The following is a 40548-nucleotide window of genomic DNA, read 5'->3' as shown; positions in this document are numbered from 1 at the left end:
GGGGGGGCGCGGTGTGCTGACTTTTCTTTCGGGGGGTTTATTACCCAACCGGTTGTTGGTTTGGGTCGGGGCGGCTGTTGGTGGTCAACCCCCCCCCCCCGGCGGTCCCGCTCGCCGCGCGGACCCGGGGCCTGCGCAAGGTCTACGGCAGCACCGTCGCGGTCGACCACGTCGACCTCGACATCCCGCAGGGCGCGGTCGTCGGCATGCTCGGGCCGAACGGCTCGGGCAAGACGACCACCATCCGGATGCTGCTCGGCCTGGTCCGGCCGACCGAGGGCGAGGTCGAGCTGCTCGGCCGTCCGATGCCGGACGCCGCCGCGCACGCGCTGCCGGACGTCGGCGCGCTGGTCGAAGGGCCGGGCTTCCACCCGTTCCTGTCCGGGCGCGACAACCTGCTGCGTTTCGCCGCGGCGGAACCGCGGCTGTCCAAGGCCGGGATTCCCGTTGCGGTGGACTCCGCGCTGGAGCGCGTCGGGCTGACCGGAGCGGCGCGACGGCGGTACAAGGGGTATTCGCTCGGCATGAAACAGCGGCTCGGGCTCGCTTCGGCGTTGCTGGTGCCGCGGAAGATGGTCGTGCTCGACGAGCCGACCAACGGCCTCGACCCTGCTGGTACCAGGGAGATCCGCAGGATCGTCGCCGAGCTGCACGCCGAGGGCGTCACCGTGCTGGTGTCGTCGCACCTGCTGGCCGAGGTCGAGGCCACCTGCACGCACGTCGCCGTCCTGCAGGCGGGCAACGTCGTCGCGCAGGGCGAACTGGCCGAGCTGCTCGAGTCCGGGAACGCGGCCCTGCTGGTCCGCACGCCGGACGCGGAACAGGCGGTGGAGGTGCTGCGGGAGAACCGGATCGGCGCCCGGCTCACGCCGGACGGCATCCGCGCGGATCTCACCGCGGCCGAGGCGCCGCGGGTGCTGCAGGTCCTGGTGGGCGCGGGGGTCGCGGTCCACGAGGCGACGCGGGCCCGCACCGGCCTGGAAGACCTGTTCGCGCGGCTGACCGAGGGGGCGGAATGACGACGGCGGTTCTGGAAGCACCGGCGGCCCGCACGGGCCACGACACGGTGCCGTTGCCGCGGCTGCTGGCCGCGGAGCTGCGCTGGATCTTCCGGCGGCCGCGCACGCTGGCCGTGCTCGGGCTCCTGGCGCTGATCCCGGTGGTGATCGGCATCGGGCTGACGCTGGTGGACGACAACCCCAACGCCGGCGGGGGGCCGGACGAAGGCGGCGGAGCGCTGCTGGCTTCGGCGGTGAACAACGCGTTCGTCCTGCCGATCGCGGCGATCGTGATGTCGCTGGCGCTGCTGCTCCCGCTGGCCTCGGCCATGGCGGGCGCGGACGCGATCGCGGGCGAGACCTCGCACGGCACGCTGCGCGGCTGGCTGATCGCCCCGGTCGGCCGAGGCCGGCTGCTGGCGGTCAAGGCGTTCGGCGTAGCGACGGTGTCGGTCGTTTCGGTGCTGGCGATGTGCGTGACGGGCGTGGTGACCGGGCTCATCATCAACGGCACGGATTCCCTGTTCACGCTGTCGGGCACGACGCTGTCCTTCGGCGGCGCACTGGCGCGGATCCTGCTGGTGGCGGGCTGGGTCGTGCTGCAGCTCTGGGCGGTCGGCGCGGTGGCACTGGCGATCTCCAGCTGGACCGAGCACCCGATGCTGGTGGTGGCTTCGGTGCTGGCGGGCGACATCGTGTTCACGATCCTCGGGTTCCTGACGTCGCTGGACTGGCTGCACCCGTTCCTGTTGACGCAGAACTGGTCGCTGGCCCCGGCGGAGGTCCTGCAGGACCCGATGGGCACGCAGATGCTGGGCGAAGGCGCGCTGCGCGCGGTCTGCTACATCGTGATCGGGCTTTCACTGGCGTACGCCCGCCTGTCGACCCGCGACGGCTGAGGTTCCTTCCGGACGGCGTCAACCGACCAGCGCGACGCCGTCCGGGTCGAGCTCCAGCTTCACCGCGTCCCCGGCCCGCAGGTCCGCCGCCGCCGGCGCCACGGCGTCCACAGTGGAATCCGCGAGCTTCACCACCAGCCGCACGTGCTCCCGCCGGTGCACCGCGGCCACCACCTCACCGTCCACTCCGGACGTCGCCACCCGCAGCGCGTGCGGCCGCAACCCCAGCCGCACCGGGCCGTCGCCGACGTCCGGGAGCCCCAAGTCCCCCAGCTCCGTGTGCACGTTCCCGCCCGCGGCCACGGCATCGAGGAACGTCGTCACGCCGAGGAACCGCGCCACGTCGTCGTCCGCCGGATTCCGCCACACCCGCCGGACCGCACCCTCCTGGCGGACCTCCCCCGCGTCGAGCACCGCCACGCGGTCGGCCAGCGTGAAGGCCTCTTCCTGGTCGTGCGTCACCAGCAGCGCCGTGATCTTGCTGCGCCGCAACAGGTCCGCCAGGTCGATCGCCAGCTGCTCACGCAGTCCCGCGTCCAAACCGGACAGTGGCTCGTCGAGCAGCAGCAGCCGCGGCTCCGGCGCCAGCGCCCGGGCCAGCGCCACCCGCTGGGCCTGGCCGCCGGACAGCTCGGTCACCCGCCGTCGTTCGAAACCGGAGAGGCCCACCAGCTCCAGCAGCTCGGCGACCCGCGGGGCCCACGCCGACCGCGGCACCCCGTGCATCCGCAGGCCGAAGGCGATGTTCGCGGCGACGTCGCGGTGGGCGAACAGCTGGCCGTCCTGGAACACCAGGCCGAAGCCGCGCCGGTGCACCGGGACCGCGCCGAGGTCCTCGCCGTCCCAGCTCACCGAGCCGCGCGCCGACGGCTCGAGGCCGGTGATCGCGCGCAGCAGCGTCGACTTGCCCGAGCCCGACGGGCCGAGCAATGCCAGCACCTCGCCGTCGGCGATGTCCAGCCGGGCGTCGCGCACCGCCGCGAACGATCCGTAGTGGACGGTCAGGTCCCGCACCGACAACGCCATCAGAACTCTCCCACCCCGCCGCGCCCGAGCCGGTCGATCAGGGCGACCGCCAGCACCGTCACGAGCATCAGCAACGCGCACGCCGCGTACGCCATCTGGTTGTTCAGCTCCCCCGGGCGCGCCATCAGCGTCGCGACCGCGACCGGCAGCGTCGGCGCCGTGGGCCGGGCGAGGAAGCTCGTCGCGCCGAATTCGCCCAGGGCCACGACGAAGCCGAAGCCCGCCGCCGCGACCAGCGGCCGCAGCGTCAGCGGCAGGTCGATCTCCCGCCACACCCGCAGCGGGCTCGCCCCGAGCGTCGAGGCGGCCTGCCGCAGCCGGACGTCGACCGAGCGCAGCACCGGCAGCACCATCCGCACGATCAGCGGGATGATCACCAGCGCCTGGGCCAGCGGCACCAGGTAGGGCGACGTCCGCAGGTCGCCGGGCAGCGCGTCGAGCGTCACCAGGTAGCCGAACCCGACGGTCACCGCGGACACCCCGAGCGGCAGCATCAGGACGGCGTCCATCGTCTCGCCCAGGCCGCGCGCGGCCCGTGCCGGCGAGCGCCGCAGCGCCACCAGCACGACGGACGCGAGCACACCGACGACCATCGCGAGCAGCGTCGCGTCGATGGCCACCTTCAGCGAGTTCAGCGCGGCGTCCCAGCCGGACACCTGGAGCGCGCCCTTCTCGCCGGTGCTCGTCAGTGCCCGGTACCCCGCGAGGCTCCAGCCGTCCTCAGTGGACACCGATTCGGCGAGGAGCGCGACGATCGGCGTCACCAGCGACGCGAGCACGACCCCCGCGGCGCCGACGACCCACCACTCGCCGCCCCTCGGCGGCCGTGCGCCGCCGGAACCGATCCGGGCGCCTTCCTTGCGCCGGCGCGCCAGCCCGCCGAGCACCAGCGCGGCGACCACGGCCGCGAACTGGATCAGCGAAAGCGCGGCCGCGCCGGAGAGGTCCAGGAGGTCGACCGTCCGCAGGTAGATCTCGGTTTCCAGGGTCCGGTAGCGGGCTCCGCCGAGGATCAGGACGACCCCGAAGCTGGTGGCGCAGAACAGGAACACGACGGCCGCGGCGGACGCGATCGCGGGCGCCAGCGCGGGCAGCGTCACCGATCGGAAGGCCCGCCACGGCGACGCACCCAGCGCGCGGGCGGCGTCGGTCGTCCGCGAATCCAGCCGCGCCCACAGCCCGGCGACGGTCCGCGCGACGACGGCGACGTTGAAGAAGGCGTTGGCCAGCACGATCGGCAGCACGCCGCCGTCCGGCCACAGCGCCCGGAACGCCAGCCCGACGACCACGGTCGGCAGCACGAACGGCACCAGCACCAGCGTCCGCGCCAGGCCCACGCCGGGCAGCCGCACCCGCGCCAGCAGGAACGCCACCGGCAGCCCGGCCAGCACGGCGACCACCGTCGACGCGGCCGCGCTCGCGACGGTGAACCCGGCCAGCTGCCAGGTCCGCGCGTCGCCGAGCACGACGTCGAGGCCACCCGCGGCGAACCCGCGGCCGATGATCGCCAGCACCGGCCAGGCGAAGAACACCACAAGGAACCCGATCGGGGCCAGCCCGAGCAGCGCCAGCCCGAGCCCGCGGGCGGTCCGCGGCGGAGCCGTTGCGCGCCGGAGGCTCCGGGGCGGCGTCCCGGGTGTCACTGCACGAGCGTGCGCCATTCGCCGATCCACTTCTCGCGTCCGGCCTGCACCTGGTCCGCGGGCAGCGTCTGCGGCTTCTGCGGCAGCGGCGCGACCTGGGCCCAGCCGGCGGGCAGGTCGACGCCCTGGCGCGCCGGGTAGACGTACATGTTGGCCGCGACCGTGGCCTGGAACTGCTGCGAGAGCAGGAAGTCGACGACCTTGCGGGCGTTCTCGACCTGCTTGCCGTTCGCCAGCACGCCGGCGTACTCGACCTGCCGGTAGCAGGTGTCGAGCAGCGCCTTGGTGCGCGGCTTCCCGTCGTCGCCGACTTCGGCGGCCGGCGACGACGCGTACGAGACGACGATCGGCCGCGGCCCCTTGCCGGACGAGCCGGAGAACTGCTTGGTGTAGGCCTCTTCCCAGCCGCTGACCACCTTGACGCCGTTGGCCTTCAGCTTCGTCCAGTAGTCCTTCCAGCCGGCCTCGCCGTACTTCGCGATGGTGCCGAGGAGGAACGCCAGGCCGGGCGAAGCCGTCGCCGGGTCCTCGGCGACCAGCAGGTCCTTGTACTTCGGGTCGGCCAGGTCGTCGTAGCTCGACGGCGCCGGGATCCCCTTGCCGGCGAAGTAGTTCGTGTCGACGTTGACGCAGACGTCGCCGACGTCGACCGCGGACAGCCGGTGCTCGGGGTCGACGGCGTAGCGCTGCGGCCCGCGGTCGGCTTCCGGGCTGGTGTAGGGCTCGAAGACGCCCTCGGCCAGCGCCCGCGAGGCGAAGGTGGAGTCGACGCCGTACGCGACGTCGCCGATCGGGTTGGCCTTCGTCAGCACGAGCTTGTTGGTCAGCGATCCGGCGTCGCCCTGCTTGAGCACGGAGACCTTGATGCCCGACTGCTTCTGGAAGGCGTCGAGCACCTCCTGCGGCGCGAGGAACGAATCGTGCGTCACGAGGGTGACGGTGGGCGTCTGCTGCGTGCCACCGTCACCGTCCGACAGCGAGCACGCCGCGGCGACGGCGCTGACGGCGGCAATGGCCGTCGCGGCGCGAACAGCCCTGCGTTTCATCTACCCTCCTGCACTTCGCCGGACGCGGGAGGGAAGCCCTCCCGTCGCCGGCATGATCCGGTCAGGTGCGAACGGTCGCGGGTGACCCCGCCTCTCAGCCCGGCTCACCGGACTCCCGTGGCAACCGTGCAGCGTAGTCCAGGACGGACGACCATGGAGACATGACGGAAATCTTGAGCGACTCCGAGGCCGACGGACAATTGGCCGCGGACTGGACGCGGTCCGGCGCGGTGATCTCCCGCGAGGTGGAGCTGGCGAGCTTCCCCCAGGCGATCGAGGTGGTGAACCGGGTGGCGGAACTCGCCGAGGCCGCCGACCACCACCCGGACATCGACATCCGCTGGCGCACGCTGACCTTCCGGCTCAGCACGCACTCGGCGGGCGGCTTGACGGCGAAGGACTTCGACCTCGCCGCGCAGATCGACGAGGTGCTGGCCGCAGTGTGATCTCGGCTACGCTGAGTGCACCTTCGCCCGGGTTCGGCGTCTCTCGGTTACCGCAACCTTCGGGAGGGAGACACAGATGACTCAGGCAATCGTGGTCGGCACGGCGGCGTTCGCGGCAATGGTGGCGGCAGCCGGCGGGGTGCTCTGGTTCACCGCCCGCAACCGCCGTCACCTGGACGGCTGAGAGTTCGATCACAGCTGTTAACGGGCGGCATGATCAGCGCGCTGTTCCTGCGGAAGCATCGGTTCGGCCCATAGGGAACGCCATGAACAGCACCGCCGCCCTCACCCCCGCCCAGCGCGCCTGGATCAACGCCCTCGCCCCCGCGGTGGTGCTGATCGTGATCGCGGTGCTGGGCCTGCTCGGCTAGTTCGCCAGGGCCTGCCGGATCTTCCGGATCCGGCGGGCTACCAGGTGATCTGCCCGGGCGGCGGGAACGCGGCCGGTGGCTCGTCACCGACGGACCAGTACTCCAGGCAGGACAGGCGCCCCTCCTCGGCGAACACGATGAGGCCGCCGTCCGGGACGTCGGCCTCCACCGCCACCGATTCCTTCTTCGGCCAGCGTGGGGTCACATCGTCCACGGCGAGGTCGATCGTGGGACAGCCGCAGCCGCAGCGGCCGACCACCCGGGCCGTGGTGGCCTGCGCGCGCAGTTCCGCGGCACCGGGGAAGTCCGCCGCGAGCAGCGTGTCCAGTGTCGTCCGCTCGTTCGGCGTGAGCGGGCGGGGCTCGGTCCGCGCCATCAGTAGCGGGACATGTTCGGGATCGTCTTTTCGGCGACCCCGATGAGGTCTTCGACCTTCGCCACATCGGCCGTCACGTCCTCGGCGGTCACCGAAGGCGCCTCGGAAGAACGGTAGGCGACTTCGTTGCGCCGGACCCGCATCCGGTTGAAGGGACGCAGAAGCGGCCCCAGCGGCGGATCGAGCTGCGCGAGAACCGCTTCGTAGACGGCGATGTGGCCCCCGCGGCTCGTTGCACGCAGGCCTTGGTTCTGCAGGACGGCCGCCAGCGACCGGCGGGCGCCGTCGTACGCCAGCGTGTAGGCGCCCTCCGGGTCCGAGGCCAGCAGCTGGCGTGCCGAAGCGACGTGCGTGCGGGCCCTGGCGAGCTCCGCTTCCGCGGCCTCCCGCGAAGCCGGGACGTGTTCGAGGGAACCGCGCGCGATGAGCGCGTCGATCGTGGCGCGGCCCTGGTTCCACCGGGTCATCGGGAAGTCTCCTGATCGAGGGGCAGCGGGACCAGCGGACGCTCACGCACGCTGGTGAGGAACGGATCCGTGCTGTCCGCCGTCCACGACGCCGGCGAGATCCGGTGGACGTTGACCTCGCGGCCCAGCCGCCGCGACACGCCCTCGGCCAGGTCGAAGAGCGCGTCCGGGTCGGGCGAGCCGACGACGAGCACGTCGACGTCCCCGGGCGGCGGCCCCGGTTCGCCGCTGTAGCGCGCGGCCCAGGAGCCGTAGATGTAGGCCTCGCGCACGCCCGCCAGACCGGACAAGGCCTCGGCGAGCAGTGGCAGCGGCCCGAAGGTGACCGCGATGACCTCGCTCAGCGGCCGGTAGAGCGGGGTGTCCGTGCGGGCTTTGACGAGCCGGCTCCGACCGACCCGCCGGTCTTCCAGGATGCCGCCGCCGACGAGCCGTTCGACCTCCCGCAGCACGGCCGTCGGCGTGACACCACACGCCTCGGCGAGCTCGGTGATGCTGTACTCGCGCTCCGGGTGCAGCAGCACCAGCGCCAGCAGCTCACCCTGCATGCGCGACCGCAGCAGCGGCAGCAAGCTCGACGAAGCTTTCATTGGACGCAGTATATCCTGCGTCCAATGAAAACGACATTCAGTAGTTCTTGCTCACGCAGCGTGCATCAGACGTTGAAGCGGAACTCCACCACGTCGCCGTCGGCCATGACGTAGTCCTTGCCCTCCATGCGGACCTTGCCCGCCGCGCGGGCCGCCGCCATCGAACCCGCCGCCATCAGGTCGTCGTAGGAGACGATCTCCGCCTTGATGAAGCCGCGCTCGAAGTCCGTGTGGATCACGCCCGCCGCCTGCGGGGCCGTCGCACCCTGCGGAATCGTCCACGCGCGGGACTCCTTCGGGCCCGCCGTCAGGTACGTCTGCAGGCCGAGGGTGTGGAAACCGGCGCGGGCCAGGGAGTACAGCCCCGGCTCCGGCTGGCCGACCGACTCGAGCAGCTCGCGCACCGACTCCTCGTCGTCCAGCTCCAGCAGCTCCGCCTCGACCTTCGCGTCGAGGAACACCGCGTCCGCCGGGGCGACCAGCTTGGTCAGCTCCTCGCGGCGAGCTTCGTCGGTGAGCACCGCCTCGTCGGCGTTGAATACGTACAGGAACGGCTTCGTCGTCAGGAGGCTGTGCTCGCGAAGCAATTCGAGGTCGACGTCCTTCTGAGCCGAGAAGAGCGTGCGTCCGCTGTCGAGGATCTCCTTCGCCTTCTGCGCGGCCTCGAGCGCGGGCTTGGCTTCCTTCTTGGTCCGCGCTTCCTTCTCCAACCGCCAGACGGCCTTCTCGAGGGTCTGCAGGTCGGCCAGGATGAGCTCGGTGTTGATCGTCTCGATGTCGCTCAGCGGATCGATCCGGCCGTCGACGTGGATCACGTCCGGGTCGTCGAACACGCGGATGACCTGGCAGATCGCGTTGGCCTCACGGATGTTCGCCAGGAACTTGTTGCCCAGCCCAGCACCCTCGGACGCGCCCTTCACGATGCCCGCGATGTCCACAAAGGACACCACGGCGGGGACGGTCTTCTCCGACTTGTGCAGCTCGGCCAGCTTGTCCAGCCGGGGGTCCGGCAGCGGCACGACACCGACGTTCGGCTCGATCGTCGCGAACGGGTAGTTCGCGGCGAGCACGTTGTTCCGGGTCAGCGCGTTGAACAGGGTGGACTTGCCGACGTTGGGCAGGCCGACGATACCGAGGGTGAGGCTCACGACCCCGCAGTCTACGTGGCTGCCCCGGTCGCGGCCCACGCACCCAACGCCGTGGCGGATTTCCGCCAGCGACGGCGCTGACCTGCTGGCATGCTCGGATCAATGGTCACCGAAACGCTCTCACTCTGGCGGGACGCCGAGCGCTGCTACCGCGTGGTCACGGCCCGCGACCCGCGCTTCGACGGCCAGTTCATCATGGCGGTCCGCACGACCGGGATCTACTGCCGCCCGTCGTGCCCGGCCTCGACGCCGAAGGCGCAGAACGTCCGCTTCTTCCCGACGTCGGCAGCCGCGCAGGCCAACGGCTTCCGCGCCTGCCGCCGTTGCCTGCCCGACGCCGTGCCCGGCTCACCGGACTGGAACGTGCGCGCCGACCTGGCCGCGCGGGCGATGCGCCTGATCTCCGACGGGACCGTCGAGCGCGAAGGCGTCCCGGGTCTCGCCCGGCGGCTCGGGTACTCGGAACGCCAGCTGGGCCGGGTGCTCACCGCCGAGCTGGGCGCGGGCCCGCTGGCCCTGGCCCGCGCGCACCGCGCGCACTCGGCGCGGCTGCTCATCGAGATGTCCGGGCTGCCGCTGACGGACGTCGCCTTCGCGGCGGGCTTCTCCAGCGTGCGGCAGTTCAACGAGACGATCCGCGAAGTGTTCGCCACGACGCCTTCGCAGCTTCGTGCCTTCGCGACTGCACGACGTGGCCGGCAGAGCGATGTGACCGGAACTCGGCTCAGCCTGCGGCTGCCGTTCCGGCCGCCCTTCGACGCTTCAGGGTTGCTTCGCTTCTTCGCCGCCCACGCGGTGCCGGGCATTGAAGAAGTCACTGCGGAGGCCTACGCGCGGACCCTGCGGCTCGCCCACGGCACCGGCGTCGTGCGACTGACGCCTTCGCCCGACCACGTGCGCTGCGAGCTGGTGCTCACCGACCTGCGCGATCTCGGCAGTGCGGTCAGCCGGGTGCGCCGGCTGCTCGACCTCGACGCCGACCCCGCGGCGGTCACCCGCGTCCTCGGCGCCGATCCGGCGCTGGCCCCGGTGGTCGCGGCCGTGCCGGGGATCCGGGTGCCGGGCGCGGTGGACGGCGAGGAACTGCTGCTCCGGGCCCTGCTCGAAGGGGTACCGCCCGGCGAAGAAGTGCCGGGCGAGTGGGGCGTGAAGCGGCTCTTCCCGACGGCGGCCCAGGTCGCGGCGGCCGGGCTCGGCGAAACCGTCACCGGCGTGGCCGCCGCCCTGGCCGAGGGGCGCTTGGCGGTCCACGTCGGCCGGGAGGCGGCCGAACTGCGCGCGGAGCTGCTGGCGTGCCCGGGCGTCGACCCGTCGACGGCGGACTACGTGCTGATGCGCGTCCTCGGCGCCCCGGACGTCCTGCTCGCCGGCGAGACCGAGGTCCGGCGCGGCGCCGAGGCCCTGGGCATCGCGCCGGCCTCACTCGGCGAGCGGGCCCGTGCGTGGACGCCGTGGTGTTCCTACGCCGGGATGTACCTCCGGAACGCGGCGGCCTAGCCCTGCCTAGCCCTGTTCGCCCTGCCACAGCAGGGCCTGGGCGACGATGACCTGGTTCCCGTCGAACGTCGCCGCCGGCGAGCCGTGCAGGCGGTAGCCGAGTTCGAGCGCCTCGCTGACCCGGTGGCAGAACTTCGCGTCGTCCGGGCCGGTGAGCAGGCGGTAGCGGGGCAGGCCGTTCGGCGGCTGGTCCGTCATGGCTTCATCTTGTCCGAGCGATCAGCCCGCGCGCACCTCCAATGTCGAGCCCGTGCGGGACTTCCGGACCCGCAGCCGGGTCGGGATGCGCTGCCGCAGCTCCTCGACGTGGGACACCAGCCCGACCACCCGGCCGCCGGCGCGGAGCTCGTCGAGGATGTTCATCACGACGTCGAGGGTTTCGGCGTCCAGCGTGCCGAACCCTTCGTCGACGAACAGCGTGTCCAGCAGCGCGCCGCCCGCCTCCCCCGCGACGACGTCCGCCAGCCCCAGCGCGAGGGCCAGTGACGCGAGGAACGATTCGCCACCGGACAGGGTCTTCGCCGGGCGGATGGTGCCCGAGTAGTCGTCCAGCACATCGATGCCGAGCCCGCCGCGGGTGCCGCGCGCCCCGGCCGCGTCCGAGTGCACGAACGAGTACCGGCCCTGGCTCATCGTGCGCAGCCGGTGCGTGGCGGCGACGGCGACTTCTTCGAGCCGGGCCGCCAGCACGTACGACCGCAGCGACATCTTGCGGCTGTTCTGCCCGCGCCCGTTGACGACCTCCGCCAGGGCCCGCAGCTCGGCGTACTCCGCTTCGGCCGGCGCGAGCCCGGCCAGCGCCGCGCGCAGCAGACCGGCCAGCCGGATCAGCTCCTCGTGCTGCGCGGTGGCCGCCCGAAGCGCCGCGTACGCGGAGTCCGCGCGCGCCCGGGCCAGCTGGGCCGCGTCGGCCGCTCGCCCGACGTCCACGACGTCGTCCGGCGAGATCCCGAACAGGTCCGGCTCGGCCAGCAGCGCCCGCGCGCCCGCGGCGGCCGCCTCGGCCTCGGCGATGCCCTGCTCCAGCTTCTCGATCTGCTCGTCCGGCAGCATCGCGGCGCGTGCCTTCTTCAGCGAGGTGAACCCCTTCGCCGCGACCGCCGCGTCGACCAGCGCCCGCTGCTGGGTGACGCGTTCCCGGGCGCCGACGACCGCCGTGCGCGCCTCGGCGACCGCCTCCAGGGCCTCGGCCAGGCCGAGGAGGTGCATCCGCCGCGCGCCGACGTCCGCGAATTCGCCCCGGCCGGCGACCAGGCGGCGCTCCCGCTCGGCCAGCCGCTCCTCCAAGGCGCGGACGTCGGTCGTGGCTTCGGTCGCCGCCTGTTCGGCCCGGCGAAGGCGCTCGGTGCGCGCTTCCAGGTCCCGCTCCAACAGGACGACCTGGTGCCCCAGCTTGGCCTTGGCGGACGCCTGCCTGGTCAGCGCGGCGACGGTTGCGCGGGCGGCCACCAGCTCGGCGGTGATCGCCCCGGCCGTGCGCCCGGCCAGCCGTTCGATCAGCCCGGCCAGCCGCGCCTTCGCCTCTTCCAGCGCGACGACCACCCGCTGCCGCACCGCGTCCGCCGCCTGCTCGGCTTCCTCGGCCGCGCGTTCCTCCGCCGGGTCGACCAGCTCGACGTCCCGGTTCGCCTTCGCCGGGTGCTCGGCCGAGCCGCACACCGGGCACGGCGCGCCGTCCGGCAACGCGGCGGCCAGCTCGGCCGCCATGCCGTCGAGCCGTCGCTCCCGCAGGTCGAGCCGGCGCTGCCGGGCCGCTTGGTGCGTGTCGACGACTTCGCGCAGCTTCGCCTCGCCCCGTTGGACCTTCGCCTGGGCCTCGGGCAGTTCGGCCGCGTCGCGGGCGAAGGCGCGCAGCTCCTCCACCTTCGCCTTGGCGCCGTCGAGTTTCGCTTCGGCTTCGGCGGCTTCGAGGGCACCGGCCCGCAGCTCGGCCAGCCGGCCGGGGATCGCGGCGAGTTCCGTGGACAGCTCCTCGACCTGCTGGCGAGCCGTGACGGCGACCAGCTTCCGGTCGTCCCGCCGCATGACGTCGAGTTCCTGCTGCTCGGCCTCGGCGACCAGTTCCGCGACCGCGCCCGCCTCTTCGCGCGCCGCGGCCGCCCGCGCCTTCAGGTCGCCGGTCGCCCGGGTGCCGAACTCCCGCAGCCGGGCGCCGCGCGCCTTCTCCGCCTGCTCGGCTTCGGTCAGTTCAGCGGCCCGGCGGTCCAGCAGATCGGCCTCCACGGCGACCCCGGCGGCCCGCCGCGCGGCGGCGACCTCCTGCGCCCACTCCGCCCGCTGCGGCGCCTGTTCGGTGATCTCGAGCAGCCGCAGGTGCGCGGTGCGGACCCGGCGGATCTTTTCCGCTCCCGCGCGTTCTTCCTGCAGGTAGACGTCCGCCCGTTGCGCGGCCGACCGGGCCCGTTCCTCCTCGGCTGTCACCTGCCCGACCCGGGCTTCCGCTTCGGTGAGCACGGCGCCGACCCACTCCGCCACGTCCGTCTCGGGCGGGTCCTGCTGGGCCTCCTGCGCGTACCGGGCCAACAGCTCGCGCACGTCCCGCTGCCGTGCTTCCAGCTCGCGACCGCGTTCGGCGCGCAGGTCGGCGAACCAGCGTTCGACGTCGGCGAAGCGCTCGGTGCCGAACAGCCGCTCCAGCAGCTTCTCGCGCTCGGCGGTGTCCGATCGCAGGAAGCGGGCGAACTCGCCCTGCGGGAGCAGCACCACCTGGAAGAACTGGGCCGCGGTCATCCCGAGCAGCCGCTCGACGGTGCGCGCGACCTCTTCGATCCGGATCAGGCCCTCCGGCGCCAGCCCGGTGGGCGCGGTGCCGATCCAGCTCAGCGACACCCTCGCCTGCTGGGTGGTCGTGCCCTCGCCACGCCGCTTCGGCCGCTGGTACTCCGGGTTGCGCACGATCTTCAGCCGGTGGCCCTGCACGGTGAGCTCCAGCGCCACCTCGGTGACCTGGTCGCGCTCGGCGAGGTCACACCGCAGCCGCTTCGCCTCGTTGCGGGCGCCGGGGACCACGCCGAACAGCGCGAACGCGATCGCGTCGAGCAGCGTCGTCTTGCCCGCGCCGGTTTCGCCGTGCAGGAGGAAGAGACCGTCGGCGCCGAGCACGTCGAAGTCGACCACTTCGCGCGCGCAGTACGGCCCGAAGGCCTCGACCTCCAGCCTGTGCAGCCTCATTTCGCGAGGGCCCCCCGGTCGGCCGCTTCCAGGGCCCGGAACAGGAGCTGTTCTTCGCTTTCGGTCGGCGGGGCGCCGCGGCAGTCGTCGAGGAAGCTGCGCGAGACCTCGATGTCGGACCGGCCGCGGACGGCGTCGGAGTAGCGCAGCGGGGCGCCGGCGTGCCCGCCCGCGGGCTCCCACTCCAGGTGCACCGCGTACGGGAACCGCTTGCGCAGCCGCCGCATCGCGTCGACCGGGCGCACCCGGTCGGTGACCGTGACCGACAGGAAGTGGTCGAGGTAGGCGTCGTGCGCCGGGTCGAGCAGGAGGTCTTCGAGCTCGCCGGTGAGCGCCGCGAGTGCCCTCGGCACGGGCAGCTCGTGGCGCCGGACCTCGGCGAGGCCGTCGGCGTCCAGGTCGACCAGCCAGACCGATTTCCGCTGGCGCGCCTCGGAAAACGAGTACGCCAGCGGGCTGCCGGAGTACCGCAGGTGCTCGGCGAGCGTCTGCGGGCCGTGGAGGTGGCCGAGCGCCACGTAGTCGACGCCGTCGAAGACCGAGCCGGGTACCTGTTCGACGCCGCCGACCGCGATGGTCCGTTCGCTGTCGGTGGGTTCGCCGCCGGTGACGAACGCGTGCGCGAGCACGACCGACCGGACGCCGGGCCGGGTTCCGAGGTCCGCGCGGATCCGGCGCATGGCCTCGGTGAGCACGCCGGTGTGGCCGCGCGCGTCGGGTACGCCGAGGGCGTGGCGCGCCGGTTCCGGTTCCAGGTAAGGGATGCCGTAGACGGCGACCGGGCCGCCGGCGTCGTCGAGCAGCACCGGTTCGGCCAGCCCGGCGACGGTGGTGCGCAGGTGGAGGCCACCGGCCGCGGCGAACTCCGCGAAGGCGCCGAGGCGGGGCGCCGAGTCGTGGTTTCCGGGCGTGACGACCAGTTGCGCGCCGGCCGCGCGGATCCGGGCGACGGCTTTCGTCGCCACCCGCACGGCTTCGGCGGAGGGGACCGCGCGGTCGTAGATGTCGCCTGCCACCAGGACGGCGTCGATCGCCTCGCCGGCCACCAGGTCGGCGAGGTGCCCGAGCACCGCTTCCTGTTCCGCGAGCAGGTCGGCGCCGTGGAACGTGCGGCCGATGTGCCAGTCGGAGGTGTGCAGGAATCTCACGGGCGCCAACGGTACGACCCGGCTCCGACGAAATCGCGCAGGCACGCCGCCCGCTCACTCGAACGTGTGTACTAACACGAGCGGGCAAGATCGGACACGCCCTGGGCGGAATCGATGTGTTCGCAGGTCAGCTACCCAGAGCGACGGATCGGGTGCGATTTTTGTCGGTGCGGTCCGCCATGATGTCTGCGAGCCCGGACCTCGGAGGGAGAGACGAAGTGGCGACAGTGCTGACCACCGCGGCGATCGTGCTCGCGGTCCTGCTGCTGTTCGCCGTCGCGGTGCTGTGGCGGCTGTACCAGGACGGGATGCGCCGGGCGGACGCGGCGGCCCGGCTGGTGGCGGCCGAGCGGGCCAAGGCGGACCAGCAGCAGCTGGCGCTGCGGCGCTACGAGGTCGCGTTCGCGTCGATCAGCGGCCGCGGCGAGCTGGGCGAGCAGGTGCTGGTCGAGACGGCGCGGGCGCTGGGGCTGCGCGAGGACCTGCACTTCACCCTGCAGACGGACCTGGGCGGCGGCGGCTCGGCGAAGCCGGACATGGTGCTGCGAGTGGGCGGCGACCGCACGGTCCCGGTGGACGCGAAGGCGAGCATGGCGACGTGGTCCGAGGCGGTGGAGACGGACGACCCGGACGAGCGGATGGACGCGTTGCGCGCGCACGTCCGGCAGATCCGCTCGCGCGCGGCGGACCTGGCGGGCAAGGGCTACCAGCGCTGGGCGGACGCGATCTACGGCACGATCATGTTCGTCCCGTCCGACGCGGCGGTGGTCGCGGCCCTGGACACGGACCCGGAGCTGCTGCGCTGGCTGATCGACCGGAGGGTGTTCCTCTGCGGCCCCACGGGTTTCGGGGTGCTGGCCTCGGCGGCGTTGTTCGCGGCGAGTGACCGGACGCTGGAGGCGGACGTGGAGCAGGTCCGAGCCGGAGCGGCGGCGGCCCACCGCGCGGCGGGCGGCGCGGTGGAGGCGCTGAACCTGTCGAGCACCCACCTGCAGCGGTTCCTGTCGGCCCGCCGGCGGGAGCTGGAGGCACTCGAGACGTTCCGGGCCACGGTGGCTCCGCTCACCGACGCAGCGGGCAGCCCGGCGGCCGTGCCGACGGTCCGGAAGGGGGACGAGCTGGCAGCCAGTTGAGCGTCCAGGGCTTCGAGGGTGAGCCAGGCGCAGGAAGCGGGCAGCCGGCCGCTCGATGACGCCCGCGCTCGTCTGGGCGCGTGCTTGCGTGCCGGTGGGCGGCCGCGCGGAGCGTGGTTGAACCGCGTCTGACCAGTGGTGACCACGCGCCTGGCCGGGTCTCCACCTGCCGGCGGGTCCCGCGGCAAGCGCTTTCGCGCGGAGCCCGGCGCGAGCGACCCTCCGACCGCAGGTTGTCCCCGGTGCCCCTCGCGGAGGACCCTGGCAGAGCGGGCCGCCCGGCTCGCTCCACCGTCGCTACCCGGCGCCACCGGATCATGCCCCCGGGTGGCTGTCGGCCCACGTCGGCGGCGGTGCTGGCAAGATCTTCACAACCACGAGATACGGTGTTGCCCTGTGACCGCGATTCGCGATCGCCAGAGCGATCCAGATGCCGACGACGTCCCCGTTGCGTGGGATGAGCGTCCTGTCGTCGGTTCGAGGCGCGGACTGCCCTGGTGGGCGGCGGTCCTGGTCGGCCTCGTCCTGGCGGTCGTGGGCGCCCTCCTGGGCAAGCCGAGCCAGACGAACATCCCGGTGATCTTCATCGTCTGCTACATCGCCGGGGCCGTGATCGCGGTCTGCGCGGTGCGGCGGCGGGGCCTGTTCGGGCCGATGGTGATGCCGCCGCTCGTGCTGGCCGTCACCGTGCCCAGTGTGATCCTGCTGACCTCGGGGTCGACGGCGGGGGCGCAGGGCGACGACATGCTGTCGAAAGCCCTGAACATCGGCACGCCGCTGATCAACAGCTTCCCCATGATGGCGATCACCACCGGCATCACGCTGCTGATCGGCTTCGTCCGGATCTTCCGCGAGCGCGACCCGGACGCCCCGAAGAAGGCCAAGAAGCCCGACCGCCGGGCCGACGAGGACGACGAGAAGCCCGCCCCGCGCGCCGCGGCCGGTGGGCGTCCGCGGCCGGCCGGCTCGAACCGGACCGGGCAGACCCCGGTCCCGCCCGGCGCTCGGCGCGGGCGGGAAGGCGAACCGCCGCGACGTCCGCGTCCGCCCGCCGACGGCGAACGCCGAACCCCTCGCACTCCCCCCGAACGCGACCCGGGCACCCGCGGCACGCGCAAGCCGCCCCCGGCCAACCGGCGCACGCCCCGTCCGGAAGAGGGCGACCCGCGCCGGCGCGAGCCACGCGGTGACGCTCCGCGGCGGCGTCCGCGCCCGCCCGAGGACGGCCGCGACACCCCGCCACCCCGCCGCCCGTCCGGCGGGCGGAACGCTCCGCCGCGCCGGAACCGGCCCTGGGACGACGAAGAACGCTGACGAACGGCGGTCACCTCTCGCGAGGTGACCGCCGTTTCGCATGCGAGACCGTGCGCCGGAAGGCGGCGCGTGTGCTCAGAGGGCCGGCACGGGTGATCAGAAGGTCAGCACGCGTGATCGGGGGGGACGACACGCGTGATCGGGAGGTCAGCACGCGTGATCGGCGGGACGACACGGCGGCGAGCCGCGAAGGCGACCCGCCGCCGGAGCCGGCTCAGACCTTCCGCAGTTCCTTCGGCGGCGCGAACGAGATCTTCTCGTTGGCCGTCGTGACCTCGTCGACGTCGCCGTAGCCGCGCTCCGCCAGCCAGTCCAGCAGCTCCATGACCAGCACGTCCGGTACCGAGGCACCCGAAGTCACGCCCACCGTCGTCACGCCGGAAAGCCACGCTTCGTCGACCTCGTGCGCGAAGTCGACCAGGTACGAGGCCCGGGCCCCCGCCTTCAGGGCCACCTCGACCAGGCGCTTCGAGTTGGACGAGTTCGTCGACCCGACCACCAGCACCAGGTCGCACTCGGCGGCCATCGCCTTGACCGCGACCTGGCGGTTCGTCGTCGCGTAGCAGATGTCGTCGCTCGGCGGGTCCAGCAGGTTCGGGAAGCGCTCGCGCAGCTGGTCGACGCGCTCCATCGTCTCGTCGACCGACAGCGTCGTCTGGGAGAGCCAGATCACCTTCGACGGGTCGCGCACCTCGACCTTGTCGACGTCCTCGGCCTTGTCGACCAGCTGGACCTTGTCCGGCGCCTCGCCGGCGGTGCCCTCGACCTCTTCGTGGCCTTCGTGGCCGATCAGCAGGATGTCGTAGTCGTCGTTCGCGAACCGGTTGACCTCCTTGTGCACCTTCGTCACCAGGGGGCAGGTCGCGTCGATCGTGCGCAGGTTCCGCTCGGCCGCCTCCGCGTGCACCATCGGCGAGACGCCGTGGGCGGAGAACACCACGAGCGCGCCCTCGGGCACCTCGGACGTCTCGTCGACGAAGATCGCGCCGCGCTCGCGCAGCGTGTCGACCACGTGCCGGTTGTGCACGATCTCCTTGCGGACGTACACCGGGGCACCGTAGACCTCGAGGGCCTTCTCGACGGCGATCACCGCGCGGTCGACGCCGGCGCAGTAACCACGGGGTTTGGCGAGCAGCACCCGCTTGCCGGAAGCGGTTCCGGTGATCGTCGGGGTACCCGCGGGCTCGATTCCGGGACTCGCTGCACTCATGCCCCCCAGGGTACGGGCAGCCCCGAGACGGACTCGAAGTCCCTTTCGGGTGAGCTTCGTCCCCCTGCCGGGTTGTGCCACGGGTCACGCACTGCGCCCTTCCGGTTGGGCAGGACGGCCGGTCATGCGGCAGGCTGGACCCATGAAGCCATTCCCGCTCCCCCTCCGGGTCGCCGCGGGCCTCGCCGTCTCCACCGCCGAGCGGGTTCGCGAACTTCCCCGGCAGCTGGCCGGGCTCCCGGTGACCGTGGTCAGCCAGGTGCTGCAGGCCTCCATGCGAGTGCAGCAGCACGTCACCGAGCTGGCGATCAAGGGCGACAGCGCCCTGTCGAGCCTGCGCCCGGTCGAAGACACGCCGAGCTGGGCGACGTTCGACGAGGACGCCGAGCTGGGCGACGTCCCGCCCGCGCGGCCGGACGCCGCCCGGGTCGCCGAAGTGCCCGAACCGCGTTCGGAGATCAACGGCCGCGTGCCGTCGGCGGCCGAGCTCGAAGCGGAGCTCGGCGATCCGTGGGCCGCCGAGGAACGCGCGCTCGCCGAGGACCACGCCGACGGCGAACACGACAGCGAAGCCGGCGAAGAGCAACCGCCGAAGAAGCCCAAGCCCGGGACGCCCAAGGTCGACAAGAAGACCAAGAGCGAAACGCCGCGGACCAGCGCCGCGGGGTACGAGGGTCCGGCCGGGCTGACCGGCTACGACCAGCTCACCCTCCCGCAGCTGCGGGCCCGGCTGCGCCAGCTCTCGATCGACCAGCTCGAGACCATCCTCGAGTACGAGCGCACCCACGCCGACCGCTCGTCGTTCACCGGCATGCTGTCCCGCCGGATCGCCAACGCCCGCAAGGCGGAACGGGCCAAGGAAGACGAAGACGGCGGCGACGGCGCGGAAGGCCGGTGAGCGCCGAGTCCGCACCGGCTCCGGCGAGCACCGCGGAATCGCCGTGGCCGGTCCGGACCGTCGCGCGCAAGATCGGCGACTGGATCCACCGGCTCGGCACCGTCTGGGTCGAGGGCCAGGTCACCCAGGTCAGTTCCCGGCCCAACACGCAGACCGCGTTCCTGACCCTGCGCGACCCTTCGGCGGACGTCTCGATGTCCGTCACCTGCCCGAACTGGCTGATCCGCGAGATGGAGCCGCCGCTGCGGGAGGGCGCGAGCGTCGTCGTGCACGCGAAGCCGTCGTACTTCTTCGGCCGCGGCACGATCAGCCTGCGTGCCGACCAGATCCGCGCGGTCGGCATCGGGGAGCTGCTGGCCCGGATCGAACGCCTGAAGAAGCTGCTGACCGCCGAAGGCCTCTTCTCGGCCCAACGCAAGCGGCCGATCCCGTTCCTGCCGAAGGGCGTCGGGCTGATCACCGGCCGCGCGTCGGCGGCCGAGCGGGACGTCCTGGCCAACGCGCAGGGGCGGTGGCCGCACGTCCGGATCAAGGTGCTCAACACGGCCGTGCAGGGCTCGCAGGCGGTGCCGCAGGTCATGCGCGCGCTGCGGATCTTCGACGCGGACCCCGACATCGACGTCATCGTCATCGCCCGCGGCGGCGGCAGCGTCGAGGACCTGCTGCCGTTCTCCGACGAAGCGCTCTGCCGCGCGGTGTCGGCCACGGGCACGCCGGTGGTCAGTGCCATCGGGCACGAACCGGACACCCCGCTGCTCGACTACGTCGCCGACCTGCGCTGTTCGACGCCGACCGACGCCGGCAAACGGATCGTCCCGGACCTGAGCGAGGAGACCGAACGCGTTCGGCAGATGCGTGACCGCGGCCGCCGGGCGCTGCACGGCTGGGTCGACACCCAGGCGCGGCTGCTCACCCAGATCCGCAGCCGCCCGGCGCTGGCCGACCCGCTGGGCCCGGTCCAGCGGCGGCAGGACGACGTCGACGTCCACCGCGAACGCGCCCGCCGCGCCATGCTGAGCCTGCTCGCCAAGGACCAGGCCGAGGTCGCGAACGCGCGGGCCCGGCTCACCGCGCTCGGGCCGGCGGCGACGCTGGCCCGCGGGTACGCGGTCGTGCAGTTCATCGACGCCGAAGGCAACCTCCAGGTACTCCGCTCCGTCTCCGAAGTCGAGGCCGGTGCCCAGCTGCGCGTGCGGGTGGGTGACGGCGCGATCAAGGCGGTGGCGGAAGGAGAGCCGGGGTGAAGGTGACGTTCCTCCCGCTCACCGTGGACGCGGCCAGGAAACTCGGCGCGCGGCCGCTGCTGGACCAGGCGGTGCGCACCGACCGGGCCGCCGCCGAGTGCTGGACGGCCCTGCTCGCCGGCTGCGGCACCGCCGCCCGCCGCGACCTGGGGCCGCAGCTGCGGCGGCTGTCCGAGGCGACGTCGATGCAGGTCGGCTCGCGCTGGTGGTTCGCCGACGGCGCGGGGCACCGGCGGCGGGTGGCCGGGGCGCAGGAGAACCTCGAAGAGGCGATCGCGGAGGGTGACGGGCAGGAGTTCGCGCTGGCGTTCGTCGGGTACGACCACGCCATGGCCAGCGCGGTAGTGTGCGCGAACAGCGCCCACCCGTCAGCCCGGAAGGTCGGAGACACCGAGCGTGAGTGAAGCAGCCAGCGAGGAACTCGGGTACGAGCAGGCGCGCGACCGCCTCGTCGAGGTCGTCCGCGAGCTCGAGGCCGGCGGCCTGTCCCTCGAGCAGTCGCTCGCGTTGTGGGAGAAGGGCGAGAAGCTCGCGAAGGTCTGTGAGCGTCACCTCGAAGGCGCCCGCGAACGCATCGAGGCTGCTCTGGCGTCCGTGGAGGACGACTCCGAGCAGTGAGCTAGGCCATGCCCTCGGTATCTGGAAACACGGCGGGTATCTGACAGACTGACTACCCGCCAGTTCCACGATCCGGGAGGCACAGATGCCCGCCGCAGACAGTCGTCGTGAAGCGCCCGACCGCAACCTCGCGATGGAGCTGGTCCGGGTCACCGAAGCCGCCGCGATGGCCGCCGGCCGCTGGGTCGGCCGCGGCGACAAGATCGGCGGCGACGGCGCGGCTGTCGACGCGATGCGCCAGCTCGTCTCGACGGTGTCGATGCGCGGGGTCGTGGTGATCGGCGAGGGCGAGAAGGACGAAGCGCCCATGCTGTTCAACGGCGAAGAGGTCGGCAACGGCGACGGGCCGGACTGCGACGTCGCGGTCGACCCGGTCGACGGCACCACGCTGATGGCCAAGGGCATGCCGAACGCCCTCGCCGTGCTGGCGGTCGCCGAGCGCGGCGCGATGTTCGACCCGTCCGCGGTGTTCTACATGGAGAAGCTGGCCGTCGGGCCGGACGCGGCGGGCAAGGTGGAGCTCGGCGCCCCGATCGCGGAGAACATCCGGCGCGTCGCGAAGGCGAAGAACAGCAGCATCGGCGACGTCACCGTGTGCGTCCTCGACCGCCCGCGCCACGAACAGATCATCAAGGAGATCCGCGACGCCGGCGCGCGGATCCGCTTCATCTCCGACGGCGACGTCGCGGGGGCGATCGCCGCGGCCCGCCCGACCACCGGCGTCGACATGCTGATCGGCATCGGCGGCACCCCCGAGGGCATCATCGCGGCCTGCGCGATGAAGTGCCTCGGCGGCGAGCTGCAGGGCCGGCTGTGGCCGAAGGACGACGCCGAGCGCGAAAAGGCCCTCGCCGCCGGCCACGACCTCGACCGCGTGCTGCTGAACGACGACCTCGTGCGCGGCGACAACGTCTTCTTCTGCGCCACCGGCGTCACCGACGGCGACCTGCTGCGCGGTGTCCACTACCGCGAGGGCGGCGCGACGACCCAGTCCATCGTGATGCGGTCCAAGTCGGGGACCGTCAGAATGATCGACGGCTACCACCGGCTGAACAAGCTGCGGGCGTACTCCTCGGTCAACTTCGACGGCCACCTGGACGCGCCCGACGACGACGTCGTGCCCCCGCTGCCGTAAGGAGATCCGTGACCAGGCGACTGCCGGCCCTGCTGGTCCTGATCCTCGCCGTCCTGGTCCCCGGCACGGCCGCGGCCGCCCCGGCGATCGTCGGGGGTGTCGCCGCGGACCAGCCGTACCCGTTCGCGGTGTCACTGCACTCCTCGTCGGGCAAGTTGTTCTGCGGGGGCGCGCTGATCGCGCCGACCTGGGTGGTCACGGCCGCGCACTGCGCGTACGGCAAGGCCCCGGCCGACATCTCGCCGCGGACGGGCACGAACGACGTGGGGCAGGGCGGCGAGGTCGCCCAGGTCGCCGGGATCGTCGTGAACCCGGCGTTCAACACCCAGAGCCCGGCGGGCGACATCGCGCTGCTGCGGCTGACGGCGCCGGTCACGACCGCGCCGATCGGGCTCGCGACGGCCGCGGCGCCGGGCACCGCGACCCGGATCGTCGGCTGGGGCCAGACCTGCCCGAAGCTGAACTGCGGCGGGCTCCCGGCGACGTTGCAGCAGCTCGACACGAAGATCGTCGAAGGCACGAAGTGCACGTCGGGGTTCGACGGCACGGCCGAGCTGTGCACCGACAACCCGGGCGGCAAATCGGGGGCGTGCTTCGGCGACTCCGGTGGCCCGGAGATCGTGCGCGACGGCGGCGACTGGCAGCTCGTCGGCGTCACCAGCCGGCCGGGCAACAACGACCCGGAATGCGCGACGGCGCCGTCGATCTACACCTCCGTCGTCGCCTACGCGCCCTGGATCGCCGAGAAGACGAAGGCCTGACCTACTCGGCGTTGCTCGAGTGGCCCGGGAACAGGTGGGCGTCCGGGTCGAGCGCGACGGCGATGTTGTTGACGGCCGTCGCGGCCTCGCCGAAGCCGGTCGCGATCAGCTTCACCTTCCCCGGGTACGCGGCGACATCCCCCGCGGCGTAGACGCGTTCACGCGCGGTCGCCATCGTCGAGTCCACGGCGATCGCGCGGTGGTGGATCTCCAGGCCCCAGCTCTCGATCGGGCCGAGGTCCGCGGTGAATCCCAGTGCCGCGACGACGGCGTTGGCCGGGAGCCGCTCGTCGCCGCTGCCCTTGATCGAGACGTCGACGGCTTCGAGCGAGCCGTCGGGTGCTTCGACGAACCGCGTGACTTCGGCGTCGGTGATGATCCGGGTGCCGAGCTCGCGCGCCTGCCGGACGATCGACTCGGCGGCGCGGAACTTGGCGCGGCGGTGCACCAGCGTCACGCTCGCCGCGACCGGGTGCAGCGCGAGGATCCAGTCGAACGCCGAGTCGCCGCCGCCGACGACCACGACGTGCTGGCCCGCGTGCACCTGCAGCGAGGGGACGAAGTGCACCATGCCGCGGCCGAGCCAGCCGTCGCCGGCCGGCAGCGGGCGCGGGGTGAACTCGCCGATGCCCGCGGTGATCAGCACGGCGCGGGCACGCAGCGTCTCGCCGCCGTCGAGGGTCAGCTCGACGCCGTCCCCGGCCGGCTCCAGCTTTTCGGCCTTGCGCCCCAGCAGGTACTTCGGCTTGAACGGCGCGGCCTGCTTCACCAGGCCCTCGACGAGATCGCGGCCGCGGACCTCGGCGAAGCCGCCGACGTCGTAGATCATCTTCTCCGGGTACATCGCGGTCACCTGGCCGCCGGGCTCGGGCAGCGAATCGACCACCGCCATCGAGAGGCCGCGGAACCCGGCGTAGTACGCGGCGAACAGGCCCGTCGGGCCCGCACCGATGATCACGAGGTCGTACGGACCCCCGGCAACGTCAGTCATGCTCGCTCCAGCCAGTGGTGGATGGCGGTGATCGAGAACACACCCGATCCTAGCGTCGCGCGCCGCCGAGGGTGGGCGACGCCACCACGCGGTCACGCGCGAAGAGGGCCAGAATCGGTGTCATGGCTGATCAGGAATACCGGATCGAACACGACACCATGGGCGAGGTCCGCGTGCCGGCCGACGCGCTCTACCGCGCGCAGACCCAGCGGGCCGTGGAGAACTTCCCCATCTCCGGCCGGGGCCTGGAGCGCGCCCAGATCCGCGCGCTCGGCCTGCTCAAGGCCGCCGCCGCGCGCGTGAACCTCGAGCTGGGCGTGCTCGACGCCGACGTCGCGGACGCCATCGCGGCCGCCGCCGACGAGGTCGCCGCCGGCGCCCACGACGCGCACTTCCCGATCGACGTCTTCCAGACCGGGTCCGGGACGTCGTCGAACATGAACGCCAACGAGGTCATCGCGACGCTCGCCTCCCGCGCCCTCGGCCGGGACGTCCACCCGAACGACCACGTCAACGCGTCGCAGTCGTCGAACGACACCTTCCCGACGACCATCCACGTCGCCGCGACCGAAGCCGTCGTGAAGGACGTCATCCCGGCGCTCGAGCACCTGGCCGGCGCCATCGAGGTGCGCGCCGCGGAGTGGGCCGACGTCGTGAAATCCGGCCGCACGCACCTGATGGACGCGGTGCCGATCACGCTGGGCCAGGAGGCGGGGGCCTGGGCGTCCCAGGTCCGCTTCGGTGTCGAACGGCTCAAGTCGGGCCTGCCGCGGCTGGGCGAGCTGCCGATCGGCGGCACGGCCGTCGGGTCGGGCCTGAACGCGCCGGACGGCTTCGGTTCCAGCGTCGCCGCGGAACTCGCCTCGGTGACCGGCCTGCCGCTGACCGAGGCACGCGACCACTTCGAGGCGCAGGCGACGCAGGACAGCGTCGTCGAGACGTCCGGGCACCTGCGCACGGTCGCCGTGTCGCTCAACAAGATCGCCAACGATCTGCGCTGGCTGGGTTCCGGGCCGCGCACCGGCTTGGCCGAGCTGGCGCTGCCGGACCTTCAGCCGGGCTCGTCGATCATGCCGGGCAAGGTGAACCCGGTGATCCCGGAGGCGACGCTGCAGGTGGTCGCGCAGGTGATCGGCAACGACGCGGCCGTCGCTTTCGCGGGCGCGGCGGGCAATTTCCAGCTGAACGTCAACCTGCCGGTGATCGCCCGGAACGTCCTCGAATCGGCGCGGTTGATCGCGGCCGTTTCGCGGCTGCTGGCGGACAAGGTGTTCGCGGGCATCACGGTGAACGCCGAACGCACGCGCACCTACGCCGAAGGTTCGCCGTCGATCGTGACGCCGCTGAACAAGTACATCGGCTACGAAGAAGCGGCCGCGGTCGCGAAGCAGGCTTTGAAGGAGCTCAAGACGATCCGCGAAGTCGTCATCGAGCGCGGGTACGTGCGGGACGGCAAGCTCACCGAGGAGCAGCTCGACGAGGCGCTCGACGTGCTGCGCATGGCGCGTGGCGGGAAGTGAAGCGCGAAGCATGAGTGACGCAGCCGAGCTGGGCGCCTTCTTGAAGGCGCGCCGCGCCGCCCTGGACCCCGCCGACCTCGGGCTGCCGCCCGGGGTCACCCACCGGCGGGTCAAGGGGCTGCGCCGCGAGGAACTGGCGCAGCTGGCCGGGATCAGCGTCGACTACTACACGCGGCTGGAGCAGGGCCGCGCGAAGAACGTCTCCGACGCGATCCTCGGCGCACTGGCCCGCGCGCTGCGCCTCGACGCCGGCGAGGAGTCCTACCTGCGCAACCTCGCCGCGCCGAAGCGCCGGGAAAAGAGCGCGCCACAGCGGGTCCGGCCCGAGCTGCAGCAGCTGCTGGACGCCGTCCAGGCACCCGCGTTCGTCTTTGGGCGGTACCTGGAAGTGCTGGCCTGGAACGCTCTCGGCGGCGCGGTCTCGTTCGACTTCGGCCGGCTCGAAGAGCGCAGCATGCCGAAGCTCGTCTTCACCGACGAACGCGCGAAGCAGCTGCACCCGGAGTGGGACGCGGTGTGCCGCGAACTCGTCGCGAACCTCCGTGCGGAGAGCGGCAGGCACCCCGGGGACCCGGAGTTCGCTCAGCTCGTCGACGAGCTTTCGCGGGCGAGTGCGCAGTTCCGGACGCTGTGGGCCGAACACGCGGTCCAGGAGAAGGCCCGGGGGTGGAAGCTGATCATGAACCCGGTGGTCGGCGAGCTGCGGCTGCGGTACGAGACGCTGCGCCTGCCGGACGACCCGGACCAGGGCCTGGTGATCTACCACGCCGAGCCCGGTTCGGAGAGCGAGCGCGCGCTCGGCCTGCTGGCCAGCTGGATCGCCGAGGCCCCGCTGACCAGGGCAAACGTCCGCCCGGCGTGAAACTGTCGGTGGTCCGGGTCATGATGTCCGGGTGTTGCTGAGCGAGTTGGTCCGCGCGTCCGCCGAACTGGCGGCGACCCGGTCCAGGAAGGCGAAGATCGCCCTCCTGGCCGCGGTGCTGCGCGCGGCGGAGATGGCCGAGCTGCCCACGGTGATCGCGTACCTGACCGGGCAGACGGCGCAGGACAGGCTGGGTGCGGGCTGGCGCACCCTGGCCGGCCTGGGCGCCGGCGCCGCGGCCGAGCCGGTGGCCTCGGTGCTGGAGGTGGACGCGGCGCTGACCGCGGCCGCGGGCGTGGCGGCCGGGACCGGGTCGAACACGCGGCGGCAGGAAGTGCTGCGGGCGTTGTTCGAGCGGCTGACGGAGGACGAGCAGCAGTTCCTGTTCCGGCTGGTCACCGGGGAACTGCGGCAGGGCGCGCTGGAGGGCGTGATGGTCGACGCCATCGCGGCCGCGTCGGAGGTGCCTGCCGAGGACGTGCGGCGGGCCTTCATGCTGTCCGGGAAGCTCGGCGTCACCGGGGTCGCGGCGATGACCGGCGGGCCGGCCGCGCTGGCGGAGTTCCGGCTCACGCTCGGCACGCCGATCAAGCCGATGCTGGCGTCACCGGCGGAGTCGCTGGACGAAGCCGTCGCCGAGCACGCCGAGGCGATCGTCGAGTACAAAATGGACGGTGCGCGGATCCAGGTGCACCGCCAGGGCGACGAGGTGCACGTCTGGACGCGGACGCTGCGCGAGATCACCGGCAGCGTGCAGGAACTGGTGGACCTCGTGCGGGCGCTGCCCTGCGAGTCGGTCGTGCTCGACGGCGAAACCCTGGCCCTGACCGACGCCGGGCGGCCGCGGCCGTTCCAGGACACGATGAGCCGGTTCGGCAGCACCCGCGAGGAACAGGTCAAGGCGCTGCTGCTGCGGCCGTACTTCTTCGACTGCCTGCACCTCGACGGCATCGACCTGCTGGACGCGCCGCTGTCGGAGCGCAACGCGGCGCTGCGCAAGGTCGCCGGGGCGCACGTCATCCCCGGCGAGGTGGGCACCGCGGGTGCGGCCGCCGTGCTGGAGGCGGCGATGGAAGCGGGCCACGAAGGGGTGATGGTCAAGGACCTGGCCGCGCCGTACGCGGCCGGGCGGCGGGGGCGGGCGTGGCTGAAGGTCAAGCCGGTGCACACGATCGACCTGGTGGTGCTGGCGGCGGAGTGGGGTCACGGGCGGCGCACCGGCACGCTGTCGAACCTGCACCTGGGCGCCCGCGACCCGGACGGCGGCCCGCCGATCATGGTGGGCAAGACGTTCAAGGGCATGACCGACGAGCTGCTGGCGTGGCAGACCAGGACGTTCCAGGAGATCGAGACCCACCGCGACGACTGGACGGTGTACGTCCGGCCGGAGGTCGTGGTGGAGATCGAGCTGGACAGCGCGCAGGTGAGCACGCGTTACCCGGGCGGTCTGGCGCTGCGGTTCGCCCGGGTGGTCCGCTACCGCCCGGACAAGGACCCGGCCGAAGCGGACACGATCGACACGGTCCGCGGCCTGCTGCACGGCGACCGCTCGGAAGGGAGCTGACGCAAGGACCGACGAAAGTCGCTGGTGCCCGCTGTTCCCGCGGACCAAAGTGGAGGGTGCCGGCGCGGCCTGCGGAAGCGTTCGGCGATTCGACGCGCTTCCGGTGCGAGTTGGCGGGAATTTTCCCGCCACGACCGGCGGCGAAGATCCCTAGAGTGCGCTCCTTCACAGAGATCCCGCTCACTTCCCGAGCGGTCATGGAGGAGCAACCAGTGGTCAGCAAGGAACAGATGAAGGCGGCCATCCACGCCGCCTTCGACGGAGCCGTCGCCGACGGGGCGAGCTACACCAAGGTGTACGCCGCGGAGATCAGGCAGAAGAACTACCTGGTCTTCCGGACCACCTCGGTCGCCAACTTCGCCCTGGGCTTCAGACCGGGGCAGACCGATCTCGTCCTCGTCCCGCTCGAGGAGAAGAACGGCACCGTCACGGCGGGCACGCCGCTGACGATCAACGACGCCAACCGGGCCTCGGTCAAGAAGCGCGACATGCAGGGCCGGTTCGTCATCAAGACGACCGAGGGCCGGACGTTCCGGCTCAGCATCCTCCCGTCCGTGACGAAGCTCCTGGCCGTCGCCTACCAGCTGCCGGTCGAGCAGAAGGCGGAGTACGAGGCCTTCGTCGCGCTCCGGGACTCGCTTCTCACGGCGTGACGACCGGGCGCCCCGGTGCGGACCGCGCCGGGGCGTGACCGGTCCGGCCGCACTGGGTCCACAATGGAGCTAAGCTCCGGCGATGCGCAGCGAGAAGTTCACCCGCGCCTGGTTCGCGGTCACCGCGGTGGTCGCTCTGGCCGGCCTCGTCACCCAGGTCGTCACGACCGCGAGCGCCCCGGACGGGCGGGTGGCGAACCTGCTCTGCTTCTTCACGATCGATTCGAACCTGCTGGTCGTGCTCGCCTCGGCCCTGGTCGCGCTGGGCCGGGCCCGCGGGCGGCTGTTCACCGTCCTCTGGCTGGACGCGCTGGCCGGCATCATCGTGACCGGCATCGTCTACCAGGTCGCCTTGGCCGGCCTGCACGACCTGCACGGCCTCGCGTTCTTCGCCGACACGATGCTGCACAAGGTGACGCCGTTCCTGTTCGTGCTCGGCTGGCTCCTGGCCGGCCCGCGCGGGACCCTGACGTGGCGCACGGTCTGGTGGTCGCTGCTCTACCCGCTGGCCTGGCTCGCGTTCACGCTCCCGCGCGGCGCGGTCACCGGCTTCTACCCGTACCCGTTCGTCGACGCGGGCGCCCTCGGCTACGGCCAGGTCGCGCTGAACTGCGTCTTCATCGGCCTCTTCTTCACCGCGCTCGCGGCGGCCGCGCTCCTGTACGACCGCCGGTTCACGCGGCTCGAACCGGCCTAACCGCGGACGCGGCGGAACGCGTTGAGCCCGTCGGTGAGGCCCGCCCGCACCAGTGTCGGGAGCGCGCCGCGCCGGTCGGCCGGCTTGCCCGCGGCGATCCGGTGCATCTGCCGAGTGTGCCACTGGATCTCCAAGAGGCTGTCGGCCAGCCGGATCCCGGTCTTGGGGCACAACCGCTCGGCGCGGACGTCCTCACCGGCGAGCAGCCGGGCGGGCAGGCCGGGGTCGGCGACCAGCGGGCGGCCGAGCCCGATCACGTCGACCTCGCCCGAGCGCAGTGCTCCGGCCATTCCGCCCGGTGTCGCGAACCCGCCGGTGACCATCAGGGCGACGTCGGAGACTTCACGCGCTTTCGCCGCGTAGTCCAGGAAGTACGCTTCGCGCGCCTGGGTGCTCGCGCGCCCCGCGCCCATCATCGCGGCCTTCTCGTAGGTGCCACCGGACACTTCCAGCAGGTCGAGCCCGGCCTCACCGAGTTCGCCCACGACCTCCAGGGACTCGTCCTCGGTGAAGCCGCCGCGCTGGAAGTCCGCGCTGTTGAGCTTGACGGACACCGGCACGGCGTCGCCGACCGCTTCGCGCACCCGCCGGACCACCTCGAGCAGGAACCGGCGGCGGCGCACCGCGTCGCCGCCCCAGGCGTCGGTCCGCAGGTTGGTCAGCGGGGAAAGGAACTGCGAAACCAGATAGCCGTGGGCGCCATGGATCTGCACGCCCGTGAAACCCGCTTCGACGAACGTGCGCGCCGCGACGCCGAAGCGCTCGATGATCGCTTCGATCTCTTCGCCGGTCAGAGCCCGCGGCACGGCGAAGGCGGTACGGATGCCTCGATTGCCGAAGGGCACCACGGACGGCGCGACGGGCTGCCGCGAGAGGTACCGCGGGCTCTGCCGGCCGGGGTGGTTCAGCTGCACCCACAGCCGCGCCTCCGTGCCCTCGACCGCGCCGGCCCACGGCCGGTAGACCGCCGGATCCGGCGTCGCGGCCACGTTGCGCGGCTCGCCGAGCGCGGCCGGGTCGACCATGACGTTCCCGGTGATCAACGCGCCCGCACCACCGCCGGCCCAGGTCCGGTACAGCTCGAAGAGCTCCCGCGTCGGCGCGTTGCGGCGGTCGCCGAGCTGCTCGCTCAGCGCCGACTTCACCAGGCGGTTCGGCAGCACCTCGCCGCACCGCAGCTTCAACGGCTCCGCCAGGAGGGTCGTCACGTCACCTCTCGAACTTACTCGCAGTAAGGTGACTCGACAGTAGCATACCGCCGGTATGTCATCGACCACCCGAATGACCACTAGGGTCGGACGCATGACGGCGATCGTGCAGAACCTGGTGACCTCCGGTGTCTTCCAGCTCGACGGGGGCAGCTGGGACGTCGACAACAACGTCTGGCTCGTGGGCGACGACGCGGAAGTGATCGTGATCGACGCGGCGCACGACGCGAAGGCGATCGAAAACGTCGTGGGCGAGCGGAAACTGGCCGCGATCGTCTGCACCCACGCGCACAACGACCACATCAACGCCGCCCCGGAACTCGCCGCCGCCACCGGCGCGCCGATCCTGCTGCACCCGGACGACCGGGTCGTCTGGAACCTCACGCACCCGGACCGCGCCCCGGACGGCGAACTGGCCGACGGCCAGGTGCTCACCGTCGCGGGCACCGAACTCCGCGTCATCCACACGCCGGGGCACGCGCCCGGCGCGGTGTGCCTGTACGCGGCGGAACTGGGCGTCCTGTTCACCGGCGACACGCTCTTCCACGGTGGCCCCGGCGCCACCGGACGGTCCTATTCGGACTACCCGACGATCGTGCACTCCATCCGCGAGAAGCTGTTCGCGCTCCCGGAGGCGACGAAGGTCCACACCGGACACGGCGCGGGCACGACGATCGGCGCCGAGAAGGCGGCTTCGGACGGCTGGGACCAGCCTTAGGAGGTGTGCTTCCGGGCGACGAGGGCGAAGTCCTCGATCGCCCGGTCGAAGGCGGCGCTGGCTTCCCGGACCGGCGTGGGCAGGAACTTCCGGTCGAACTTCCGGGAGTCGTCGAGCTCCCACCGGGTGTGGTGGAGCTCCATCTCCTTCCGGCGGAGCAGGTTCGCCTGCTCGACCAGCTCGTCCGGCCCGCTCATCACGAGCAGCCCGTAGAACGCGCGCATGTCGGTGCGAGCCGTGTAGTACCCGTCTTCGAACTCGATCTCCCGCTGGGCGTCGGTCTCGAGCTCTTTGTCCAGTTCCCGGCGGCGGTGGATCACGTTGATGTCGATGATGTGCTTGCGCGCCCGCGTTGCGGCCTCGATCAGCCCGGCACAGCGGTCGGCCCGGTCCTGCCGCAGCTTCGCGCGCCGGGCCGCGTTGAGCTTCACCGGTTCGACCAGCGCGCCCAGCGTCACGCCGACCAGCGACGCCACCGCCGCGATGACCGCGGCACCGACCGCCGTCAGCACGTCAGCCGCGGCACGCTCGGCGACACCCGTACGCGCTGTTTCGCCTCATCGGCGAGGCTGCGCGCCCACTCCTGCAGGCCGGCGACGTCGATGCCGTGGTGCGGCTCGTCCCGGAACGGCTCGATGTTCGCCGCGCCCCGCTCCAGCAGGGACACCGCGCCGACGTTGTTGCCGCGCGCGGCGTGCGTCAGCCCCACCGCGAGCTGGGCGAGGCCGCGCCAGAGCTCGCGGTCGGGGCCGTCGGTGGTCTTCCACGCGTCCTCGAAGACTTCGTGCGCGTGGAACGGCTTGCCGTCGTCGAGCAGCCGCTGGGCCTCCGCAAGCGTTTGCGCCGGCGTGCGTTCGATGCCTTCCGGCTGACGCTCGACGCCGTACGCGCCGTACGGCAGCGGCCGGCCGAGGCCGTCGCGCGGCCGTGCGTTGCGTGCCCGTCCCTCGGTGTCCCGGTCGCGGCGGCTCATGCCCTCGATCCTGCCACGCGCCCGGCAGGTAGTCTGGGCACTCGTGCGTTTCCTCGACGGCCACCGGCCCGCCCACGACCTGACCTACGACGACGTGTTCCTGCTGCCGAACCGTTCGGACGTGGAGTCCCGCTTCGACGTCGACCTCGCCACCGCGGACGGCACCGGCGCGACGATCCCGATCGTGGTCGCGAACATGACCGCGGTCGCCGGCCGCCGGATGGCCGAGACCGTCGCCCGGCGCGGTGGCCTGGTGGTGCTGCCCCAGGATGTGGACAGCGCCGCCGTCGCCGAGATCGTCGGCTGGGTGAAGAGCCGCCACACCGTGTGGGACACGCCACTGGTGCTGACCGGCGGTGACGCCGTCGCCGACGCCCTCAACCTGGTCCACAAGCGGGCCCACGGCGCTGTCGTCGTCGTGGACGGCGAAGGCCGCCCGGTCGGCATCGTCGACGAAGCGGCCTGCGCGGGCGTCGACCGCTTCGCGCGTCTCGCCGACGTCGCACAACCGCCGGCCGTCGCCGTCCCCCTGACCACGCCGGCGCGTGAGGTCTTCGAACTCCTGCACAGCCACGGCGCGAACCTGGCGCTCGGCCTGGACGCCGACGGCCGGCTCGCGGGCGTGCTGACCGCCGTCGGGTCGCTGCGCGCGGACATCTACACCCCGGCCGTCGACGACGCGGGCAAGCTGCGCGTCGCCGCCGCGGTCGGCGTCAACGGCGATGTCGCGGCGAAGGCCGAAGCCGTCTTGAAGGCGGGCGTCGACGTGCTGGTCGTCGACACCGCGCACGGGCACCAGGAGAAGATGATCGCCGCGCTGAAGGCCGTCCGGTCGGTGTCGCCGCAGGTCCCGGTGGTCGCCGGGAACGTGGTCACGGCCGAGGGCACGCGCGACCTGATCCAGGCCGGGGCCGACGTCGTCAAGGTCGGCGTCGGGCCGGGCGCGATGTGCACCACCCGGATGATGACCGGCGTCGGCCGCCCGCAGTTCTCCGCGGTCGCCGACTGCGCGGCCGCCGCGCGCGAGCTGGGCAAGCACGTCTGGGCCGACGGCGGGGTCCGCCACCCGCGTGACGTCGCATTGGCGCTGGCCGCCGGCGCGTCCGCGGCGATGGTCGGCTCGTGGTTCGCCGGCACCTACGAATCCCCCGGCGACCTGCGGTTCGACGAGCAGGGACGGCCCTACAAGGAGTCGTTCGGCATGGCGTCGAAGCGCGCCGTCGGCGCGCGGACGCGGACGGACAACTCGTTCGACCGCGCACGCAAGGCGCTGTTCGAGGAGGGCATCTCGTCGTCGCGGATGTCGCTGGACCCGCAGCGCCCTGGCGTCGAGGACCTGCTGGACTCGATCGGCTCCGGCGTGCGTTCGTCCTGCACCTACGCGGGTGCGCGGACCCTCGAGGAGTTCCACGAGCGCGCGGTGCTGGGCGTCCAGTCGGCGGCCGGGTTCGCCGAAGGCCGTCCCCTCCCCGCAGGCTGGTAGTCAGCCCGCGCAGCACACGTGTTCCGACCACTCCGGAACGTGCCACCAGTGCTGCTTCTCCGCCGACCGGGCCGCGGGCGCCACCTCGGTGGCCGCCCGTGCGCCCGGTTGGTTCCGGTAGGGCGCCAGCAACTCGCCGACCGTGCGCAGCACGCCGCCGACCAGCACGCTGCGGACGTTCGCGGCCGCCTTGATGTCCTGCAACGGGTTGCCGCTGACCAGCGACAGATCGGCGTACGCACCTCGCTTGAGCACACCGATCCGGTCCTCGAGCCCCAGCCACCGCGCCGGGTTGCGGGTGGCGGTGGTGAGCGCCTCGTACGGCGTGAACCCGAAGGCGACCATGGCCCGCAGGTTCTGGTGGGTCGAGACGGCCACGTTGTCCAACGGCGAGTCCGTGCCGGTGACCACGAACCCGCCCGCCCGGTGGATCCGCAGCACCATGTCGACGTTCCCGGCGAGGACCTGGTGCAGGTACGCGTTCTCCGGGTTGCCCGCGGTGTCCGCCGTGGTCTTGAGCAGCTGGTATTCCCACGGCGGGAAGAGGACTTCGGTGCGCTCGTCGGTCACGAGCGACTTGTCGTCCGCGTACAACGCCCTGGACGTGAACAACGTCGGCGTGATCGACATCCCCGAGCGGACGAACAATTCGACCGCGTCCTGGTAGGACCGGCCGATCCGGCTGACGGTGTGCGAGTACCCGAGCCGGTTGGTGGCCCCGGTGTGCTCCATCGCGTCCATGCCGATGTTCGCCGCCGGGTACAGGTAGTGCGACGACAGCGGGATGCCCGCCCGGTGCGCGGCCCGGACGACCGCCTGCTGGTAGGCCACGGGAAGCCGGACGTACGTCTTGATCATGTCGTATTCCAGCTCGACCGCCCGGGACAGCTCCAGGTTCAGCTGCTCGGGCGACAGGGTCGGCCGCATGAAGTTGTAGTAGATCCGGGAGCCGTCGATGGCTTCGCCGGTGCCGAAGTACCTTGGCCCGACGCGGTTTCCGGATTCCAGCGCCTCGCGCGTCTCCAGCATCTGGTACACCGGGTCGCCGGGCGAGCGGGTCGTGGTGATGCCGTAGGACAGCCACAGCCTGCCTTGCCGGTCGCCCCACTGCCGGCCGCGCAGGTGCCAGTGGTTGTGGATGTCGATGAGGCCGGGCATGGCGGTCAGGTCGTGCGCGTCGACCGTCCCGGGTGCGTCCCGGTGCGGCCGGACGTCGGCGATCCGGCCGCCGTCGACGACGATGTCGACGTCGCGCCGCAGCGTCCGGGCGACACCGTCCCACGCCGCGCCGACGTGGATGACGGTCGGGCGTGGCGGGCGCGGCCGGGCCCAGGTGAAGTCGAGCCGGATCGTGCGCGGCTCGCCGCCGGTGATCTTCTGGGCCTTGAGCTGCCCCTTCGACAGGTAGACGAGCGTGTCGTTCCCCTGCCAGGCCAGGGAGTCGGTGACGTCGTGGGTGACCTGCCTCGGCGCGCCGACAAACTTGCCGGTGCCGTCGACCGGGGCGATCCAGGCGACGCTTTCGACCGTGAACGCGAGGTACCGGCCGTCGGGTGACCACAGTGGACCGTCGTCGCCGCGGGTGGCGAGCGAACGGAACGGCATCGGCTCGGCGTAGCGGAGTTCGTGGGTCTTCAGGTCGACCGTGAGGATCTGGCTCGTGCCTTCGCGGTACCGCCGCGAGTACGGCTTGACCGCCGCCAGCGCGATGACCGTCCCATCGGGCGACCAGGTGGGCCGGCCCGGCATGAACAGCGGCGGCGTCACCTGCTGGGCCTGGGCCGTGGCCACCTCGTGGATCCACGTGGCGCCGTCCTGGTCGGCGTAGGCCACCCGGCCGCCGTCCGGCGACCACCGCGGCGCGACCTGGGCGCCCGGCAGCCGGGTGAGGACGGTGTCCTCGCCGGTGCCGAGGTCGCGCAGCCACAGGTCGGCGGTGCCGAGCCGGTCGCTCGTGTAGAGCAGCTTCGTCCCGTCCGGGTGGAAGTCCGGGTCGGAGTTGAAGTAGCCGTCGCCGATCAGCCGCTGTGGCCGGCCGCCGCCGGCCGCGACGACGTAGATCGCGTTGAGGGCCCGGAACGCGATCCGCCTGCCGTCCCGGGACACCACCGGACCGGCGATGCCCCGGACGGGCTTCGGCGCGGCCGAGTCCAGGTCACGGACCCGCCTTCGGTAGTCACGCGGTGCCGTGGACACCCCTGCTTCGAACGGGACGTCCGTGACGGCGCCGGACCGCTCGCGCCGCCGGATGTGCCCGTCGGCGGTGTAGAGCACGGCGGACCCGGACCAGTTCGCGGCGAAGCCGAAGACGTCCTCGCCCTTGGTCAGCTGCTCGTCGCCGAGCATGAGGTCCGCTTCGGCGCCCCGCAGCCGCAGGTAGCTGGGCTGCCCGCCGGGGCCGAACGCGGGACCGTAGAGCTTGTCGGTGCCGGTCGCGCTGACCAGGCGCGTGCGGGCGCCGGTGGCCGGGGTGACGACGTCGATGGCGGTGTCGTTCACGGTGTAGACGATCTTCGTGCCGCCGGCCGACCAGCGCGGCGACGCCTCTTCGTCCGCGGTGGACACCACCGTGCTGATCGCTCCGGAGGCGACGTCCAGCAGGTGGATGCCGTAGCTGCCGTCCCGGTCGCTGCTGAAGGCGATCTTGGTGCCGTCCGGCGAGAACACGGGTTCCCGGTGGTCGAACCGCCCGCTGGTGAGCTTGCGGGGCGCGCCGCCGGCGGCATCGATGACGTACAGGTGGAAGTTGCCGTCGCGGTAGGACTGGAACACGATCCGGCGGCCGTCCGGCGACCAGCTCGGGAGCGTGGCGTCCTGCAGGTCGCCGGTGAGCCGCCGGGCGCGGCCGCCGGCGGCGGGCAGCACCCAGATCCCGGTGACCAGGTCGACCGCAATCCACCGGCCGTCCGGTGACAGCGCGGCGGACATGTTCGTGCCTTCGCGCAGCACCACGCCGTCGTGGCCGGCATCCGGCCGAACGTCCGGTTCGGCCTCGGCCACCCCCGCCCCGGCCACGGCCAGCGCGGCGGCGGTGACGCCACCACGGACGAGGAGCTCACGACGGGAAAGGCTTTCCGGCGCCATGCGGCCAACTATGCCCACACCGTGGAACGGCCGTCCAGCGGCCGAGCGGGTTTTTCACCGGATGTCCGGCGAAGGCGGAAAGGGTTGCCGGGGGCGGCGCGCGCGCCGCCCCCCGGGGGCGTGCGCCGGGGGACACCAACAAAACGGTGTCCACGGCGGCGAAAGGCGCGCGCAACCAGCGCGGCAACGTGACGTGCGCGAACAGCGGGTGACCCTTGAGCTTCTCGATCACCGCCGAGACGCCGTCGTGGCGCCCGACGCGCAGGTTGTCACGCTGGGCGACGTCGTGCGTGAGCACCACCCGTGACGCCGTGCCGAGCCGCGAAAGGACCGTGAGCAGGACGTTGCGCTCCAGCGACTGCGCCTCGTCGACGATCACGAACGTGTCGTGCAGCGACCGGCCGCGGATGTGCGTCAGCGGGAGCACCTCGAGCATGCCGCGGTCGAAGACCTCGTCGAGGACGTCCTGGCTGACCAGCGCGCCGAGGGTGTCGAACACCGCCTGCGCCCACGGCTGCATCTTCTCGCTCTCGGACCCGGGCAGGTAGCCGAGGTCCTGGCCGCCGACCGCGTAGACCGGCCGGAACACCACGACCTTGCGGTGCTGACGGCGTTCCATCACCGCCTCGAGGCCCGCGCACAGGGCGAGCGCCGACTTGCCGGTGCCGGCCCGGCCGCCCAGCGAGACGATCCCGACGTCGGAGTCGAGCAGCAGGTCGAGCGCGACGCGCTGTTCGGCGCTGCGGCCGTGCAGGCCGAACGCCTCGCGGTCGCCCCGGACCAGCCGGATGCGCTTGTCCGCCGTGATCCGCCCGAGCGCGCTGGAGCTGCCCGCGAGCAGCCGCAGCCCGGTGTGGCAGGGCAGCTCGGCGAGCTCGTCCATGCCGTATTCGACCGGGTCGACGGTGCCGCCGCCGAACAGCGTGTCGAGCACGTCCTGCGCGACGTCCACGTCCGCCATGCCCGTCCAGCCGGACGGCGTGACCTCCTGCGCGCGGTACTCGTCGGCCTCGAGGCCCACCGCACCCGCCTTGACCCGCAGCGGAATGTCCTTCGTCACCAGCGTGACCTGCGCGAACTCGGCTGCGAGGTTGAGCGCGCAGGCGAGGATGCGGTGGTCGTTGGAGTCGGTCCGGAACCCGGACGGGAGCACCGACGGGTCCGAGTGGTTCAGCTCCACCTGCAGCGTGCCGCCGTGGTCCCCGATGGGGAGCGGCGCGTCGAGCCTGCCGTACTGCCGGCGCAGGTCGTCGAGCATGCGCAGGGATTCCCGGGCGAACCAGCCGAGCTCCGGGTGGTGGCGCTTCGCCTCCAGTTCACTGATGACGACCAGCGGAAGCACGACAGCGTGCTCGGCGAACCGAGTGACCGCCCACGGGTCCGAAAGGAGGACCGACGTGTCGAGCACGTACATGTGCTGCTGGAATTCGGGCGAGGTCGAGGCTTTCTCCGGGCCAGGAACGGCACCGGTCGAAGAACGGCCAGAGGCCTTACGGGGCAAACGCTGCGCAGTCACGACGGCATCTCCCTCGAGGGCGTGTGCACCTCACGCCCGCACTCGCTGGGCCGGGCACCTCCCTGGCTGGACCGTTCCTCCTGACCTGGTGGGTCAGGTGGTGCGGCCACGAGGGCCGGGTGCCGGCCCCCTCGAGCGTCTCGTGGGCGGCTGAACCGCCCCCTCGATCACCGCCACGACCAGGGCCTCCCGCGAGGACCCGCACGGAACGCGTGCCCTCACCACGGAAGGTACCCACGAATCCGGCGGCGCGCAGGGAGCCAACACGGTGATTCGCCAGATCGTCACCTCACCGTCGGTCGACCGAAATCAACCCTGAGTGCTCTTCAGGGTCGCTGACCAGCGGCTTTTCCGGGTGTCTAGGAGCCGAACCGGCGGTGCCGCCAGGCGTAGTCGCGGATGGCACGCAGGAAGTCGACGCGGCGGAAGGCGGGCCAGTACGCCTCGGTGAACCAGAACTCCGAGTGCGCGGACTGCCACAGCAGGAAGCCGGAAAGCCGCTGCTCGCCCGACGTGCGGATGATGAGGTCCGGGTCCGGCTGGCCCGAGGTGTAGAGGTGCTCGGAGATGTGGTCGACGTCGAGGATCTTCGCCAGCTCGTGAATGGACGTTCCCTCGTCGGCGTGCTGCCGCAGCAGCTTCCGCACGGCGTCCGCGATTTCCTGGCGCCCGCCGTAGCCGACCGCGATGTTGACCTCCATCCCGCTCCGCCCTTCGCTCCGGGCGGCGGCTTCGCTGAGGCGCTTGGCGACCTCGGCGGGGAGCAGGTCGAGCGCGCCGACGATCCGCAGCCGCCACGGCGTGCCGGGCGCGGCGAGCTCGTCGGTGACGTCGGTGATGATCTTCAGCAGCGGCGTGAGCTCGTCCGGGTCGCGGTTGAGGTTGTCGGTGGACAGCAGCCACATGGTGACGACCTCGACGTCGGCCTCCTGGCACCAGCTCAGGAAGTCCGCGATCTTCTTGGCCCCGGCGCGGTGGCCGTCCGAAACGTCCGTGAAGCCCGCTTCACGGGCCCACCGGCGGTTGCCGTCGAGCATGATGGCGATGTGCCGGGGATGCCGCCCGGCGGCCTGCTGGATGAGGCGCCTGCCGTAGGCGCTGTACACGACGTCGGACAAGAAGGAGCGAACACTCACGTCGAGTCAGCGTACGCACCCGGTGTGAGGCGTGTGACTTGAGCACTGCTGGAGAACCTACGCTGTCGTAACCTGGATGTGTGAGCGTGAAGACGGAACCACCCGAGCCCGTAGTGGACCTCCGCCCCCGGCTGCGCGGACACATCCACTTCTGGACGTTCTTCGGCGCGGTTGCGGCAGCGGCGACGCTGGTGTCCTTGGCCGCGTCCACAGTGTCCCCGATCGCGGCCCTCGCGACGTCGGTCTACGGCCTGACGGTCCTCGGCCTGTTCGGCGTGAGCGCGCTGTACCACCGCAAGTTCTGGAGCCCCCGCGCGTACAAGTGGATGAAGCGCGCGGACCACTCGATGATCTTCCTGTTCATCGCGGGCACGTACACCCCGTTCACCCTGCTGGCGATGTCGAAGCCGACGGGGTACGTGATCCTGTCGATCGTCTGGGGCGGCGCGATCGCCGGCGTGGCGCTGAAGATGCTGTGGCCGAACGCGCCCCGGTGGCTCGGGGTGCCGATCTACATCGCGCTCGGGTGGGTCGCGGTGTTCGTGTTCCCGGAGCTGGCCACGCATGCGGGAGTCGGTGCGCTGGTGCTGCTCTGCGTGGGCGGGTTGTTCTACACGCTGGGTGCGGTGTTCTACGCCGTGAAGTGGCCGAACCACTGGCCGGAGACTTTCGGGTACCACGAGTTCTTCCACGCCTGCACTGTGTTGGCTGCCGTGTCGCACTACATTGCCATTTGGTTGGCGATGTACGCCTAGGACGCGTCTGCAGATCTCGTCGCACTGTCGTAGGACCTGCATCCCGAAGCCTGATTGTGACGACGGCCGGTGGCACCGCGTCAAGACGGGAAAGCGTGTCTTGACCCGGCGCCACCGGCCGCGTTCGGGCTTCGGATCGGGATGCAGGGTGGGGTCTGGCCGGGTCCGCCAGGTCCTCCGGTCCGCTGGCGGAATCGCACAGCCGGCTATATTTAGCACACGTCAAAAGCGCGGCCATTCACTCGTCAT

37 protein-coding genes, 1 pseudogene and 1 riboswitch are annotated in these 40548 nt (G+C 72.1%); of the genes and pseudogenes, 20 read left to right on the top strand and 18 right to left on the bottom strand.

Annotation, left to right across the window (positions count from 1 at the left end; genetic code table 11):
• Positions 1 to 80 precede the first annotated feature (80 nt).
• Both ACFVYA_RS19190 and ACFVYA_RS19185 read left to right on the top strand, forming a co-directional pair.
• A complete protein-coding gene (locus tag ACFVYA_RS19190) occupies positions 81 to 1019 on the top strand; it encodes an ABC transporter ATP-binding protein (RefSeq protein ID WP_387046570.1) in 939 nt (312 codons plus the stop codon).
• On the top strand, positions 1016 to 1897 hold the full coding sequence (locus ACFVYA_RS19185; protein WP_285986130.1) for an ABC transporter permease: 882 nt from the start codon (positions 1016 to 1018) through the stop codon (positions 1895 to 1897). Before ACFVYA_RS19190 ends, ACFVYA_RS19185 begins: the two co-directional genes overlap by 4 nt.
• An 18-nt stretch (positions 1898 to 1915) precedes the next feature.
• Here the strand turns inward: ACFVYA_RS19185 and ACFVYA_RS19180 are convergent, their stop codons facing one another.
• The 3 genes from ACFVYA_RS19180 to ACFVYA_RS19170 form a co-directional block, all read right to left on the bottom strand.
• Positions 1916 to 2923: an ABC transporter ATP-binding protein gene (locus ACFVYA_RS19180; RefSeq protein WP_387046567.1), complete on the bottom strand. Its 1008-nt coding sequence runs from the start codon at positions 2921 to 2923 to the stop codon at positions 1916 to 1918.
• Entirely contained in the window at positions 2923 to 4479 is a 1557-nt protein-coding gene (locus ACFVYA_RS19175; RefSeq protein WP_387046618.1) for an ABC transporter permease, read from the bottom strand. Before ACFVYA_RS19175 ends, ACFVYA_RS19180 begins: the two co-directional genes overlap by 1 nt.
• Positions 4480 to 4562: 83 nt before the next feature.
• Positions 4563 to 5612, bottom strand: a complete 1050-nt coding sequence (locus ACFVYA_RS19170; RefSeq protein ID WP_285986132.1) for a thiamine ABC transporter substrate binding subunit — start codon at positions 5610 to 5612, stop codon at positions 4563 to 4565.
• 21 nt (positions 5613 to 5633) lie between these two features.
• Positions 5634 to 5741, bottom strand: a riboswitch (TPP riboswitch).
• A gap of 32 nt (positions 5742 to 5773) precedes the next feature.
• Here ACFVYA_RS19170 and ACFVYA_RS19165 point away from each other — a divergent pair.
• Complete coding sequence (locus ACFVYA_RS19165) at positions 5774 to 6058, top strand: 4a-hydroxytetrahydrobiopterin dehydratase (protein WP_387046564.1); 285 nt, start codon at positions 5774 to 5776, stop codon at positions 6056 to 6058.
• 408 nt (positions 6059 to 6466) lie between these two features.
• On the opposite strand, the gene ACFVYA_RS19160 is transcribed toward ACFVYA_RS19165, so the two are convergent.
• From ACFVYA_RS19160 to ychF, 4 genes are all read right to left on the bottom strand, one after another.
• A complete protein-coding gene (locus ACFVYA_RS19160) occupies positions 6467 to 6805 on the bottom strand; it encodes a hypothetical protein (RefSeq protein ID WP_387046562.1) in 339 nt (112 codons plus the stop codon).
• Complete coding sequence (locus ACFVYA_RS19155) at positions 6805 to 7272, bottom strand: hypothetical protein (RefSeq protein WP_285986134.1); 468 nt, start codon at positions 7270 to 7272, stop codon at positions 6805 to 6807. Before ACFVYA_RS19155 ends, ACFVYA_RS19160 begins: the two co-directional genes overlap by 1 nt.
• The gene (locus ACFVYA_RS19150; RefSeq protein ID WP_387046560.1) at positions 7269 to 7862 is read right to left on the bottom strand and encodes an ArsR family transcriptional regulator; all 594 of its coding nucleotides are present in this window, start codon (positions 7860 to 7862) and stop codon (positions 7269 to 7271) included. Before ACFVYA_RS19150 ends, ACFVYA_RS19155 begins: the two co-directional genes overlap by 4 nt.
• 65 nt (positions 7863 to 7927) lie before the next feature.
• A complete protein-coding gene (gene ychF / locus ACFVYA_RS19145) occupies positions 7928 to 9010 on the bottom strand; it encodes a redox-regulated ATPase YchF (RefSeq protein WP_387046558.1) in 1083 nt (360 codons plus the stop codon).
• A gap of 102 nt (positions 9011 to 9112) precedes the next feature.
• On the opposite strand from ychF, the gene ACFVYA_RS19140 reads away from it, so the two are divergent.
• On the top strand, positions 9113 to 10507 hold the full coding sequence (locus ACFVYA_RS19140) for a DNA-3-methyladenine glycosylase 2 family protein (RefSeq protein WP_387046556.1): 1395 nt from the start codon (positions 9113 to 9115) through the stop codon (positions 10505 to 10507).
• A gap of 6 nt (positions 10508 to 10513) precedes the next feature.
• Here the strand turns inward: ACFVYA_RS19140 and ACFVYA_RS19135 are convergent, their stop codons facing one another.
• The 3 genes from ACFVYA_RS19135 to ACFVYA_RS19125 are packed head-to-tail and all read right to left on the bottom strand — an operon-like array spanning position 10514 to position 14826.
• Entirely contained in the window at positions 10514 to 10705 is a 192-nt protein-coding gene (locus ACFVYA_RS19135; RefSeq protein ID WP_285986138.1) for a DUF1737 domain-containing protein, read from the bottom strand.
• 21 nt (positions 10706 to 10726) lie between these two features.
• Entirely contained in the window at positions 10727 to 13678 is a 2952-nt protein-coding gene (locus ACFVYA_RS19130) for an AAA family ATPase (RefSeq protein ID WP_387046554.1), read from the bottom strand.
• On the bottom strand, positions 13675 to 14826 hold the full coding sequence (locus ACFVYA_RS19125) for an exonuclease SbcCD subunit D (protein ID WP_387046552.1): 1152 nt from the start codon (positions 14824 to 14826) through the stop codon (positions 13675 to 13677). The genes ACFVYA_RS19130 and ACFVYA_RS19125 overlap by 4 nt, the downstream gene beginning before the upstream one ends.
• Before the next feature lie 218 nt (positions 14827 to 15044).
• Here ACFVYA_RS19125 and rmuC point away from each other — a divergent pair, with 218 nt between their 5' ends.
• Both rmuC and ACFVYA_RS19115 read left to right on the top strand, forming a co-directional pair.
• Positions 15045 to 15959 carry a DNA recombination protein RmuC gene (gene rmuC, locus ACFVYA_RS19120; RefSeq protein WP_360162814.1) on the top strand — a complete coding sequence of 305 codons (915 nt, stop codon included), beginning with the start codon at positions 15045 to 15047 and terminating at the stop codon, positions 15957 to 15959.
• A 396-nt stretch (positions 15960 to 16355) separates the two neighbouring features.
• Positions 16356 to 17273, top strand: a complete 918-nt coding sequence (locus ACFVYA_RS19115) for a DUF6542 domain-containing protein (protein WP_387046550.1) — start codon at positions 16356 to 16358, stop codon at positions 17271 to 17273.
• Between the two features lie 214 nt (positions 17274 to 17487).
• Here ACFVYA_RS19115 and ACFVYA_RS19110 read toward each other — a convergent pair whose 3' ends face one another.
• On the bottom strand, positions 17488 to 18483 hold the full coding sequence (locus tag ACFVYA_RS19110; RefSeq protein WP_387046548.1) for a 4-hydroxy-3-methylbut-2-enyl diphosphate reductase: 996 nt from the start codon (positions 18481 to 18483) through the stop codon (positions 17488 to 17490).
• A 142-nt stretch (positions 18484 to 18625) separates the two neighbouring features.
• On the opposite strand from ACFVYA_RS19110, the gene ACFVYA_RS19105 reads away from it, so the two are divergent.
• The 6 genes from ACFVYA_RS19105 (at position 18626) to ACFVYA_RS19080 (ending at position 23139) form a co-directional block, all read left to right on the top strand.
• Positions 18626 to 19381, top strand: coding sequence for a lipid droplet-associated protein (locus ACFVYA_RS19105; RefSeq protein ID WP_387046546.1), 756 nt, complete (start codon positions 18626 to 18628; stop codon positions 19379 to 19381).
• Positions 19378 to 20625: an exodeoxyribonuclease VII large subunit gene (xseA, locus tag ACFVYA_RS19100; protein WP_387046544.1), complete on the top strand. Its 1248-nt coding sequence runs from the start codon at positions 19378 to 19380 to the stop codon at positions 20623 to 20625. Before ACFVYA_RS19105 ends, xseA begins: the two co-directional genes overlap by 4 nt.
• Positions 20622 to 21029 (top strand): hypothetical protein, encoded by a 408-nt coding sequence (locus tag ACFVYA_RS19095; RefSeq protein ID WP_387046542.1) that lies wholly within the window; start codon positions 20622 to 20624, stop codon positions 21027 to 21029. The genes xseA and ACFVYA_RS19095 overlap by 4 nt, the downstream gene beginning before the upstream one ends.
• Complete coding sequence (locus ACFVYA_RS19090; protein WP_013229792.1) at positions 21022 to 21243, top strand: exodeoxyribonuclease VII small subunit; 222 nt, start codon at positions 21022 to 21024, stop codon at positions 21241 to 21243. Before ACFVYA_RS19095 ends, ACFVYA_RS19090 begins: the two co-directional genes overlap by 8 nt.
• 85 nt (positions 21244 to 21328) lie before the next feature.
• Positions 21329 to 22378, top strand: a complete 1050-nt coding sequence (glpX, locus tag ACFVYA_RS19085; protein WP_176742217.1) for a class II fructose-bisphosphatase — start codon at positions 21329 to 21331, stop codon at positions 22376 to 22378.
• 8 nt (positions 22379 to 22386) lie between these two features.
• Entirely contained in the window at positions 22387 to 23139 is a 753-nt protein-coding gene (locus tag ACFVYA_RS19080; RefSeq protein ID WP_387046540.1) for a S1 family peptidase, read from the top strand.
• Position 23140: 1 nt separating this feature from the next.
• On the opposite strand, the gene ACFVYA_RS19075 is transcribed toward ACFVYA_RS19080, so the two are convergent.
• Positions 23141 to 24130, bottom strand: a complete 990-nt coding sequence (locus ACFVYA_RS19075; RefSeq protein WP_285986149.1) for an NAD(P)/FAD-dependent oxidoreductase — start codon at positions 24128 to 24130, stop codon at positions 23141 to 23143.
• A gap of 122 nt (positions 24131 to 24252) precedes the next feature.
• Between ACFVYA_RS19075 and ACFVYA_RS19070 the strand changes: the two genes are divergently transcribed.
• The 5 genes from ACFVYA_RS19070 to ACFVYA_RS19050 all read left to right on the top strand — a co-directional run bounded on the left by ACFVYA_RS19070 (position 24253) and on the right by ACFVYA_RS19050 (position 29426).
• The gene (locus ACFVYA_RS19070; protein WP_387046537.1) at positions 24253 to 25650 is read left to right on the top strand and encodes a class II fumarate hydratase; all 1398 of its coding nucleotides are present in this window, start codon (positions 24253 to 24255) and stop codon (positions 25648 to 25650) included.
• 10 nt (positions 25651 to 25660) lie between these two features.
• On the top strand, positions 25661 to 26512 hold the full coding sequence (locus ACFVYA_RS19065; RefSeq protein ID WP_387046535.1) for a helix-turn-helix domain-containing protein: 852 nt from the start codon (positions 25661 to 25663) through the stop codon (positions 26510 to 26512).
• 31 nt (positions 26513 to 26543) lie between these two features.
• Entirely contained in the window at positions 26544 to 28076 is a 1533-nt protein-coding gene (locus tag ACFVYA_RS19060; RefSeq protein ID WP_387046533.1) for an ATP-dependent DNA ligase, read from the top strand.
• 212 nt (positions 28077 to 28288) lie between these two features.
• On the top strand, positions 28289 to 28729 hold the full coding sequence (locus ACFVYA_RS19055) for a hypothetical protein (RefSeq protein WP_387046532.1): 441 nt from the start codon (positions 28289 to 28291) through the stop codon (positions 28727 to 28729).
• Between the two features lie 82 nt (positions 28730 to 28811).
• Positions 28812 to 29426 carry a Pr6Pr family membrane protein gene (locus ACFVYA_RS19050; RefSeq protein WP_387046530.1) on the top strand — a complete coding sequence of 205 codons (615 nt, stop codon included), beginning with the start codon at positions 28812 to 28814 and terminating at the stop codon, positions 29424 to 29426.
• Here ACFVYA_RS19050 and ACFVYA_RS19045 read toward each other — a convergent pair.
• Positions 29423 to 30634: an NADH:flavin oxidoreductase/NADH oxidase family protein gene (locus ACFVYA_RS19045; protein WP_387046528.1), complete on the bottom strand. Its 1212-nt coding sequence runs from the start codon at positions 30632 to 30634 to the stop codon at positions 29423 to 29425. The two genes, ACFVYA_RS19050 and ACFVYA_RS19045, sit on opposite strands and share 4 nt — an antisense overlap.
• A gap of 94 nt (positions 30635 to 30728) precedes the next feature.
• Here ACFVYA_RS19045 and ACFVYA_RS19040 point away from each other — a divergent pair, with 94 nt between their 5' ends.
• Complete coding sequence (locus ACFVYA_RS19040) at positions 30729 to 31352, top strand: MBL fold metallo-hydrolase (protein ID WP_387046526.1); 624 nt, start codon at positions 30729 to 30731, stop codon at positions 31350 to 31352.
• Here ACFVYA_RS19040 and ACFVYA_RS19035 read toward each other — a convergent pair.
• Entirely contained in the window at positions 31349 to 31864 is a 516-nt protein-coding gene (locus ACFVYA_RS19035; protein ID WP_387046525.1) for a hypothetical protein, read from the bottom strand. The two genes, ACFVYA_RS19040 and ACFVYA_RS19035, sit on opposite strands and share 4 nt — an antisense overlap.
• The gene (locus ACFVYA_RS19030; protein WP_387046523.1) at positions 31858 to 32325 is read right to left on the bottom strand and encodes a DUF309 domain-containing protein; all 468 of its coding nucleotides are present in this window, start codon (positions 32323 to 32325) and stop codon (positions 31858 to 31860) included. The genes ACFVYA_RS19035 and ACFVYA_RS19030 overlap by 7 nt, the downstream gene beginning before the upstream one ends.
• A 43-nt stretch (positions 32326 to 32368) precedes the next feature.
• On the opposite strand from ACFVYA_RS19030, the gene ACFVYA_RS19025 reads away from it, so the two are divergent.
• Positions 32369 to 33808, top strand: coding sequence for a GuaB1 family IMP dehydrogenase-related protein (locus ACFVYA_RS19025; protein ID WP_387046522.1), 1440 nt, complete (start codon positions 32369 to 32371; stop codon positions 33806 to 33808).
• On the opposite strand, the gene ACFVYA_RS19020 is transcribed toward ACFVYA_RS19025, so the two are convergent.
• From ACFVYA_RS19020 to ACFVYA_RS19010, 3 genes and pseudogenes are all read right to left on the bottom strand, one after another.
• Complete coding sequence (locus ACFVYA_RS19020; protein ID WP_387046520.1) at positions 33809 to 36892, bottom strand: amidohydrolase family protein; 3084 nt, start codon at positions 36890 to 36892, stop codon at positions 33809 to 33811.
• A gap of 124 nt (positions 36893 to 37016) precedes the next feature.
• Positions 37017 to 38306: pseudogene (locus ACFVYA_RS19015) on the bottom strand (PhoH family protein); the annotation flags it as partial.
• Between the two features lie 461 nt (positions 38307 to 38767).
• Positions 38768 to 39544, bottom strand: coding sequence for an isoprenyl transferase (locus ACFVYA_RS19010; RefSeq protein WP_387046518.1), 777 nt, complete (start codon positions 39542 to 39544; stop codon positions 38768 to 38770).
• A gap of 113 nt (positions 39545 to 39657) precedes the next feature.
• Here ACFVYA_RS19010 and ACFVYA_RS19005 point away from each other — a divergent pair, with 113 nt between their 5' ends.
• Positions 39658 to 40299, top strand: coding sequence for a hemolysin III family protein (locus tag ACFVYA_RS19005; protein WP_285993948.1), 642 nt, complete (start codon positions 39658 to 39660; stop codon positions 40297 to 40299).
• Positions 40300 to 40548: the final 249 nt, after the last annotated feature.

The sequence above is a fragment of the Amycolatopsis sp. NPDC058278 genome (assembly GCF_042881395.1).
In the GTDB taxonomy this organism is placed as follows: Bacteria; Actinomycetota; Actinomycetes; order Mycobacteriales; family Pseudonocardiaceae; genus Amycolatopsis.
This window is presented reverse-complemented; position numbering and strand designations above follow the sequence as displayed.

Coding starts and splice junctions, on each gene's coding strand:
- ACFVYA_RS19170 (WP_285986132.1), bottom strand. CDS start 5,612: ATGAAACGCAGGGCTGTTCGCGCCGCGACGGCCATTGCCGCCGTCAGC.
- ACFVYA_RS19160 (WP_387046562.1), bottom strand. CDS start 6,805: ATGGCGCGGACCGAGCCCCGCCCGCTCACGCCGAACGAGCGGACGACA.
- ACFVYA_RS19075 (WP_285986149.1), bottom strand. CDS start 24,130: ATGACTGACGTTGCCGGGGGTCCGTACGACCTCGTGATCATCGGTGCG.
- ACFVYA_RS19155 (WP_285986134.1), bottom strand. CDS start 7,272: ATGACCCGGTGGAACCAGGGCCGCGCCACGATCGACGCGCTCATCGCG.
- ACFVYA_RS19165 (WP_387046564.1), top strand. CDS start 5,774: ATGACGGAAATCTTGAGCGACTCCGAGGCCGACGGACAATTGGCCGCG.
- ACFVYA_RS19105 (WP_387046546.1), top strand. CDS start 18,626: ATGAAGCCATTCCCGCTCCCCCTCCGGGTCGCCGCGGGCCTCGCCGTC.
- ACFVYA_RS19185 (WP_285986130.1), top strand. CDS start 1,016: ATGACGACGGCGGTTCTGGAAGCACCGGCGGCCCGCACGGGCCACGAC.
- ACFVYA_RS19135 (WP_285986138.1), bottom strand. CDS start 10,705: ATGACGGACCAGCCGCCGAACGGCCTGCCCCGCTACCGCCTGCTCACC.
- ACFVYA_RS19040 (WP_387046526.1), top strand. CDS start 30,729: ATGACGGCGATCGTGCAGAACCTGGTGACCTCCGGTGTCTTCCAGCTC.
- ACFVYA_RS19050 (WP_387046530.1), top strand. CDS start 28,812: ATGCGCAGCGAGAAGTTCACCCGCGCCTGGTTCGCGGTCACCGCGGTG.
- ACFVYA_RS19130 (WP_387046554.1), bottom strand. CDS start 13,678: ATGAGGCTGCACAGGCTGGAGGTCGAGGCCTTCGGGCCGTACTGCGCG.
- ACFVYA_RS19180 (WP_387046567.1), bottom strand. CDS start 2,923: ATGGCGTTGTCGGTGCGGGACCTGACCGTCCACTACGGATCGTTCGCG.
- ACFVYA_RS19070 (WP_387046537.1), top strand. CDS start 24,253: ATGGCTGATCAGGAATACCGGATCGAACACGACACCATGGGCGAGGTC.
- ACFVYA_RS19065 (WP_387046535.1), top strand. CDS start 25,661: ATGAGTGACGCAGCCGAGCTGGGCGCCTTCTTGAAGGCGCGCCGCGCC.
- ACFVYA_RS19110 (WP_387046548.1), bottom strand. CDS start 18,483: ATGAGTGCAGCGAGTCCCGGAATCGAGCCCGCGGGTACCCCGACGATC.
- ACFVYA_RS19030 (WP_387046523.1), bottom strand. CDS start 32,325: ATGAGCCGCCGCGACCGGGACACCGAGGGACGGGCACGCAACGCACGG.
- ACFVYA_RS19150 (WP_387046560.1), bottom strand. CDS start 7,862: ATGAAAGCTTCGTCGAGCTTGCTGCCGCTGCTGCGGTCGCGCATGCAG.
- glpX (WP_176742217.1), top strand. CDS start 21,329: ATGCCCGCCGCAGACAGTCGTCGTGAAGCGCCCGACCGCAACCTCGCG.
- ACFVYA_RS19140 (WP_387046556.1), top strand. CDS start 9,113: ATGGTCACCGAAACGCTCTCACTCTGGCGGGACGCCGAGCGCTGCTAC.
- ACFVYA_RS19020 (WP_387046520.1), bottom strand. CDS start 36,892: ATGGCGCCGGAAAGCCTTTCCCGTCGTGAGCTCCTCGTCCGTGGTGGC.